Genomic DNA, 55,204 nt, shown 5'->3' with positions numbered 1-55,204 from the left:
CCGGGGCCGCGGGCTGCTCGGGCAGCGCGACAGCCGAGGTCGTGGCGTACACCGTGGTCCTGTTCACCGTGATCGTCCTCCCTGCGGGGTCAGGAAAGCTTCTCCCCACTGAATGTAAAGAGAAGGTAATGCACGATCTCTCGCGATTCCGTTCGGTTCACGCCACGGGACAGTTACAAAACGAGGGGACGGGAGGAGGGACCGATGCGGCCTGCCGCACGCGGACGAGGCGTGCAATGATGTGCGCGCCAACTGCATACCGGCCGCTTGAATCCGCGCGGGAGAGTCCCCGGCAGTACGTCTGTGTCGCTGGGGCGCCGAAGGAGCAAGTCCCTCCCTTGAATCTCTCAGGCCCCGTTACCGCGCGGGCGAGGCACATCTGAAAAGCGGGCCGCTGTGACAGTGGCCCCACCCAAGGTGCAAGCCAGAAGCCACACTTGTGGTCATGGCGAACCTCTCAGGTTCCGATGACAGATGGGGAGGAACGACCTCGCCCGTCATTCATGCGCCCTGGGAGACGACCGTCCGATGAGCAGCACCGCACCCCGTCACACCGCGCTCGATGCACTGCATCGCTCGCTCGGTGCGACGATGACCGACTTCGCCGGCTGGGACATGCCCCTGCGCTACGGCTCCGAGCGCGACGAGCACCTCGCCGTACGAACGAAGGCCGGGCTCTTCGATCTCTCCCACATGGGTGAGATCACTGTGACCGGCCCGCAGGCCGCGCAGCTCCTGAACTTCGCCCTGGTCGGCAACATCGCCTCCGTCGGCGTCGGCCGCGCCCGCTACACCATGATCTGCCGCACCGACGGCGGCATCCTGGACGACCTGATCGTCTACCGGCTCGCCGAGACCGAATACATGGTGGTCGCCAACGCCTCCAACGCCCAGGTGGTGCTGGACGCGCTGGTGGAGCGTTCGGCCGGCTTCGACGCCGAGGTGCGCGACGACCGGGACAACTACGCGCTGATCGCCGTGCAGGGCCCCGAGTCCCCCGGCATCCTGCGGTCCCTCACCGACGCCGACCTCGACGGCCTGAAGTACTACGCCGGCCTGCCCGGCACCGTCGCCGGCGTGCCCGCCCTCATCGCGCGCACCGGCTACACCGGTGAGGACGGCTTCGAGCTGTTCGTCGCCCCCGGTGACGCGGAGAAGCTGTGGCAGGCGCTGACCGATGCGGGAGCGCCCGTCGGGCTGGTGCCCTGCGGGCTGTCCTGCCGGGACACGCTGCGCCTGGAGGCGGGCATGCCGCTGTACGGGCATGAACTGTCCACCTCGCTCACGCCGTTCGACGCCGGGCTCGGCCGGGTGGTGAAGTTCGAGAAGGAGGGCGACTTCGTGGGGCGCGAGGCGCTCCAGGATGCGGCCGCCAGGGCTGCGGAGAACCCGCCGCGCGTCCTCGTCGGTCTGGTCGCCGAGGGCCGCCGGGTCCCGCGCGCCGGGTACCCGGTCGTCGCGGGCGGCGAGGTGATCGGCGAGGTCACCTCCGGCGCCCCCTCCCCCACGCTGGGCAAGCCGATCGCGATGGCGTACGTCGACGCGGCACATGCGGCACCCGGTACCGAGGGTGTCGGCGTGGACATCCGGGGCAGTCACGAGCCGTACGAGATCGTGGCGCTGCCGTTCTACAAGCGCCAGAAGTAGACACTGACTGACACTGGGCGGGGGCGGCTCCGTCCCCGGACGTGACCCCGCGCACATTTTCGCTGCTCACACGCGTTTTCAGCAGTCCCTTATTCATCAGCACTCCACCGCGTACAGGAGAATTCAGGCCATGAGCAACCCCCAGCAGCTGCGTTACAGCAAGGAGCACGAGTGGCTGTCGACCGCCGAGGACGGCGTCTCGACGGTCGGCATCACGGAGTTCGCGGCCAACGCGCTCGGCGATGTCGTCTACGCCCAGCTTCCCGAGGTGGGCTCCGCCGTGACCGCGGGCGAGACCTGCGGCGAGCTGGAGTCGACCAAGTCGGTCAGCGACCTGTACTCCCCCGTCACCGGTGAGGTCACGGAGATCAACGAGGACGTGGTGAACGACCCGTCCCTGGTCAACTCGGCCCCCTTCGAGGGTGGTTGGCTCTTCAAGGTCCGCGTCACGGAGGAGCCGGCCGACCTGCTCTCCGCCGACGAGTACACAGCCCAGAACGCCGGCTGAGAAGCTGTAGACGCATGTCCGTACTGAACACGCCCCTGCACGAGCTCGACCCGGACATCGCCGCCGCGGTCGACGCCGAGCTGCACCGTCAGCAGTCCACTCTCGAGATGATCGCCTCGGAGAACTTCGCCCCGGCCGCCGTCATGGAGGCGCAGGGCTCGGTGCTGACCAACAAGTACGCCGAGGGCTACCCGGGCCGGCGCTACTACGGCGGCTGCGAGCACGTCGACGTCGCCGAGCAGATCGCCATCGACCGGCTCAAGGAGCTGTTCGGCGCCGAGTACGCCAACGTGCAGCCGCACTCGGGTGCCTCCGCCAACCAGGCCGCGCTGTTCGCGCTGGCCCAGCCCGGCGACACCATCCTGGGCCTGGACCTGGCGCACGGCGGCCATCTCACCCACGGGATGCGGCTGAACTTCTCCGGCAAGCAGTTCAATGTGGTCGCCTACCACGTGGACGACTCCGGCCTGGTCGACATGGCCGAGCTGGAGCAGCTGGCCAAGGAGCACCGCCCCAAGGTGATCATCGCGGGCTGGTCGGCCTACCCCCGCCATCTCGACTTCGCCGCCTTCCGGCGGATCGCGGACGAGGTCGGCGCCTACCTGTGGGTCGACATGGCGCACTTCGCCGGGCTGGTCGCCGCCGGGCTGCACCCCAACCCGGTCGAGCACGCGGACGTGGTCACCTCCACCACCCACAAGACGCTCGGCGGTCCGCGCGGCGGCATCATCCTCGCCCGCAGCAAGGAGTTCGCCAAGAAGCTCAACTCCTCGGTCTTCCCCGGCTTCCAGGGCGGTCCGCTGGAGCATGTGATCGCGGCGAAGGCGGTCTCCTTCAAGGTCGCCGCCTCCGAGGAGTTCAAGGAGCGCCAGCGGCGTACGGTTCAGGGTGCGCGCATCCTCGCCGAGCGGCTGACCGCGGCCGACGCCCGCGAGGCCGGGGTGAACGTCCTGTCCGGCGGCACCGACGTGCACCTGATCCTGGTCGACCTGCGCCACTCCGAACTGGACGGGCAGCAGGCCGAGGACCGTCTCCACGAGGTCGGCATCACGGTCAACCGCAACGCCGTCCCCAACGACCCGCGTCCGCCCATGGTGACGTCGGGTCTGCGGATCGGCACCCCGGCCCTGGCCACCCGCGGCTTCACCGCCGAGGACTTCGCCGAGGTCGCGGACGTCATCGCCGAAGCACTCAAGCCGTCCTACGAGGCCGAGGCGCTGAAGACCCGGGTCAGGGCGCTTGCCGACAAGCACCCGCTGTACCCCGGTCTGAACAAGTAGTTCCCCGGTGGGGGCACCCGACGACGTGTGCCCCCACCCTTTTCGGAGGAGTTCCCGTGGCCATCTCGGTCTTCGACCTGTTCTCGATAGGCATAGGCCCGTCGAGCTCCCACACGGTGGGACCGATGCGTGCGGCCCGCATGTTCGCCCGCCGCCTGCGCAACGAGGAGCTGCTGGGCTCCGTCGCGTCCGTCCGCGCCGAGCTGTACGGCTCCCTCGGGGCGACCGGCCACGGCCACGGCACCCCCAAGGCGGTGCTGCTCGGCCTGGAGGGCGCCTCGCCGCGGACGGTGGACGTGGAGGGGGCGGACGAGCGGGTGGAGGCGATCAAGTCGTCCGGCCGGATCCGGCTCCTCGGCGAGCACGAGATCCCGTTCTCCTTCGACGAGGACCTGAAACTGCACCGCCGCAAGGCCCTCCCGTACCACGCGAACGGCATGACCCTCTGGGCGTTCGACGCCTCGGGTACGGAGCTGCTGTCGAAGACGTACTACTCGGTGGGCGGCGGCTTCGTCGTCGACGAGGACGCAGTCGGCCAGGACCGCATCAAGCTGGACGACACCGTGCTGAAGTACCCCTTCCGCACGGGCGACGAGCTGCTGCGCCTGACGAACGAGACGGGCCTGTCCATCTCCGCCCTGATGCTGGAGAACGAGCGGGCCTGGCGCACCGAGGACGAGATCCGCTCGGGGCTTCTCGACATCTGGCGGGTCATGCAGGCGTGTGTGTCGCGCGGCATGTCCCGCGAGGGCATCCTGCCCGGCGGGCTGAAGGTGCGGCGCCGGGCGGCGGTCTCCGCCCGTCAACTGCGCGCCGAGGGCGACCCGTTGGCGTACGCCATGGAGTGGATCACGCTCTACGCGATGGCGGTGAACGAGGAGAACGCGGCGGGCGGCCGGGTCGTCACCGCCCCCACGAACGGCGCGGCGGGCATCATCCCGGCCGTTCTGCACTACTACATCAACTTCGTGCCGGGCGCCGACGAGGACGGAGTCGTCCGCTTCCTGCTGGCCGCGGGCGCCATCGGCATGCTCTTCAAGGAGAACGCGTCCATCTCGGGTGCCGAGGTCGGCTGCCAGGGCGAGGTCGGTTCGGCCTGCTCGATGGCGGCGGGCGCCCTGGCCGAGGTGCTCGGCGGCTCTCCCGAACAGGTGGAGAACGCCGCGGAGATCGGCATGGAGCACAACCTCGGCCTCACCTGCGACCCCGTGGGCGGCCTGGTCCAGATCCCCTGCATCGAGCGCAACGGTATGGCCGCGGTGAAGGCGGTCACGGCCGCCCGGATGGCGATGCGCGGCGACGGGTCGCACAAGGTGTCCCTGGACAAGGTCATCAAGACCATGAAGGACACGGGCGCGGACATGAGCGTGAAGTACAAGGAGACGGCGCGGGGCGGGCTCGCGGTGAACATCATCGAGTGCTGACAAGTAGGCTCTGACCGGCGCGTTCTGATCCTTCAGCGCCGTCGTGGCCTTCCCTCGTTGCTCGGGGGGGAAATCCCCGGAAGTTCCTGGGACAGGCTTGGAAGTCCCCGAACGGGCAGGCTCTCACGGGAGGAGGGCAGGGCCAGACGTGCCTGCACCGTCGTGAACGTGGGCGATCTCCTACCCGCCGACCGTAGTGGCGCAGCACGCCCCGACGGCCTTCGCTCTCGGCGTCGAACGATTCGAAGCAGCCCCAGGAGAGACCGTCCCCGTGTACAACGCCGCCCGCTGCGTCGTCAACGCGATGCGCCCACCGCAGCCGCATCGGCGAGACCCTCGCCCTGTCCGACTCGGCCGCCACCTGCGCCGAGAAGGACGCAGAGGGGTGAGCGAATTCCAGCGCATCGCGCGTGAGTTGGGCGCACTCTCCGTCATCCGTCCCGCCGTAGAGGCGGTGCTCGCCCGATGGCCAACTGCACACGCGACACCACCGCCGGCCGCGTCTGCAACCGCTGCACAACCTGGCCCGCCGCAACGGCCGATCCACGGACGAGGTCATGGTCGAGTACGTCCCCGAGCGGTTCCTCCACCGCTTGGCCGCATCACCCCTTGGCCGGGAACACTTCGTCCTCAAGGGCGGCCTGCTGCTCGCCCAGTGAGTCCACGTAGAGATCGGCCAGTTCCTCTCCCCGGTCCGGCGCCAGCCAACGGTTCACCCGACGCAACCGCACCGCGACCATGGTGGACGACTCGCCGCCCTGGAGCTCGGCGCTCATCCGCCGGCTGCCCGGACCGGGCGGGGATCACCCACCGGCATGTGACGCGTCGGAGTCGGAATCCGCGTGGGTCGGCCAGTTGTCCCGCCGTTCCCGCGCCACTGCCGTGCGACTGCCGATCCGTTCTCCGTAGGAGCCGACCCGTTCTCCGCTCAGAGGGAAGGCGGGCGCAGTCGGTTGGACAGAGGTGACCAGTTCGGGGAGTTCATGGGTTTCCGGGCGCTCCGGACGCTCAGGGAGCGCGGGGCGCGGGATGCTCCGGTGGATGGATTCGCCGTCGGTCTCCCGGCTCTGGTGCTCGAAGAAGCGGAGCATCTCCACCGGGAACGGCATGACCAGGGTGCTGTTCTTCTCCGCCGAGACGTCCACCACGGTCTGCAGGAGGCGCAGTTGGAGCGCGCCCGGAGTGTCGGCCATGGTCGCCGCGGCGTCACTCAGCCGCTGCGACGCCTGGAACTCACCGTCGGCGGCGATGACCCGGGCACGGCGTTCACGCTCGGCCTCGGCCTGCTTGGACATGGAGCGCATCATCGACTGCGGAAGGGCGATGTCCTTGATCTCCACCCGCTCGATGCGCAGTCCCCAGGGTTCCTCGGTGGGGGCGTCCATCACCTTCTTGAGCTCCGCGTTGATGTGGTCGCGGTCGGAGAGGAGCGTGTCCAGATCCGCCCTGCCGATGACCGCGCGCAGCGAGGTCTGGGCGATCTGGGAGACGGCGCTGGGGTAATTGCGGACGTTGACCAGGGCCTTGACCGGGTCGATGACCCGGAAGTAGACGACCGCGTCGACGGTGAGCGTCACGTTGTCGGCGGTGATGGACCCCTGCGGCGGGATGCCCAGCACCTCGGTCTGGACGGACACCTTCCGCATCCGGTCCCCGATCGGCCGGATGACACGCAGGCCGGGCCCGCGGATGTCCGGCAGCAGCCGCCCGAAGCGGAACACCACGCCCTTCTCGTACTGCTGGACGTTGCGCAGGCTCAGGCCGAGCAGGACCAGCCCGGCCACGGCGAACACCACCAGCACAATGATCAGAACACCCATGGGTCTCACATTCCTTACGTCGATGTCGTCACCGGACCCGAGCGGTCCGGGAAGCACCCGGCACGGGAGGACCCCGGCCTGTGCCCGTGGGTGCGGCCGGGGTCCCGGGCTGCTGTTGAGGCTCTGCTACGTCGGCCCGGCTCGGCCGGGAGAACTCTGCGGTACGTCGCTCCGGCCGACTCCGGTGATTCCGGTGGCGGCCAGAATCCGCTCGGCAGAAACGTCGTTGCCGTCCTGTACGGCCAAGACCATCGCGTCGTGCGCGGAGCCGATACCGGCCCCCGGCGGGATCACCAGGAACAGGAAGTGGTCCTGGTCGCCACGGGTGACGATCAAGGTGTGGTCGCCCACGGCGGACCAGTCGATACGGACCATGTGCCCGTCGACGAACAGATGGCCCGGGGCCCCGTCCCAGTCGCTCGCGTCGAGGCCCACGCGGGCGATGGGGCCCAGGCGTGCCGTCAGCGCGGTGAGGAGAGCCGACAGTTGGCTCTTGAGGTCGCGTGTCCGCGGCCACCAGGCGCCGTCGAACGTCCCCGTGCGCCTGGCTGTGGTCTCCATCCGCAGGACCGCGGTGCCGGGAAGCACCGGCTCACCGCTGGTGTCTGCCAGAAGCTTCACGGAATGCATGGCGACGAGCATGGCGACTCACTTCCCCGCCGTCCGGGTCCGGCGCCGTGGCCGGAGCCGTCCGCGTCCCCCGTCGCGGTGGTCGCGGCGATCGCCGGGGCCATTCGTTCCGGCACGACCGCGAAGCTTCTGCGGGGCCGATGGTGCCGACCCCCGGACAGCGGACCGGGAGCGGCCGTAGTGGAAATCGGCGATGCGCTCGTCGTGCTGGTTGTTGAGCAGGTGGATCAGGAGCACGCCCACAGCGACCATCGCCAGGAGCGCCATCACGGCCACGAAGGTCTCCATGACCCTCACATGCCCTTCGCCGGATGCGGTGTCGGCAGGGCGGCTGCCGGAATGGTGAGTACCGGAGCAGTGACTGCCGGGATCCGTGGACGTGAGGCCGGACCGGGGGCCTCACGGCCTCCTTCGGCATCCCAGACGACCTCCACGGCCCGTTCGGCCGCCGTCACGGTGCGCAGACGCGCCGCCTCCTCCATCAGCGGTCCCGCGGTCGACGTGCGCAGCGGGTCGCTCACGGCGGCCATCAGCCACGAGGCCGAGACGCGAGTCGTCTGCGGGTCGAGCAGGGCTGTCGCCCGGGGAAGTTCCGCCCCCGGATAACAGGAGTGGTACCACCAGGCGCCCTCCTGCAGAGCCGGAACCGAACCGGTGAGAGCCGACGGCATGCGGAGAGACGGAGAAGAGGGCAGATGGTCGATTGCCGGCGTGTACGAAACGGTCGCTGTCATGATGCGAACCCTGCTCCGGGCCGGTCGGACCGGCCCGGTGAAATCAATCGCCGAAAACGACACAAGCATGGAGGCCGGTGCGCGAAATACCCTCGGTAACATCAGCTTACTCCTCCGGCGCGCCGTTCCACGGACGCGATCCGTACAAGTGTGGGAAGTGGACGGACCGACGCCGACCATGCGGGTACCGACGGCTGCCGAGGTCGGCCGTCTGCGGCAGTGAGGAGCGCGCCATGGGCGCGAACACGGCCGAGACCGCGTTACCCGACACACTTCAGAAGCTGACAAACCATCTGGCGGCCTCCTACGCCGACCTGCTCGTCCGACCGACCCGATCCCACAGCTCCCTCTCGGGAGGAGACCGGCGGGATACGAGGCCACTCGGTCACCGCGGCTCTGCGAAGGCTTCGCATCGCCCTGACCCGCTCGGCACCGGCACCTCGCCCGTGATCAGCACGACAACGGTGGTCGGGGCAACGCCGACCGCTTCCCCGGCGGGGGCAGCCGCTGAAGCAGCTCCCACAGCGGACGTGAACCTCCCGCCCGCTTCCCCAGCGTTCCGAAGTCGGCCGAGAAGCGCGCGTGACCGTGCATTCCGGCCGGGGTGGTCGCCGCCGCCTCGGCCCCACCATGTCCCAGCGGTGACGTGCGTGATCCGCTGCCACTCGTCGCCGTCAGCGGAGAGGAGGTCGCCGGGCGCGCCGGGACAGCCGCACGGCGGCCACGGTCACATCGGCCACGAGAACCACGATGCCGACGATCAGCAGATAGCCCAGACCTTCGGCCGTCACGCCGATGATCCCCAGGACGACGGCAACAAGGAGGAACAGGAGAAAGTACGCCACGGCTTGGACACCTCCCTTGGACCGTGCCGTCGCTCAGCGGCGTGCGAGCTTTCGTTCGCCGTTCGCGCCCGGCTGGTACGTCATCCCGTAGTGCCGGAAGATCGCTTCCTCCTGCTCGGCGGGCAGGACGTCGTCCGTGCCGATCGAAGGAGCCTTCCTGACCAGGCTCCTGGTGTGGGCGATCTTCACGTAGCCCGGCCCCAGGAGTGCGTCGTCAACGGGCACGAAGACCAGGCGCCGGCGAGTCGGCAGCCCGGTCCGTACGGTGGCCACGGCCGGTTCGTCGGTGGTGGTGTCCACGTAGACCGCTTCGAGCACGCCGATCCTGTGCCCCTTCGGGTCGACGACGTCATGGGTGCGCCACTCGCGGATGTCGACTGCCTGGATCATGCGCTGTCCCTCCTGAGCGGGACACCGGTCGAGGCGGGCCGCCTCCCCTGGAAGATCGCGGCCTGGCCGGAACCGGAAGAGCGGCTGTGACAACGACTCCGGCGCAACCACGCCGGAGTCGCCCTTCCGGGCGGCTGCACGTGAGAGTGAGCCAACCCACAATCCATGTTACTGCGGCCGCCGCGGCTCGCACTCTTGATGGATACAGCGGTGCGGTGGATCCATGACCCGCTCACACGCGCAGCAGCCGTTGCGTGATCTCCCGTCCCGGCTCCTGCCGGGCCTCGTGGCGGGCGGGGTGCGCAGCATCCCGCCCGCCAGGGTGATGCCACCGCCCGCCGTCACCATCGGCATCCGCGGCGGCAGGTCCTCTCCTGACGGACTACCGGCGCCTGCCACCGCCGCGCCCGCACATCGCGGAGCCGACGGATCCAGGCGACCAGCAGGACGGCGGCGACCCACGACAGAACCTGCAGGGCGGCGACGGCAGATGTGGCTTCGCCGGGATGCCATGGCGACGGCGACTGCGGGAGCGGCCTCGCTCGTGACGCGGCAGGTTCCCGCGCCGATGCGCGAGGTGCGTCCGCGGAGCGAAGAGGGTGATCGACGCGACCGGGGGCTCGGGCCGTACCGCACACGCCGGCTCTCGCCGCGCTCCCCTGAACAGCCGGCAAGGGACCATCAGCTCCGGGTGCGAGACCGTTACACGGGGCGTCACCAGCTGCCTCCGGGCAGGGCTACGCTGTTCGAACAGGCCCCGGCCCCCGGCAGTGAAGCTCCGCTCCGGAGAGGCCCGCCGTGTTCGCCCTGCTCCTCATCCTCGTCGTGGTTCTGTCCGGCTTCGGCTTCCTCAGCCCCGTCTGGTGGGTGGCCGCGGCCTCAGTCGTGCTGGTTTTCGGCGCCATCCAATACGGGCGCCGTGGTGAAGGCGGGGGCTGGGACCGCGGCGGCAGTTCCGATCTCCGGGAGCACCAGCACCACCGGAAGCGCCGGTACCGCCCTCGGCGTCGGGCGCGCTGGAGGCGCGAGGCCCGTCGGGACCCGGAGCACCGCGGGTGACCGACACCACGCCCCGTGAAGAGCAGCCGCTGCCGACGGCTCGGGATGCGGCAATGCTGGCCGAGGTCGGCGAACTGCGCGCCGCCAACGAGCAGTTGGAGCGGGCGCCGGCGAGCCGTGCGGTGATCGACCAGGCACGCGGCATGGTGATGGCCCTGGCGCCCTGCACCAGTGAGAGGGCCTGGGACCTGCTGGTGGACGTGTCGCAGCGCTGCAACATCAAGCTCCGGGACGTGGCCGCGGCCCTGGTCGCCACGACGAAGGACGAGGCGCTCCCGGCACCGGTGCGACAGGTGCTGCGCCGGGGCGGAGTGTCCAGGATGTCGTAACGACACACCGCGGCGATCCGCCGCGCCTCCTGCTCCGCAGACAGCTCAACCTGCTCCTCCGTGGCTTCTCGACGCCTCCACGTCTTCGCATGTCCGCGTCGCACGTCTACGGCATCGCACGCGTCGCGCCCGGCCGGCGCAGGCGGCTATCCGGGCCGTTGGGTCCGGTCGTTGTGCTCGAGGCCGTCCGGATGTTGCGTCGTTCGCTCTCCGAGGAACAGGAGCAGTACGCACAGGACGGTCCGGGCACGGTGGACCTGGCCCACCTCCTGCCAGCCCCACACCTCCAAGGCAGCACGGGCCGGGCGGTCGGACTGGTCCAGCAAGGTGACGCCGAGCGAAGCCTGGTGGTCGGCGAGCAGGCGCTCCTGGAGCCGGCGGGCGAGCCCGCGGGCGTACTGGTGCGGATGGACGACGGTTTCGAGAATCGCGAAGACGTGTCCGGACGCGGTCAGTTGCTCCAGGTTCTGGGGCAGCGGCCCGTCGAACCCCTGCCACCAGGAGCCGTCACGTGGCACGGGGATTCCGAAGACACAGCCGGTCAGGGACCGGGCCTCGGCGACCAGCATGTCGAATCCCGGCAGTTTCACGCCGTCCGCCAGACGGCGCAGGAACTCCTGCCGGCCGCGGAACTCCTCGCCCGGCGGGGTGGTGGTGGACTCCACGTACAGATCCGCCAGGTCCTCACGCAGGCCCTCGGCCTGCCAGCGGTTCAGTCGGCGCAGCCGCACCGTGTCCATGGCGGACAGCTCCGGGCCTTCGGGTTCGTGGGGTTGCCGCGGAGTGCGCATGGGGCGCCTCGGTTCAGGAGACCGGCGGATGGGCGGGAGTGCCATCGTGGCCGATGTGCGGCGCCGGGGTCCGGGACGTCCGTTCAACAGCATAGCCCCGGATCAGTGTCGCGCCGGGGCCAGTTGAGGGCGCGGGGCCACTGAGGTCCGGGCGGCGGGTCGGCCGATCGCCAGGTCGTTCAGGTCATGGGGCGATCCCTTCGGCCAGACGTGCGGCGGGTGCCGACCATCGGCTTCGGCTGTACGGGCTTGTGCCGAAGTGTTCCCGCAGCCACGGCCAAGGAACCGGGTCTCCCGCAGTGGCTGCCGCTCGCCTGTGGCGACTGGCATCGGCCCGGTCCTCGACGCGACACCGTGCACGACCGGCGTTGACACGAGACGAGCGCACTTACGTCAGGCCCTGTTCCGCTGCTCCTGAATCTGCTCTAGGCTGCGCGCAGGGAAGACCGGACTGCGGCCGTGTCAGGTAGCAGCAGGTCTCCTCGTTCAGGCTCCCAGCCCCCGAGTCGGAAAACAGGCCCGGCTGGAGCCACATCGCCGGACAGCGCGGCTCCAGCCCAAGTCCTCTCGGCAATTTCCAGACGGGGTGTTCCCATCAGTCCCGCCGCCGCAGAGGACAACGCGCGAGGACACGGCGGAGGGGGGCCTCCCGTTCCTCGCGCTCCGGACGGCCGCCGCCGTCGTGCGGCGGCGGCCGTCCGGCCCACGGTGCCCGGCGCAGGAACGGCGTGCCGATGCGCGTCGGTTGGGGCGCGGAGTGGATCAGGACCCCAGCCCGGCAAGGGGTTCCGAGCCGTCGATGAAGGCGCGGGCCACGTCGGACAGGCGGCGGTTGTGGGCGCGGGCGTAGCGGCGCAGCGCACTGAACGCCTGCTCCATGTCGACGCCCTGGCGTTCGGCGAGCTTCCCCTTGGCCTGTTCGATCAGTACCCGGCTGTTCAGCGCCGTCTGCAACTGTTCGTTCAGCACGGTGCTGCGCTGCGCGGTGCGTTGTTGCAGCAGGCTGATGGTGGCGACGTCGGCCAGCGCCTGGGCCACGAGGGTGGCGGCCGGGTCGAAGGGGCCGGGCGCGGCTCGGAAGAGGTTCAGGGCGCCCACGGTCTCCTCCCGAAGGCGCATGGGGAGGGCCTGGACGGCCCCGAATCCGCTGCGGTGGGCCGCCGTGACGAAGCGCGGCCAGCGCTCGACCTCCCGGGTCAGGTCGGGGATGATCACCGGCGCGCCGGTGCGGAAACACGTGAGGCAGGGGCCTTGGTCGTTCTGAAGCTGGAAGAGCTCCAGCACACGCACCTGTTCGTCGGAGGCGGCCATGACGCGGAGTTTGCCGTCCCGGTCGGCGAGCAGTACCCCGGCGGCGCTCGCGTCGAGCATTCCGACGCAGCGGTCGGTCAGCAGGCGCAGGAAGTCGATGAGGTCGAAGTCGGCGACCAGGTTGTCGGCCAGCTCGACGAAGGTCTTGGCCAGGAGCTGTTGATCCATCGTGGACACCTTCGATTGAGACCAGTCCCGCCGGGAAGGGGCGGGAAATACGGCACGTTCCTCGGCCGGCATCAATGCGTCAGTTGTCCTCCCCGGCCTGGTCCGGCTCCGCGTCCGGTGGGAAACGAAGCCGACGGGCCACCACGTCCGCGGCCACGTCGGCGAGCCGGCGTCCCTGCGCATAGGCGTAGGCGCGGAGCCGGACGAAGGCTTCCTCGATGCCGACGCCGAGCTGGACCGTGAGCATCCCGCTGGCCTGGTCGATCTCCGCCCGGTAGGCGCCCAGGTCCTCGACAGGGCCATCACGCGGCCCGCCCGTCTCGTCGATGCGCGCGTCGAGCAGCACCAGAGTCGCGAGATCGGCGAACGCCAGCGCGTCCGCCAGTTCCTCCGCGTCCAACCGGACCGGAACGTGGGCGTACAGGTCCAGAACTCCCGGGCTGATCGCGCCCATCTGCAGAGGAAGCGCGAAGACCGCGCGGGCCCCGGCTTCCAGGGCCGCATCGGCGAACACCATCCAGCGATCCTGCAGGCCACGGGTGAGCAGATCGGGCGTCAGGACGGCCGAACCATGCAGGAAGGCGTCCACACAGGGCCCCTCGCCCAGCGTGAGCTGGAGCTCTTCCAGTTGCTCGCTGACGGAGTCGGTGCTGCACAGCGGATGGCTCGGCGCGGCCCTGGACATCGCCGACAGCCCGGCCCCGCCGACCGGCAGCGCGGCCACAGCCGCGGTGCACACGTCCACCACACCGACCCGGGCACCGCGCCGGGCCGCCTGCTCGGCCACCAGTAGCTGGATGCGGGCCGACCTGCTCTCAGCGCCCACCCGGGCCACCGCCTCCCGGCATCGCGACAAGGCCCACCGGCGTCACCGTGGCGCGTTCCGCCAGGGGAAACACCAGCGCGCGGAACGTGGTGACGCCCAGTGGCCTGCGAAGCTCTCCGACATCCAGCCATCCCCAGGAGCGGAGCGCGGAGAGAGTCGGGTGATCGGCCCCGTCCACCAAGGTGGCGCCGAGCGACGCCTGGTGGTCGGTCAGCAGCCGCTCCTGCACACGACGGGCGAGTTCCCGGTCCTGCGGGTGCGGGCGGATCAGGATGTCACCGAACGCGAAGGCCCTGCCGGACACCGTGAGCTGCCCGACGCCGCGCGGCAGGACTCCGTCGAAGCCGAGCCACCACGAGCCGTCGCCGCGCACCGGGAATCCGAAGGCGCATCCCATCAGGCCGTCCGATTCGGCAATCACCATGGCGAATCCCGGCCGGCCCATGTCCGCGGTGAGACGGTTCAGGAAGTCCTGGCGGCCGGGACGGCGGTACGCGTCCCCCGGCGCCGGCACGCGGGAGTCCACATACAACCCCGCCAGATCCTCGCGCAGGTCCTCCACCAGCCGACGGTTCAGCCGGCGCAGTCGCACCGGAGCCACGGCGGATGCCTCGCCGTCCCCCGGCTTCCGCGACTGTCCCCACCCGGGTCCGGCCGTCATCGCACATCGCCCGGGAGAACAGGCGCAGGCGGGACAGACCCGTGGGGCAGGGCTGGAGCCGGCACAGCCACGGCGTCGCCGGAAGGAGGTGGCGGGTCGTAGGGAGGACCGAGGAGCAGGAACCCGCAACCGGTGAGGCCGACCACAAGGACGAGCATCGGCGGTGGGTGGTGCAGTCGCAGGGTCCCGCCCGCCACGGTGGTCTGCTGCGCAGCATGCAGGAAGGCGTTGAGTCCGCTGCAGTCACAGAAACTGACAGGGGTGAGGTCGACGTCGATGGCGCGGATGCCGTCCCGCAAGCACTGTTCCACGGATGCGCGCACCAACGGCGCGGATTCGAAGTCGATCTCACCGGCCAGGGTGATTAGCGCCCGTTTCCTCCGGTCACGGCGATACACGGTGAGCTGTGGAAGGGGCATGACGCCTCGGTTCGGAAGACCATCCGGCAGCGGGCCCGGCCGTGCCGGATATCCGGCACCACCTGACGCCCTCCCGGTGGGGGCGTATGTTCGGCGGAGTCGGAGCGAAGGCAGGTCCGACCGCCTGTGCGACAGGAAAGAGGCCCACCCGTTCCCTCCTGGGATGCGCCGGGTGACGGACCGAGAGTCCGCTCCCCGCGCACTATGTGTCGAGCAACGACAAGCCGCCGGGGTCTGGGACGTCCGTACAGCAGCATAGTCCCCGGCGCGGTCCGGTGGGGTCCGCTGACCTGCCTGGTCCCAGCACCTGGACCGTGGCCGCGATGTGACGCCGTACGCAGGCATGTCCGACGCGTAGCGCGGTACTGGTCAAGCGGCGCGAAACGCGGTGGCCGACGGCCGCCGGGCACGTCAGTCAGTGCACCACCCGAGGAGGTGGCTTCGCATGACGGAACCGAACGGTTCGACCCTGCCCGAACCCGGCCCGGGGGAGCCCCGCACCGACCTGGGCACGGCACTGCAATCCGCACGCCCGCGGCTCCGGGAACAGCCGGGGACCCGCGGCCGGACGACCATCGCCGACGGGGTGGTGGAGAAGATCGCCGGCATCGCCGCCCGCGAGGTGCCGGGAATCCACGCGCTGGGCGGCGGATTCACCCGCACCATGGGCGCGATGCGCGACCGGGTCCCGGGCGGACATCCGAGCGCGGGGCGCGGCGTCAAGGTCGAGGTCGGTGAGAAGCAGACCGCCATCGATCTCCAGGTCGTCGTCGCATACGGGGTGAGCATCACCGACCTCGCCGCAGAGGTCCGTGAGAACGTGATCGCGGCGGTGGAACGGATGACGGGCCTGGAGGTCGTCGAGGTGAACATCGCGGTCAACGACGTGCACCTGCCGGACGAGGACACGCAGGAGACCCCCGAGGACCGGGTGCATTGAGGCCTTGCCCGGGCAGACGCGGGCGCGGCTGCCCGGGGCAGTCTCCGGATGCTGTCGGACGGTCGGTTCCCGGCGACCCGAGTCGTCGGACCCGGGACACGTCGAACGGACGCGGTCGGCTCAGCACGACGGGGCTGGGGGCCGTGGGTGGCGGTTCAGCACCGTCCGCATGTCACGGACAGCCAACGCCGCGCACAGGTTCCGGTACGTGGGCATCGAAGGGGCGGACCAAGGGCGGCCCGTCCCGCACCGATGCCCTGCGCGGTTGCGCGTCGCCGGAAGGGGGCCGGCGCCGGGGTGTCTGCGGGAAACAGCGGAGCGTCGCGACCACGCCTCTGGCCCCGTCCGGGTCGAAACGGACGGCAGCCATCGAAGATGCCGGGCCCGGCGAACACGGCGGCCCTCCCGTCCGAGGGCGGTCAGCGGCGCGCAAGTTGCCGTTCTCCGGCCGCACCGGGCTGGTAGGGCAGTCCGTAGTGCTTGAAGACCGCTTCCTCCTGGTCGGCGGGAAGCACGTCGTCGGTACCGATCGAAGGAGCCTGCTTCACCAGCGTCTTGACATAGCCGACCTTCAGATAGCCCGGCCCGACGATCGCGTCCTCAAGGGGGACGAAGACCAGACGGTGCCGGGTGGGCAGTCCGGTCCGTACCGTGGCCATGGCCGGCTCGTCGGAGGTGGTGTCCACATAGACCGCCTCCAGGACACCGATCTTGTGCGACTCGGAGTCGATGACATCGCGGTTGCGCCACTCCCGGACGTCGGCTGCGTGGATCATTGTCTCTCCCTACCTGGACGACTCATCGGCCGATGACGAGTCGCACCCTCGGTCCGCCACGTAAAACCGCCGCAGTGCACGCCGCAGCGCACGCTGCATCCCCTCCGGGAGCGGCTTGCCCTCCCAGGCGGCGACCACGGCCGCGGCCACCTCCGGAAGTTTGGTGTTGCACTGCCGCGAGACGTCGACCAGCAGGTTCCTGGCCGCCCCGCGGCTGCAGGGGGTCAGGACCATCACCATTCCGCGGGCTGGTCGATGGCCGCACGGCCGGCCAGTGCCCGCCGCAGCTGATCGTTCTCGGCGCGCAGTGCGACGAGGTCCTGCCCGGCCGATGCGTTCCCCCACGTGGCCTCGGCCCGCAGTTTCCACCAGTCCTCTTGGAGCACGGTTGCGCGTTGCATGGCATGTACCTCTTCACGAGTTCGACGTCTCCGGTCTGGCCGGAGCCCTCCCGGACCGTGGCTGCCCGCCCACTCCCCGGGTCACCTGTGGTGGTCATGGTCCCGACGGTCCTCGCGCCGCCAGCGCGCTCGGTTCTGGCGGCTGTAGCGGCGGTCCCAGCGGTCCTGGCGATCCCGGCGCTCCTGATAGTCCCGGTAGTCCCGGGGTTGCCGATAGTCCCCGAGATCGGAACCGCCACGGGTTCGGCCTCCGCCACGATCGCGGCCGTGGCGGGTCGCGCCGTAGACCAGCACCGCCGCCGCCACCCACCAGATGGGGTGAAGGAAGCCGAAGCCGAAGAGAACGGCGATGAGGATGAGGAGCAGGACGAACACGGTGGGCCTCCCCCCGGGAGCAGAACACGGCATCGATACCGGGGACCGGGGCCTCACCCCACAGCGTAGTCCTGCCCAACGGTTGCGGATACCGTGCGACGTCAGCGCGTCCTGTCCAGCATGGATGGCTGCTTGACACCTGTCGGGGAACTGCGGCGAGGGCTAGCGTGCGACATGCCGCCCCGGCCCCCGGCAGCGTCGCACCGCCAACGCGCTCCCCAGAGGGCGCACCCTGCGCATCGGTGCCGGAACCCGCCGCGTCACGAGCCCGGCCGTTCCCGCACACGCCCGTCGTCACGAGAACCCGGCGAAGCCCCGATGCGCCTCAAGCGGGCAACGATCTGCCGCCCGCCGCGTCGCACGCATCCCCTACCAGGCGGTACACATGTACGCGCTGATCGTTCCCGCTTCGACCCCCTTCGTCCTACTCATCGCAGTGATGGCCCTTTCGTGGTGGGAGGACCACATCCTGCCGCCGCCGACCGAGCAGGCCGAATCCCCCGCCGAGGCTCCGCTCATCCCGGCGGCCCCGGCGCAGCTCCCAGAACTCGCCGGTGTCGACACCACGTTGACAGGGGAGGTTGCCGGGCGTTGACTGACAGCACGGTGTAGGGCCATGCCACTCCGGAACGTCGGGGCGCGGCATTCCACCTTCCCCCTTCGCCCGGACCCCGCGGAATCAAGGAAATCCCCGCGATCTGGAGGCCCGGCGATGATCTGGATTCTTCTCCTTCTGCTGATCCTGGTGGTCTTCGGGTTCGGCTTCGCGATGCAGATCCTGTGGTGGGTCGCCGCCGTCCTGCTGGTCGTCTGGATCGCCGGCTTCGCGATGCGCGGGCGCGGCGGTGGCCGCCGCCGGTAGTCCGTTCCGGAGTTCGACCCTGCCCGCAGGGACAACGGCCTGTACGGCGATCACACGCGGAACCCACTCACCAGACAAGCAGGAGGCCGGCCATGAGTGTCGGACAGACCATCAAACACAAAACACAGGCGTTCAAGGGCCGGGTCACCGAACGCATCGGCCGGACCACCCGCAACAGGCGACTGCAGCGCGAAGGCAGGACCGACCGGATCGCCGGAAACCTGAAGCAGTCCGGCGACAAGGCCAAGGACGCCTTCAGGCGCTGACCACCGACGCCCCGGGTGGTGCCCACCTCGGGCGGACACCACCCGGCAGCCCGAACGCCCGATCAGCCGACAGGAATCGATGGCAATGAAGCAGACCAGCGTGCGAACCGAGAGCCGGAGAAGGCAGCCATGATCATCGGCGTGATCATCGCCGTGGCCGTCATCGGCCTGGCCATCCTCCTCTACACGGGACGTGGACGAACCCGAGGCGGTGGCGGGCAGGGACTTAAGCGCCGCTTCGGACCCGAGTACGCCCGCGCAGTCGCCGACCACGACGGCGACACCAAGGCCGCCGAACAGGAACTCGGCAAGCGTGTGAAGGAGCACGGCTCCCTCACGCAGCAGGCGCTGACGCCCGCGGCCCGCGAGCGCTACAGGACGCGATGGGCCGCCATCCAGGAGCAGTTCGTCGACTCACCGCAGCAGGCCGTCACCGAGGCGGACACACTGCTGGCGCACCTGGCAAGGGACCGCGGCTTCCCCGACGGCGAGCGGTACGAGGACCAGATCGCTGCCCTCTCCGTCCACCACGCCCACCACGTCCAGGGCTACCGCAGCATGCACACGGCGGCCCACGGGCCGAGCGGTACCGAGGACATGCGGGAGGCGATGGTCGAATCCCGAAGCCTCTTCGAAGCACTGGTCACCGGACAGCCGGCCACCCCGCCCCGCCCCTTCGCCCCCGGCGGCCAAGGCAAAGCGCCGTGGCCACTGACCCGACACCACGCGAAGGGAAGCAGCACCTGATGTCCCACGACGCCGAACACGCACCGCAGCCCCAGCCTGGGAGCCCGGATCCGACCCAACTCGCCCCGAAGGCGCCCCGCACCGATTCCGCTCACGCACCGCGTGAGCCCGGCACCGGCGCCGACGGTCCCGATCGCCCGCCCGGCCCGGCCCTGATCCCGCAGGGCGACCGGGACAAGCTGGCCCTGCGCCTCCAGCAGTCCCTGGCCACCTTCGTCGACGGGCCGCGCCAAGCGGTGGAAGAGGCCGACGCGGTCCTCGACGAGGTCACCACCCGGTTCGCCGACACCCTCGCGGAACGACGGCGCGTCCTGCGCACAGGCTGGCAGGACCCGGACGCCGACGTGCAGACCGAGGAACTGCGGCTCGCCCTGAGGCAGTACCGGGAGATCACCGAACGGCTGCTGCACATGTCGGTGCCTGTCGGTCAGTGACAGCGTCCTCCCCGCAAGAAGGACAGCCGCCGCAGGAAAACGGTGCGTACCTCACACCGGTCGGACTGCGACGGCCGTCTCCTGCGATCAGGGGAATCCGACCGTTCGCCCGCGTCGCGGTCACGGTCGGCAACGGGGTTCGGCACGACGGGCGCGACGACATACCGGTTCCGTCCGGGCAGTTCATCCGGTCGGTACGGCGAAGCGCAGGATGCGTCCCCAGGTGGAACCGTACTGCCGCCACAACGGTCCGGTGATGTACGGGATGTTGTGCTTCTCGCAGAGTGCACGCATGTGCGGGGCGATCTCGGCGTAGCGGTTGCTGGGCAGATCCGGGAAGGCATGGTGCTCGATCTGGTGGCCGAGATTGCCGCTGAGGACGTGGAAGAGCGGGCCGCCTTCGATGTTGGCGGAGCCCTGGACCTGACGCAGGTACCACTCACCGCGGGTCTCGTCCTCGATGTGCTCCTCGGTGAACGTCTGGACGTCACCGGGGAAATGCCCGCAGAAGATGATGGTGTGGGTCCACAGGTTGCGCACCGTGTTGGCGGTGAGGTTCCCGAGCAGACACGGCAGCGCGGAGGGCCCGGCCAGCAGCGGGAAGAACACGTAGTCCTTGGCTAGCTGGCGGGTCGCCTTGGCGAGAAACCCGCGCACGTCGCTGAGGAAGGAGCGCCACGGCTTGCGGCCGGCGACGACGACATCCGGTTCCAGGTCGTACAGCGCGATGCCCCACTCGAAGAGGGGCGCGAGCAGGAAGTTGTAGAACGGCTGGGCGAGATGGCGCGGATGCCAGGCCTGGTCGGCGCTCATCCGGAAGGCGACGTACCCGAGGTCGCGGTCGCGGTCCACGACGTTGGTCCAGGTGTGGTGCAGGTGGTTGTGGGTGTGCTTCCAGGCCTCGGCGGGGGCGAGGAAGTCCCACTCCCAGGTGGTCGAGTGGATCGCCGGGTCGCACATCCAGTCCCACTGGCCGTGCAGGATGTTGTGGCCCAGCTCCATGTTCTCCAGGATCTTGGCGAGGGAGAGCAGGGCGGTCCCCGCCACCCAGGCGGGCGGGAACAGCGAGACGGCGAGGGCGACCCGGCCTCCCGCCTCCAGGCCGCGCTGCACGGCGATCACCGTACGGATGTAGCGCGCGTCGTCGGCGCCGCGCGTGGCGATGATCTCGGCACGTATGCGGTCGAGTTCCTTGCCGAACTCGTCGCCGAGGGTGACCTCGGGAGGCTCGGGAGCGGTCGCGGTCACAGGTGACTCCTTGCGTGGCTGGGCGTGAAGTTCGCCGGTACTGGGGGCGCGTACGCGACCTGCAGGAGGGAACAGGTCCACAAGCCGGTGGCCCGGGTGGTCGTCGGCGGACGCATGGTGGCGTTCATCGCAGGCCACCGACCGGCCGACAGAAGGATCTCGTTACGGTGCGCCCGACGCCCCGACGCCGAACCGAGGCGCGCGCATCGCTGGTGTCGAGACCTGCGTGCACGGCACGCCTCCCTGGAGCAGAGCGACTGAGCTGCTGCCGGGGGCTCGGGCCTTGTCGGTCAGCCTAGTGCCGCTTCCAGGTCGGCCGACAGTGCGCCTACGGCCAACCACGGTCAGGACTCGCCGGGTCGGGTACGGGTGAGGTCGGACAGAAGCGCGGACAGGAGGACCGGCGCCGCTCTCGTCTGCACCGAGGGCGTCCCGTCCGCCCACGGTCGGAAAACCAAAGAAACGGCACCGGCCTGCGGACCCGGCTGGTCACCGAGACCGGCCGGGCCTCCGCCGTCCTGGGCTTCAGCCCGCCATGCGGATGACCGACTGCTGGACACCTTGGTCGCCGACGACATCGCCGACCAGCTGCTCGCCGCACTGCGTGAAGCCCTCACCAACACCGCCCGGCACGCCCACGCCACCGCTGTCGACGTCGCCGCCGAGGCCACCGTCACCCGCCCGCCGCTGCGGGTCGCCGACGACGGCCGCGGCATCGACCCGGCCCGCACCCGAAGCGGCGGACTGGCCAATTTCCACGCCCGAGCCGTGGAGCCCGGCGGCACCCTCACTCTCACTCCCCGTCGTCCCACCGGCACCGTCCTGGAGTGGACCGTCCCACTCCCCGCCGACAACGGCTGAGTCTCTCCTCGCAAACCCCGGCGCTCCGGGGACCGTTCAGCCCAAGCGGCCTACGCGAGCAGCAAGGGATGCTGGACACCTGGTGGGCCCGCGGCCCGCGGCCCGCACCGCGCCCGCTCAGGTGACAAGGCGCGGTTCTCACAGAGGCCCGAGCACCCGGGAAACGTGCCGGTGCCCCCGAGACTCACGCGCCACCACCCGATCACCCGTCCCCGGGACCGCTCGCGACAACGAGGCGGCCCTCAACCTGAGGAGCAGCTCATGGGAGTCCTGATCTTCCTGGCCCATCCAGTCCCAGGGGATCATCACGCGGGACAACGTGAGCGTGGACGTGTCGGCGGTCGCCTACTTCCGGGTGACCGACGCGGTGAAGTCGGTCGTCGCCGTCGAGAACGTCCACGCCGCGATCAACCAGATCGCCCGGACCACCCTGCGAAAGGTCGTCGGCCAACACACCCTCGACGAGACCCTCTCCGAGACCGACCGCATCAACCTGGACATCCGCGAGATCCTCGACGTCACCACAGCGGAATGGGGCGTCCAGGTCACCCTGGTCGAGCTCAAGGACATCCAGTTGCCCGACACCATGAAGCGCGCCATGGCCCGCCAGGCCGAGGCCGAGCGGGAGAAGCGAGCGAAGATCATCAACGCGGAGGGCGAGTCCCTGGCCGCCGCCGCCCTCGCTGACGCCTCCGACACGATGATGGCCCACCCCCTGGCCCTGCAACTGCGCAACCTGCAGAGCCTGGTGGAGATCGCCGTGGACAAGAACAGCACGGTCGTCTTCCCCGCACCCCTCATGAGCACCATCGGCGAACTCGGCGCCTTCCTCGCCCGGGAGACGGCAGCGGCCACCTCCTCGGCACCGCCCAGCGACCTGAACAAGACGATCCCCGGACCCACGTCGAACGGCGTGCCCGAGAGCGTGTGACCGTCGTACACCGCGGTCGTGTGAACACGGCGAGAAAGCGAAAGGATCATCCGGTCCGGACTCTCCACCCGACGTGCCACAGAACACGACAGGCAGGAAAGCCTCGGCTCTCCTTGACGTCTGCGAGCCACGGAGAGCCGAGGCGAGCCATGTCAAGGAGATATGTTGAAAAACGCCCCATCGAGCGAACTCCTCGTACAGAGAATCGTTTTGTCGCGCAAGAGGCGGGAATGGGTCATACGCTGGCCGCCTGTTGCCGCCCCAGCCCCTGGTGGCGAAAGCGTCCTTGCTCCCGAGATCTCGGGCAGCTGGGCTCACCGGGGGAGACGCCGTGCAACAGGGCAACAGGGCATGGCCTTATGGGCACATCCGCAGCCAACAGGTCAGCGGATGCACCGTCATCGAGTTCCACGGCGAGGTCGACATCGCCGCCGCCCAACAAATCATGCCGGACCTGGACACCGCGACAGCCGCTCGAGGGCGAACCGTGGTGATCGATCTGACTCCGGTCGAGTTCTTCGACTGCTACGGACTACGACTGCTGTGCCACGCCGAGCGGCGGGTCAGGGAGCGGCACGGTTGGCTGTTACTCGTCTGCCCGCATCCGATGATCCTGAGGATCCTGCACGCGGGAAACCTCATGGACCGGTTCACCCCGCTCGCCACACGGGAAGAAGCCCTGGCGCTCGCCGACGCGGAGGCCACGGGCTGACCCGTGGAGCGGACGGGACTCGGTCAGTCCGGTGCGTCCGGGCGCTGTACGGCCAGGCCCCTGAGACGGGTCTCCCTGGCGTCCAGCCGCCTGCCCTCGGCGTGCCGGCGGTGCCGCGCCCGGGCTCGCCAGCGGGCCGCCCTGAGCCGACCGGTCGAGTCCGGGCGCCTCGTGTCGCGGGTACGGGCAACCCGAAGGACAAGGCGAATCTCCAGGCCAGGACCAAGCAGAAGGCCCAGCGGAAGAAGCCCAAGAAGTGGACTCCCGAGCCGCTCCGCTCACGCAAGCCGTTCGCACGGCGTTCCCATCCAGGGCCGCGCTCTGCCCGAGCAACAGAAAAGCCCAGGTCAAGGGCTATGCGACCTGGATACTTTTTCAGAGCCGCCTTCGGGATTCGAACCCGAGACCTACGTATTGCGAGTGCGGGACCAACGAAGCGATCGAGTGCTGAACTCCCCTTTGCCCGAAGAAGGTCGGCGTTCCCCTCAGGTCTACCGGCCGGTAACGGCTTTCCCCTACGCTGCCGCCAACTCGGCGACAGTGAAGGGGACTTGACCCATGCGGGTTGCGAGACGGCTGGCGGCGCTCATGGGCGCGGTCGCGATGCTGATGGCGGTACCCGGCAACGCCCACGCGGCGGCACCGAAGTTCTCCGAGACGACGACGATCGGGACGCACAACGCCTACGAGAAGGACAAGTACACGTACTGGGCACAGGCGTTGGACTCGGGGGCCTCGCTGCTCGAGCTCGACGTCTACGCGGACAGCCTGAACAGGCGGTGGCGGGTCAGCCACAGCAACCCGCTCGGCAACGACAACAACTGCGAGTACGCGGACGAGCCGAGTGAGCTGTACAGCAAGGACCGCAACCAGGACCTCGGCAGCTGCCTGGACAACATGGCGGCCTGGGAGCAACTGCATCCGGATCACGCGCCGGTCATCGTCAAGGTCGAGATGAAGGTCGGCTTCAACAACAACGTCGGCCTCGGACCCGACGAGTTCGACACGCTGGTGTCGCAGAAGCTCGGCAGCAGCGTCTACAAGCCGTCGGACCTGCTGGGGTCCTCGTACTCCACCCTCGACGCAGCCGCGAAGGCGAACGCCTGGCCGTCCCGCGACGCCCTCAAGGGCAAGTTCGTCTTCGAACTGACCCCCGGGACGGTGGAGGAGTCGAACCCCTTCGACCACTACTGGACCGACGAGGAGTACGGCGACCATCTGCGCGACCTGTACGCGGCGGGGAACATCTCGGCGGCACAGGCCTTCCCGGCGGTGCTGGGCGCGGCGAACGGCGACCCGCGCACCAGCCGCTACGACTCCTCGATCCGCCCCTGGTTCGTCTTCTTCGACGGGGACGCGGCGACGTACGTGAACAACGGCTACGACACGTCCTTCTACTCCGCCAACCACTACATCCTGATCATGACGGACGCCTACAACGTGTCTCCGGCGATCTCGTCGACCAACCCCACGGACGCGGAAGTCGCCACACGGCTGGCCCTGCTGGCGGCGGATCACGCGAGTGTGATCACTTCCGACTGGTCGGCGAAGTCCGCGTCGGTGCTGGCCTCCGCGGCGGCCCGGGGCTGACGTTTCCACGTCGTTTCCACATCCGGAACGGATCACCCGTGCAAAGGTGGGGATGAATCAACCGCTGTCCCCCCACCGGCACTTCAGGGAGTCCTTCCATGCTGCGCGGTATCGACGTAAGCGCCTACCAGTCCTCCTCGTACGGCACGGACGGCCTCTCCTTCGTCTTCATCAAGGCGACGGAGGGCCGCTCGTACGTCAATCCGAGACTCGGCGCCCAGACAAAACACGGTCGCGACGCGGGCCTCGTCGTCGGCTTCTACCACTTCCTGTGGCCGGGCCATCTCCAGGCCCAGGCCGACTACTTCGTCCGGCACGCCCCGGAGAAGGCGGGAGACATCCTCGCCGTGGACTGGGAGCGGACCAGCGCCGGGACGCACGCGAGCAACGCGGAGAAGGACCTGTTCATCCGCAAGGTGAAGGAACTGCGGCCGAACAACCAGGTCGTGCTCTACACCAATCGCGACTTCTGGCTCAACGTCGACACGACCTCGTACGCCGGTGACGGCCTCTGGATCGCCGACTACGTCACGGCGGGCAAGCCCCGTATCAAGGCCAAGTGGCGCTTCCACCAGTACACCAGCGAGCCGCACGACAAGGATGTCGCGGACTTCGCCGACAAGGCCGCGCTGAAGGAGTGGGCCACTGGCGCGTGACGGCCACGCGCCGCCGTTACGCCCGGAAGTCCGCCGGGCGTTCCCGGGGTGCCTCCGCCAGCGCCTTGGTCACCTCGTCCACGCCCGCCCGCAGTCCGTAGACGGGGGTGCCCGGCTGCTGACGCCAGGAGTCGGCGAGGGTGCCCGTGTCGACCGTGTCGAAGCCGAGTTCGTCGATCAGGTTCCTGACCACGCGCTTCGCGGCCTCGTCGTCGCCCGCGACCGGGACCGCCTGCCGGTCGGGGTCGCCCGCCGGGCGCGGCCGCTCCAGGATGTCCTGGGCGAAGGTGCCGTTGAACGCCTTGACGACGGTGTGACCGATCTGCCGCGCCGTCCAGGCGCTCTCCGTGAGGCCCTCGTCCTCGATCGCGGCGATCCTGCCGTCCCGCTGCTGGGGGTAGTAGTTGCCGGTGTCGATCACGGCGACGTTCTCGGCCGCTCCGTCCAGGACGCCTGCCGGCAGGTTCGGGATCGCCTTGACGGGGATCGTGATCACCACGACCTCCGCGCCGCGCGCCGCCTCCTCCACGGGTACCGCGGTCGCGCCGGTCTCCTCGGCCAGCTCGGTGAGCGTTTGGGGCCCGCGGGAGTTGGCGACGGAGACGTCGTGGCCGAGGGCGGTGAGCCGCCGGGTGAGGTTGCCGCCGATGTTGCCCGCGCCGATGATGCCGATCTTCATGACAGGCCCTTCCCTGGATGACGCACGTGCATGGGTCTGGGTCGCGTCAACCTCGGAGATCGGCGGCCTATTCCGCGGGCTGCGGCAAACGGGTGAGAGCCCTCAGACCCGTACGACGATCTTGCCCGTGTGCCGGTTGGACTCCATCAGGCGGTGGGCGTCCTGGATGCGGTCGAGGCCGTCGAGGACCTCGCCGACGACCGGGCGGAACCCGCCGTCGGCGAGGCCCGCGTTGAGGAAGGAGGTCGAGCGGCGGCGGCCGGCGGGCGTGTTGGTGAGGATCAGGTTGGCGTAGGTGTGGAGGGTGAAGGGCCAGTTCCGGGGGATCTCGGCCGGGCGGGTGTCCAGCCAGCCGTAGACGACCAGGGAGCCGCCCGGGGCCAGGGCCTCGCCCAGCGCGCCGAAGCCGGGGCCGCCGATCGCGTCGAAGATCACCTCGGTGCCGTTGCCCCCGGTGAGCCGTTTGACCTCCTTGGCCACGGCCTCGGGCGCCGATTCCCCGGTGACGATCACCTCGGCCGCGCCGAGCTCCAGCAGCCGGTCCCGTTTCGCCTCGGTGCGGGTGGTGGCGAGCGGGATCGCGCCGATGCGGCGGGCGACCTGGATCGCCGCGGTGCCGACGCCGCTGGACGCGCCGGTGATCAGCACATGGTCGCCGGGCCTGAGGCCGGCGGTCTCCAGCAGGGCGCCGTACGCGGTCGTGTACGTCAGCCAGGCAGCGGCGCCGGTGACGGCGTCGACGGAGTCGGGGCGGCGCAGGACCGCGGTCTCGGGCAGGACGACCTGCTCGGCGTACACGCCCTGCGCGCTCATCTCGATGCCGGGGCCGGTCATCACCGGGTCGCCGACGGCCAGTTCGGTCACGCCGTCGCCGACCGCCTCGACGATGCCGGCGGCCTCGTAGCCGAGGCGGGAGGCGGGGAGGGCGGGCTGGTAGTAGTAACCGCCGGACCTGAACAGGGCTTCGGCACGGTTGAGGCCCAACGCCTCGACCCGTACGACCACTTGGCCGGGGGCGGGGTCGGGGACGGGCACGTCCTCGATGGTGAGCACCTCGGGTCCGCCGATTTCATGAAAAAGCACAGTGCGTGCGGTTGTTGGCATGCGGAACACGCTAGGTGGCGGGATGCGAGACGATCCATGTCCACCGCTCTCCCTTTCCTGTCCGATCGTCTCTCCGGTACGGCCCCCGGCTACCGTTCGGACATGGACGTACTCAGTGACGCCGTGAGCGCGATGCGCACCGGGCGGCCGCACTCCTCGCGCCGGGACAAGTACGCGCCCTGGGGCATGCGCTTCGAGGCATCCCCGGGGGCCGGGTTCCATGTGGTGCTGCGCGGGTCGGCGTGGCTGATCCCGGCGGAGGGGGAGCCGGTGGCGGTCGGGCCCGGGGACGTGGTGTTCCTGGCGCACGGGCGGGGGCACGCGCTGGCCAGCGGGCTCGACGTGCCGCTGGAGCACATACGGCCGGGGTCGGACAACCGGTGGCCCGCGCCCCCGCCCACGCCGAGGGAGGGGACGCCGGACGCGGTCCTGCTCTGCGGCTCCTACCAGATGGACCGCAGCCGCACCCACCGCCTGGTCTCCGAGCTGCCGGACGTGGTGCACCTGCCCGCCCAGGTCGGCGCCCACCGCTCGCTGCGGGCGGCGGTGGAGTTGCTCGGCATGGAGCTGGAGGAGCCGCAGCCCGGTTCGGACGCCATCGTCACCTCGCTGCTCGACACCCTGCTGCTGTACATCCTGCGCGCCTGGTGGCAGCACGACCGCAAGGTCACCGGCTGGTCGGCCGCGCTCGACGACCCGGCCGTGGCGGCGGCCCTGCGCGCCATCCACGGCGACCCGGCCCGCCCCTGGACGGTCGAGGAGCTCGGCGCCGAGAGCGGACTGTCCCGCGCCGCCTTCGCCCGCCGCTTCACCACGCTGGTCGGCGAACCGCCGCTCACCTACCTCACCTGGTGGCGCATGACGACCGCGGGCCGCCTCCTGCGCGAGGAGGACCTTCCCCTGCGCCGGATCGCCCAACAGACCGGTTACACCTCGGAATTCGCCTTCGCGAAGGCCTTCAAGCGGGAGTACGGGGTGGCGCCGGGGCAGTACCGGAGACAGCGGGCATGAAGGAAGGGGGCGCCCCACCGGGCGCCCCCTTGCCGCTCAGGTCACTTGTTCAGGTACGCCCAGAACTCGTCGAACGACAGCACCTTGTCGCCGTTCAGGTCACGGGTCTTGATGATCACCTCGGCGACCGACTCGGTGACGTTCCAGTCGCCCTCCTGGGCGAGGGCGGTCTTGAACTCCGCGGCGGTGATGAACCCGTCGCCGTCGGTGTCGATCCGCTGGAACTCCTTGCGTGCTGCTTCGATGTCGGCCACCGATCCGCCCCTTTTCTCCGTGACTGCGTGTCTTGCTGTCGTACTGACGCAGGTCAGATTAGCTGGCCACGCGGGCCTTCAGTGCGGCGACCACCCAGGCGAACTCCGGCTCGTACGCCGCCTGCGGCCCGAGCCCCTTCACGGCCGCCATCAGCTGGCGGTAGCGCGCCACGCGGACGTTGGAGCCCGCCTCCAGCCGCTTCAGCACCTCGGCAGGGTCCGCGTCGCCGAGCAGCCCGCGCAGGAGCTCCTCGGCCTCGGGTGCCTCCGGGGCGATGCCCCGCTCCAGGGCCTCCCCCGCCAACTGCACCAGGCGGCTCATGAACCACAACGAGGTGCCCGCGGGCACGTCCGGGCCGCGGTCCGCCGCGTTGAACTCGATCATCCTGCGCATCAGGGCCCGGAACTCCGGGTCCTGCATCATCTCGGCGAGTTCCACCCAGGCGTCCACCTGCTCGGGGGTCGGCTCGTCCGGCAGGTCCGCCGGGGCGAACCGCAGCCGCTTGCGGATGTCGGGGTCGGCCGTGTCGAGCCCGTCGAAGATCTCCGTCGTGAAGTCCTCGACGATCCGGGCCCGCTCGGCCGCCGACAGCCGCGCCAGTCTGTTCATCAGGGTCATCTCCTCTGCGGTCGAGCCGCGTCGCGCCACGGTCGACAGCACCGCACGCGTCACCTTCAGGGAGCGGATCTGCGCGTCCAGCGCCACCACGTGTGCCGCCGCGACCTCCGCGACCGTCCGCTCCCCGTCCAGCACCTTGCGCACGTCGGCCAGACCGAGGCCCAGCTCACGCAGGGTGCGGATCAGCTCCAGACGGGCGGCGGACTCGGCGTCGTAGAGCCGGTAGCCGCCGGTGGAGCGGGTCACGGGGGTCAGGACGCCCTCGTCGGACCAGTAGCGGATGGTGCGCACGGTCAGCCCGGTGGACCGCGCCAGCTCGCCGATGGTGAGAAGTCCGGTGCCGTCGTACGGGGGGTCTGGGGGGTCTCCCCCCGGATAACGCAGCATGTGTGTGAGTCTGGGCCTTCCAGTGGGTGGAGACTCAAGGAGCGCGGTGATGGAGACTCTGCGGGACATTCTCGACGCGGCCGCCCGCGGTGTCTTCCCGCCCGCGGACGGCCGTACGACGGTGGTCCCGCAGGCCTGTGACCGGGACGCGGGCGTGCTCTCCTTCACCGCTCACTCGGTCGTCTTCACCGACGAGGATCCGCGCTGGGTGTACGACATCCTCGCCGCCGCGCCCTGCGACGCCCTCGCGGCGACGATGAACCCGCTGTTCCTGGCGGCCTTCATCGAGCGGACCGGCCGTACGTCGGAAACGATCGACGCGATGCTGGTCGGCTCCCCGCTGCCGGGCGGGCCTCCGCTCACGCTGACCGAGATCGAGGCCGGCGATCATCCGCGGATCGTGTACGCGCGCCGACGGCGCGACGACGTGCGTGCCTGGGAGACGGACGGCGGTGTGCTGGTGCTGGGCCGTGGGATCGCCGGGCGGCTGGAGGTCTCCGTCGAGGTCGACGAGGGGGTACGGCACCGGGGACTGGGCCGGGCTCTGGTGACGGCGGCCCGCCATCTCGCCACGGAGCCGGTGTGGGCGCAGGTCGCGCCGGGGAACGCCCGCAGCATGCGGACGTTCCAGGCGGCGGGCTACCGGCCCGTGGGGGCAGAGGTGCTGCTCAGTGCCACGGCTCGTAGTACGGGTTGCTCTGACAGTCGTTCATGATCTCGGTCTTGGTCTTCTTGTCGACCGGGCAGACACCGATGATGTACTGCCGCGCGATGCCGCCCGGGAAGGCCACCTCGACCTGGTCGGCCCATTTGTGGGTGTCGCCGATGGTCTTGTTGACGTCGACACCGCCGGGAGCGTCGATGTAGTAGTTGTAGCCCGACTTGTACCAGGTCTTGTAGAGGTCGTGGTCGTATGTCGTCGACACGTACGGGGAGGGCTGGTTGACCAGGACGTACTGCTCGATGTCGTACTGGCCGTTGATGACGTCCTTGGGGTGGAAGCCCTGCTCGAAGACGGTCGCGGGGCCGCGGCTGTCGCTGCGGTAGAGCGTGCCGCAGGTCTTGCGCCAGACCGGTTCCGGCGTGATGCGGTCGACGTCGACCCGGCGGTCGACTGCCGCCTTGACCGGGTCGTCGAACTGGGGACAGGCAGGGGCGGCGGCTTTCGCGGGGGTGACGGTGGGGACGGTCGCTGCCGTCGTCGCGAAGACGACCGCGAGGGACAGGACGACGGCAGCGGCCCGCCGCCGCAGGCGAGTTGTGATCATGCTGGGGACGATCCCCGTCCCGCGGCGGTGGAATGCGCGACGTCACCCGTTCGGCGGCGTGTCCCCGGATCCCCAACTCGCCGTGCTTCAGCGGAAGATGCCCGTGTGGCCGAGCGAGTAGCGACCCGGCTGCGGGTACACCGCGAGGCCGTGCGGGCCGCTGCCGACCTTGATGCGGGCCAGCTGGGTGCCGGTGCGGGTGTCGATGGCGTACACCTCGGAGTTGTAGCGCCCCGACAGCCACAGGACCTTGCCGTCCGCCGAGACGCCGCCCATGTCGGGGCTGCCGCCGTCCGGCAGGTGCCACTTCTTGGTGAGCCTGTTCTGCGCGAAGTCGAAGAGGGAGATGGTGCCTTCGCCCCGGTTGGAGATGTACATCTCGCGCGAGTCGCGGCTGACGTAGAGACCGTGGGCGCCCTTGCCGGTGGGCAGGAGAGTGGGCCTGGTGAACTTGTCGCCGTCCAGGATCCACACACCGTCGGCCATCATGTCGGCGATGTAGAACCTCCTGCCGTCGGGTGAGATCTTGACGTCCTGCGGCATCGCGCCCTGGAACGGCAGCTTCTCCTGCCCGGTCACCTTCATCTTCGCCGTGTCGACCTTGAGCAGCTCGCCGCTGAACTCGCAGGAGACGATGAAGTAGCGGCCGTCGAGGGAGAAGTCGGCGTGGTTGACGCCGTAGCAGCTGACCGGGACGGTCTTCTCGACCTTCATGGTGTGCGCGTCGCGGAAGACGAGTTCGCGGTCGAGGGAGGCCATCACGATCGCGTACTTGCCGTTCGGCGTGAAGTAGAGGTTGTAGGGGTCGTGCACGTCGACGGCCTTGCCGGCCTTCCCCGTCCTCGGGTCGATGGGGGTGAGGGTGTTGCCCCGGTCGTTGTTGACCCACAGCGTCTTCATGTCCCAGGAGGGGACGACGTGCTGGGGCTGGGCGCCGACCGGGATCGTCTCGATGACCTTGTACGTCTTCGGGTCGATGACGGAGACGGTGTTGGAATTGGTGTTGGGGACGTAGACCCGGGACGGGAAGTCCCGTACCGCCGGGGCGAGTTGGTTCGGGCGGTCGGCCGCGTACACGTCGTGCGGGTCGAGGACGGGCGGCATGCCGGCCAGGCCCGGGACGGCGGCCTTCTTCTTCGCCGGGGCCACGGCGGCCTTCTTGCCGAGGGCCTCGTCCTCGTGCCGGGGGGCGCTGGTGCAGGCGGCGAGGGTGGTGAGCGAGGCGAGGGCGGCGGTCGCGACGAGGGCGCGGGTGAGCCGGGTGGGGTTCATCAGCTGAACAGCTCCGTGGTGGTCACCGCGGCCAGGCCGCGGCGGGCGAGTTCTTCCAGTACGACGGGGAGCGCGGCGACCGTGTCCGGGTACCCGAAGTGCATGCTCACCACGGATCCGTTGCGGACCTCGTCGAGGACCTTGCGCCGGACGGCGTCGGCGCCGGGCCGGGTGTAGTCGAGGGAGTCGACGTCGTACGAGAGGACGTGCGGATAGCCGGCGCTGCGGGCCAGGCGCAGAACCAGCGGGGACGCGAGGGGTGCGCGGGAGGGCCGGAACCAGGTGCCGATGGAGCCGGTGAGGTGCCCGAGGCGGTCGGCGCAGGCGGTGATCTCGCTGCGGGCGTCGGCTTCGGACATGGCGTTGACGGCCAGATGGCGCTGGGTGTGGTTGCCGAGGTCGTGGCCGCCGTCGAGGACACGGCGGGCCATGTCCGGGTACTGGTCGAGCCAGCTGCCGACGGCCAGGACGGTGAGGCGGGCGCCGTGCTTCTCGGCCTCGGTGAGGAGGGTGTGGGCGAGGGCGGGGTCGCCCTGGCCGTGGAAGGTGAGGGCGACCCGGGGGTGGGTGCGAGGGCCGTGGGTGAGCTGGGCGGGTCGGCCGGGGAGGCGGCGGGGGGCGGGGGCGGCGGAGGGCGTGGAGGGTGGGGCGGACGACGGGTGCGCCGGTGAAGCGGGGTGCACGACGGCGCCGTTCGGTGCGCAGCCTGCGGTGAGGGCGCCTGCGGCGAGGAGGCCGGCGCCCGTGCGTAGCGCCGTCCGGCGGTCGGTCGAGGTCACCGCACCATTTAAGAGGCGAAGGGCAAGAAAACGGCCGATTGACCTGATCGGGGGACATTTCTCGGGTCGCGACCGACAACAATCAGGCCATTCGGCCGACCCGCACGCCCCGGCTAGCGGTCCGCCACCCTCATTTCGAACCAGGTCGTCTTGCCGCGCGGCAGGAGGTCGACTCCCCAGCGGTCGGAGAGCTTGTCGACCAGGAACAGGCCCCGGCCGCTGATGTCCGTCTCCTGGACCGGCATCAGGCAGGGCAGGCCCCGGGAGGGGTCGCGGACCTCGATGCGGATCCAGCCCCGGCGGCGGCGCATCCGAAGGCCGAAGACACGGGCGCCGGTGTGGCGGACCGCGTTGCCGACCAGTTCGGAGACGAGCAGGACGGCGTCCTCCGTCATCTTGGGAGTCAGGCCCCACTGGCGCAGGACCACGACCTGGGCGAGACGGCGGGCGGTGGCGGCGGACTCCGGGCGGGACGGCAGCGGGACCTCCGCCTCGGTCGGGTTGCCGAACAACTCCAGCGCCTTGAGCGCCCGTTCGTCCTCTACCGCGGGCGACCAGCGCGCCGCCGTCGCACGGCCGTGTCCCCGCGGCTGTTCGATGCCCTCCAGCCCCGCCATGCCCCCATCATGGCCGCCCAGAGCGCCCTCCGGGGCCGTTCCTGAGGAATACGCCCCCCGGAATACGTCGTTCCGAATGGGCCGGTTGACATATGCCACGGGCAGTTCAGAGGCTTCCGCAGCCCGCCCGACCTGCGCTGAAGGCTCTCGTGGAGGCAATCGACGGTCTCCCTCGACAAGGCAGACTTAAGGTTGCCTTAAGGCTCCCATAAACCGCCCCATCGAGGGACCCGGATCAGACAGCGTGTCAATTGCAAGTGGTTCAGAGGAACTTCGCCTTGCCCGGCCCTTCCTCCACGAAGCTGCGCATCCCGCGCTCACGGTCCTCCGTCGCGAACAGACCCGCGAACCAGTTCCGTTCGACGGCCAGGCCCGTCTCGATGTCCGTCTCCAGGCCGGTGTCGATCGACTCCTTCGCGGCCCGCAGCGCGATCGCCGGGCCCTGCGCCAGCTTCGCCGCCCACTCGTGCGCGGCAGTGTAGACCTCCTCGGCCGGCACCACCCGGTCCACCAGGCCCAGCGTCAGCGCCTCGTCCGCCTTGACCATGCGGCCGGTGAAGATCAGGTCCTTCGCCTTCGACGGGCCGACCAGCCGGGACAGCCGCTGGGTGCCGCCGGCGCCCGGGATCAGGCCCAGCAGGATCTCCGGCTGGCCCAGCTTGGCGTTCTCAGCCGCGATCCGGTAGTCCGCGCACAGCGCCAACTCGCAGCCGCCGCCGAGCGCATAGCCCGTGATCGCCGCCACCACCGGCTTGGGGATGCGGGCCACCGCGGTGAACGAGTCCTGCAGGGCGCGGGCGCGCAGGACCATCGCCGTGTGGTCCATGTTCTGCATCTCCTTGATGTCCGCGCCCGCCGCGAACACCTTCTCCCCGCCGTACACGATCACGGCCCGTACGTCGTCACGACGGGTCGCCTCCTCGGCCAGCTCCTTGAGCCGGTCCTGGGTGGCGACGTCCAGCGCGTTCATGGGCGGACGGTCGAGGCGGATGGTGCCGACGCCTTCGGCGACTTCGAGATTCACGGTCATGCAGGCAGGTTAACGGGGACTAACGGCAGCTGGTCCGGTGCGGTCAATCACATTCGGCCGGGGGTCTGGCCCGCCGCGCAGCGGCAATGGGACACAGCGCCCCCAGACAGACACAGCACGGGGACTAACAGCAGCTGGTCCGGTGCGGTCAATCACACTCGGCCGGGGGCCTGGCCCGCCGCGCAGTGGCAAGGGGACACAGCGTCCCCCAGGCAGACCCAGTACGTCCGCCAACGACAACGGCCCCGGTGCGCAGGGGGTCTGGGGGATTTCCCCCAGACCCCCACAGCCTCACACCGGGGCCGCCATCGCCGTGGAACCACATCACCGCCGTACGGCTACGCCTTCCACTTCTCCCACGACATGTTCCAGCCGTTGAGCCCGTTGTCCGGGGAGACGGTCTCGTCATGGGCGTGCTTGACGATCACCACGTCGCCGAGGATGGAGTGGTCGTACATCCAGCCGGCCGGCAACCCGCGGTCGTAGCCGCCCCGCACGTCCCTCAGGCCGATGCAGCCGTGGCTGGCGTTGTAGTTGCCGAAGGCGCCGCCGGCCCAGTAGTTGCCGTGCATGAAGGTGCCGGAGTCGGTCAGCCGCATCGCGTCCGGGACATCCTTGATGTCGTACTCCTTGCCGAGGTTGACCGTCTCGCTGTTCATGCGGGTCACCCGGAGCTTCTCGCTGATGACCATCTGGCCGTTCCAGGTGTCGTAGCCCGGCTTGCCGGTGGTGACCGGGATGGTCTTGACGACCTTGCCGTCCTGGGTGACCTTCATCTGGTGGGTCTTGGCGTCGACGATGGAGACCTGGTTGCGGCCGATGGTGAACTTCACCGTCTTGTCCTGCTTGCCGTAGACGCCCGGCCGGCCCTCGACGCCGTCGAGGTTCAGGCTCACCGTGACCTTCGTACCGGACTTCCAGTAGTGCTCCGGGCGGAAGTCGAGGCGGTCGTTGCCGAACCAGTGGCCCTCGACGTCGACGGCCGGTTCGGTCTTGATACTGATCGCCTTCTCCACGTCCTCGGGGTGTGTGATGCCCCGGGTGAAACGGACGGAGAACGGCATCCCGACGCCGACGGTGGAACCGTCCTCGGGGGTGAAGGTGCCGACGAAGGTGTTCTTCGGGGTGAGGGTGGTGAAGCTGGAGTCCTCCGCGGCCTCACGTCCCTCGGAGTCCTTCGCGACCGCGTGCACCGAGTACTTGGTGGACGCGGCCAGGTGGGTGGACGGCGTCCAGCCGGCACCGTCGGCGGTGATCTTCCCGGATATCTCCTCGCCCTTGGGTCCCTTGACCTCGACCGCGGTCAGCTTGCCCTTGCTGGCGCTGACCTTGAGGACGCCGCTGGTCTCGACGGACTTCGCGCCGTCCTTGGGCGCGATGGTGACGACGGCCGCCGACTGCTTGGTCTGCGCCGCGTCCGCATCCTTGCCCTTGGCGTCGCCGGAACCCGATCCGGAACCCGAGCCGCCCCCTCCGCACGCGGTGACGGCCAGCAGCAGCACCCCGGATATGAGTGCCAGCCGCCCCTTGCCCCAACGCCCGCGCGCGTCAACCGACGCCCCCGATATCGGCCGCACGTTCAAGTTGTTCTCCCCTCGCCGGGCCTGGTCAGGCCCGCGCCCCGGCGCGTTCCGCGCGCGCATTGGCGCATATTAACTGCCAGGTTTTGGGGATCGTGTCAGGTGAAGGTCACTGTTCCGTCGCAACATCGACCGTGCACCCGACCCGAACCCCGCATCCCCTTCGGGTTACTTGACCGCGCTGCCCGCCTTCCACGCCTTCCAGCCCATATTCCATCCTCCGAGGCCGTTGTCGGGAGCGACCTTTTTGTCATTGCTGTGGACGACCTGGACGACGTCCCCGACGAGGCTGCGGTCGAAGAACCAGCCGGCCGGGGTGTCGGAGCTGCCGCCCTTGACGTCCATGAGCCCCACGCAGCCGTGGCTGACATTGACGTGGCCGGGGGCGTTCGGGGCCCAGTAGTTGCCGTGCAGGAAGGTGCCGGAGTCGGTGAGGCGCAGGGCGTGCGGGACGTCCGGGATGTCGTACTCGCCCTTGCCGTTCTGCTTCTTGAAGCCGACCGTGGCGCCGTTCATCCGGGTCAGCTCGAGCATCTCCATCACCACCATCTTCCCGTTGTAGGTGGTGTGCCTGGGCGCCCCGGCCGTGATCGGCACGGTGGCCAGGAGCGCCCCGTCCCGCCGTACCTGCATGGTGTGCGCGGCCGCGTCGACCAAGGAGACCTGGCTGCGGCCGACAGTGAAGGAGAACGTCTTGTACTGCAGCCCGTAGACGCCGGGCGCGCCCTCGACGTCCCGGAGCCGGAGGGAGACGGTGACCTGGGTGCCGGGTTTCCAGTACCGCTGGGGGCGGAAGTCGAGACGGTCCTTGCCGAACCAGTGCGGGCGGATCTCGACCGCCGGTCTGGCGGTGACGTGGACGGCCCGCTCGACGGCCGCGCGGTGCTCGATCTCCCGGTTGAACTCCAGGGAGACGATCATTCCGGTGCCGACCGTGGAGCGGTTCTCCGGGGTGACGTAGCCGATGAAGCGCTCGTCGGGGACGAACGTGGTGAACGTCGTGTGCCGTGCGGACCTGCGGCCGTGGCCGTCCAGGGCCACGGCGTCGACGGTGTACTTGGCGGCCAGCGCGAGCCGGGTCTCGTCGGGTTCCCAGCGCAGGCCGTCCTCGGAGATACGGCCATGCACCTCGGAGTCCTGCGCGTCCTGGGACTTGACGACCTTCACGGACTCCAGACGGCCGCTTGGTACCCCCACCTGCAGCCTGCGGCCCGGGCGGACACCCTTGCTGCCGTCGTCCGGGGAGATCCGGATGACGTCCTCGGGTGCCGGTGCCTTGCCGAACGCCTCACCGATGTCGCTGCGGTCCGCCGGGTCCGAAGTGCAGCCGGCTGCTCCGGCCAGCAGTCCTGCCCATGTCAGTACGGCGGCCAGCGCGGCCCCCGCGCGCCGTGCGCGCCCTTGTCCATGCCTCTGCCTCACGGCGTACCCAACGACGCGGGCCGCCCTGGGGAAACGTGCTGCTCCGCGGGTTGGGCCGCGATGGGTCGTCTGTCATGTGCGGCGCCGTCTTGGCTGGTCGCTCCCCCTCTCGGCTTCGCTCGAGCGGGGGACCCCCATCGCGGCGGGGCCGCTGATGTCACAGCCCCGCGCCGCTTCGGGGCGCTGCCGAACCGCAAGCCCGGATCGTTCGGCCATGCTCTGGGCAGAACAGTGGGGAGGACGACGCAACGGGAGCCGCGGCCGGGACGCTGTGTGCTGCTCAAAGGTCGTTCCGTGAGCCGTGGGAGGCGGACTGGTGTCCAGCGCAGCCGAGCAGGAGGCGGTGGCCGAGGGGCGCGCCGAGGAGGGCGAACGCCCGGCGGGCGTGGTCAACGGCGCGCCCCGCAAGGTGCCGGGCGTGCCCGTGCGGCCGGGTGCGCCGATGCCGCTGGGGGCCAGGTTCCGGGTCGGACCGGACGGGGTGGCGGGCACCAACTTCGCGCTGTGGGCGGGCGGGGCGGAGGCGGTGGAGCTGTGCCTGTTCGACGAGGCCGGCAAGGAGACCCGCGCCCGGCTGACCGAGCTGACGCACGAGATCTGGCACGGCTTCGTGCCGGGTGTGATGCCCGGGCAGCGGTACGGCTACCGGGTGCACGGCCGCTGGGACCCGTGGACCGGCGGCCGCTGGAACCCGGCGAAGCTGCTCCTGGACCCGTACGCGCGCGCGGTGGACGGCGACTTCAGCCTGCCGCCCGAGGTGTACGGGCACGTGCGCGACTGGCCGCAGCAGCAGGTCGCGGACACCGTGCGCGACGACCGGGACTCGGCGCCGTACGTCCCCAAGGGTGTCGTGGTCCACGATGACGACGACTGGGCCGACGACCGCCGCCCGAAGACCCCGTGGGCGGACTCGGTCATCTACGAACTGCACGTCAAGGGCTTCACCAGGCTGCATCCGGGGATCCCGGAGGAACTACGGGGCACCTACGCGGGGTTGGCGCATCCTGCCGCCGTCGAACACCTCGTCAGGCTGGGAGTCACGGCCGTCGAGCTGCTCCCCGTCCACCAGTTCGCGCACGAGGACCATCTGCTGCGCCGCGGCCTGAAGAACTACTGGGGCTACAACTCCATCGGCTACTTCGCCCCGCACGCCGCGTACGCCGCATCAGGTACGACGGGTCAGCAGGTGGGCGAGTTCAAACGCATGGTGCGCGCGCTGCACGCGGCCGGCATCGAGGTCATCCTCGACGTGGTCTACAACCACACGGCGGAGGCGGGCGAGCTCGGCCCGACACTGTCGTTGAAGGGGATCGACAACCGGGGGTACTACCGGCTCCAGTCCGACGCCCGCAGGTATGCCGACTACACGGGCTGCGGCAACACCCTGCACGTCGTCCAGCCCCACGTCCTGCGCCTCATCACCGACTCCCTGCGCTACTGGGTGACGGAGATGGGCGTCGACGGCTTCCGCTTCGACCTGGCCGCCGCCCTCGCCCGGTCCATGCACGACGTGGACATGCTGTCGCCGTTCCTCGCGGTCATCGCGCAGGACCCGGTGCTGCGGCGGGTGAAACTGATCGCCGAGCCGTGGGACGTCGGGTCCGGCGGCTATCAGGTGGGGTCCTTCCCACCGCTGTGGACGGAGTGGAACGACCGGTACCGCAATGCCGTACGGGACTTCTGGCGGGGCGCGCTGCCGGACGTACGGGATCTCGGGTACCGGCTTTCGGGGTCGAGCGACCTGTACGCGTGGGGCGGCCGCCGGCCGTACGCGTCGGTCAACTTCATCACCGCGCACGACGGTTTCACCCTGCGTGATCTGGTGTCGTACGAACGCAAGCACAACGAGGCCAACGGTGAGGGCAACCGGGACGGCTCCAACGACAACCGGTCGTGGAACGGCGGGGCGGAGGGGGAGACGGCCGACGAGCGCGTACGGGGTCTGCGGCGCCGGCAGCTGAGGAACCTGCTGACCACGCTGCTGCTGTCGACGGGCGTGCCGATGCTAGTGGCCGGCGACGAAATGGGGCGCACCCAGCGCGGCAACAACAACGCGTACTGCCAGGACAACGAGATCAGCTGGCTGGACTGGTCGCTGCTGGAAGAACCGGGCTGGAAGGCCCTGTTCGACCTCACGGCCCGGCTCATCGAGCTGCGGCACCGGCACCCCGTACTGCGCCGCCGGGCCTTCTTCTCGGGGCGGGCGCACTCCGCGGACGGTCTGCGCGACCTGGCCTGGTTCACCGCGCGCGGCACGGAGATGACGGAACGGGACTGGTACGCGCCCGCCGCCACGCTCGGCATGTATCTGTCCGGTCGGGACATACCGGGCCGCGACGAGCGCGGCGACCCGATCCTCGACGACAGCTTCCTCGCCGTCCTGCACGCCGGGGACCGCCCGGTGAGTTTCGTACTGCCGGGTCCGCCGTGGGCCGGGCAGTACGAGGTGGTCGTCGACACGTCGAGGGAGGCGCAGGAGGAGGCACCCGGGGTGGTGCACCGGGCGGGGGCGGCGATCACGGTGCCGGCGCGGGCCGTTCTGTTGTTGCGGGTGGTGGGGTGACGTGTCGCGCCGCACATCACGTGAGCTGACGGCCTGATCAGCCGAGGATCCCCCGCTGATACGCCGTCGCGACCGCCGCCGCGCGGTCGTTGACACCCAACTTGGCGTACAGGTGGGTGAGATGGGTCTTCACGGTGGCCTCGCTGATGAACAGTTCGCGGGCGATCTCACGGTTGGACGTGCCCCTGGCGACCAGGGCGAGGACCTCGCGTTCGCGGGTGGACAGGGGCTCGTTGCCGCCCGACCCCGGGGTGCGGACCGCCGAGACCAGGCGGGAGGCGACCGCCGGGGACAGCACCGTGCGGCCCTCCGCGGCCGCGCGGACGGCGGTGAAGAGCTCGTCGCGCGGCGCGTCCTTGAGCAGGTAGCCCGTCGCGCCCGCCTCGATCGCGGGCAGAGTGTCGGAGTCGGTGTCGTACGTCGTCAGGACGAGGACCTTGGCGCGGACGCCGCGCCGGGCGAGTTCGCGGATGGCGTCCACTCCCCCGCCGCCGGGCATACGCAGGTCCATCAGGATCACGTCCGGGTCGAGAGCCTCCGCGCGGCTGACGGCCTCCACGCCGTTCGCCGCCTCGCCGAGGACCCGGAAGCCCGGCGCGGACTCGAACATGCCGCGCAGACCGTCCCGTACGACGGGGTGGTCATCGACGACCAGCAGGGAGATCAACGGCTCGTCACTCATGGCGGACCAACGGTACGCGAGCCGACAGTGCCGTGCCGTGGCCCGGTTCCGTCTCGACGGTCAGCGAGCCCGCGATGCGTTCGGCGCGGGCACGCATGCCGTCGAGGCCGAAGCCGCCGGAGCCGGTGCGGGCCGGGAGCGCAAGGGGGTCGAAGCCGGTGCCGTCGTCGCGGATGTCGAGGATCACCTCGTCGCCCAGGAAGGAGAGGGTGACGCCGAGGCGGGAGGCGCGGGCGTGGCGGGCCGCGTTGGACAGGGCCTCCTGGGCGATGCGCAGAAGGGTGGCCGAGACCTCCTCGTGCAGCTGTTCCGCCGTGCCGGTGACCGTGAACTCGGCCCGTACGCCCGTCCGTTCGCCCCATGCGGCGACGGTCTTCTTCAGCGCCTCGGGCAGTCCGGCGTCCGCCAGCTCCACCGGGGCCAGGTTGTGCACGGAGCGGCGGGCCTCACCGAGGCTGTGCCGGGCCAGGTCCATGGCGCGGCCCAGGTGTTCGCGGGCCGGCTCCGGACCGGGCGTGTTGGAGACGACCTGGAGCTGGGCGATGATGCCGGTCAGGCCCTGGGCGATGGTGTCGTGGATCTCGGCGGCGAGCCGCCGCCGCTCGTCGGCGACCCCTGCTTCCCGAGCCTGGACGAGGAGTTGGGCGTGAAGGGCGGCGTTCTCGTCGAGGGCCTGCTGAAGGGCCGCGTTGGTGCGTTCGAGTTCGGCGATGGTCGCGGTGCGTTCGCGGGCCCGCCGCATCTCCTGCTCGGTGAGATGGGCGACCACCATCTGCAGGCCCGAGTTGGCGACCAGGAGCGCGGCGAAGACGGCCCACTGCACTCCGCTCCCGAACGGCATCCCGCCGGCCTGTGCACCGGCCACGGTGACCGCGCTCGCGAGCAGCCCGACCCGCTGCCAACGCCTGCCCGGGATCGTCTCGTCGGCGTCCATGTAGCCCGCGGCGGCGTAGAACGCGAAGAAGGGGTTGAGCCAGGTGAGGGCGAAGGCCACGGCCCAACGGACGACGTAGTACACCGCCCCGGCCCGGGACGGCGTCCGGCGGCAGTCGGGCCCGCCGGGACGGGTGCTGTGCCACCACAGCTGGAGCACGACCGCGGCGCCGAACAGAGCCCAGGCGGTGTACCACCTGGCCAGGGAGGCGTGGGGGTCGGCCGTCGCGAGCGCAGGGACCAGGCCGATGCCGAGCAGCGCGTACGGCCCCCAGGTGTGGAACTGGTCCCAGCGCTGCTCGATCTGCGTGTCCACCGCGGTCATGTCCCCAGTCTGCACGGCACCGCTCCTACTCCCAGCGGAACCAGCGGCTCGCCGCACCCGTGAGCAGCAGGATCCACATCGCCAGCACACCCAGGTGCCCCCAGCCCGGCCAGTGTCCGGCCGCCGCCCGGTTCAGCGCCTGTGCGGCCGCTCCGAAGGGCGTGTACCCGACGATCCGGGCCATCAGATCCGGCATGGACTGCGTCGGCAGCCACACCCCCGCGCAGAACATCGACGGGAAGAAGACGGCCGAACCGATCGCACCCGCGATCTTCGTCGTACGGGACAGGGCCGACACCACCGATCCGAGAGCGAGGGCGGCCAGGACGGCCAGCAGCAGGGCGAGGACGTATCCGAGGGGCTGTTTCGGCAGTCGTACGTCGAAGCCGAGGCGCCCGACCGCGAGGGCGAGCAGCGCGGACGCCAGCGCGGCACCGCCGTACACCACCATCTGCGCGGACAGCAGGGCGCTCGGCCGGACCGGGGTGGTGGCCATCCGGCGCAGGATGCCGCGCTCCCGGTAGCCGGTGAGGGTCTGCGGCATCGACTGCAGACCGCCGACGATCATGCCGAGCAGCACGGCGACCGGGACGTAGACGTCGATGGTGCGCAGGCCGCCGAGGTCGGCCTGGTGGTCCCGGAAGGACGGGATGGAGCCGAGGATCACCAGCAGGAGGGTCGGGAAGAGGAGGATCCAGAAGATGGCGCCGGGTTCGCGGCGGAAGAGGCGCACCTCGGTCTTCAGTACGGCGGTGCTCATGCCGCTGCCTCCTTGGTGTCGGCGTCGTCGGCCTTCGTCAGGTCGAGGAACGCGTCGTCGAGCGTGGCGTCCACGACGCGGAGCTGGTGGGCGGTGATGTGGTGGCGGGCGAGGAGGGTGATGACGGCGTTGACCGTCGCGTCCGTGCCGGAGAGGGTGATGCGGCCGTCCTTGTGCTCGACGGACGCGAGCGCGGGCAGGGCGGCGAGGTCACGGTCGTCCAGCGGGGCGGACGGCGTGAAGCTGATGACGGTGGCCCCCGCCGAGCGCCGGATGAGGCCGGCCGGGGTGTCCAGCGCGGCCACCCTGCCCTTGTCGATCACGGCGATCCGGTCGCACAGGCGCTGCGCCTCCTCCATGAAGTGGGTGACGAGCAGGACCGTCACGCCACTGGCCCGGACGTCCTCGATCAGCGCCCAGGTGTCCCGGCGGGCCCGCGGGTCCAGGCCCGTCGTCAGCTCGTCCAGGACGACCACCCGCGGGTTGCCGATCAGGGCGAGCGCGATGAACAGGCGCTGCTTCTGGCCGCCGGAGAGCTTGCCGAACCGGGTGGTCAGCTTCGCGGTCAGGCCGAGGCGTTCGGCGAGCGGCGCCCAGTCGAGCGGGCCCGGGTAGAAGGAGGCGTACAGCTCCAGCGCCTCGCGGACGGAGAGTTTGGGCTGCAGCTCGCTCTGCTGCAGCTGGGCGCCCAGGACGCGGGCCACGCGCGCGTGGTCGGCGACGGGGTCGAGGCCGGTGACGCGGACCCGGCCCGCGTCGGGGACGCGCAGTCCCTCGACGCACTCGACGGTGGTGGTCTTGCCGGCGCCGTTCGGGCCGAGGATCCCGAAGATCTCGCCCTCCTCGACGGCGAAGGAGACACCGTCGACGACGGCCCGGCCGCCGTAGGACTTGCGCAGTTCGGTGACTTCGATGACGGGCATGGCATCAGGTTCGCGGGAACCGCCCCGCCGCCACATCGGCCGTCGCGCTCGAAGGCGCATCAACCGATCGGTTGATGCGGGGGTACGACCGCTCCGGATCCCTTGTACGCCCCCTCGAACGCGCAGGTCGTAGGACCAGCGGCCGATTCGGGTCCGGCCAAAACTCGGTGGGCGTTGTCAGTGCCGATCCGTAGGCTCACAGACGATGCCCTCTACACGTGCAACCACCAAGGACCCCACGGAACCCGGCGACCGATCCGCCGTACGCACACTGCTGCGCCTGTGGCCGTACGTACGGCCCGTACGGGCGCGGCTGTTCACCGCCGCGTTCGTCGCCGTGCTCGCCTCGTGCACGGGCCTCGTGATCCCGCTCGTGCTGAAGTGGATGGTGGACGGGCCGGTTGCCGACCGGGACCCGGCCGGGGTGTGGCTCGGCGCGCTGTACCTGCTGCTCCTCGGGCTCGGGGAGGCGCTGTTGTTCGGGCTGCGGCGGTGGCTGGTGGCACGGCCGCTCGCGGGCGTCGAGGCGGGGATGCGGGCGGATCTGTACCGGCATCTGCAGCGGCTGCCGGTCGCCTTCCACGACCGCTGGTCCTCGGGCCAGTTGCTGTCGCGCGGCACGACGGACCTGATGCTGCTGCGCATGTTCCTCGCCTTTCCGATGACGTTCCTGCTGGTCAACGGGGTGACGATTCTCGTCGGCGTGGTGATCATGCTGCTGCAGGACTGGACGCTCGGGCTGGTGATCCTGGGGCCCGCCGTCCCCGTGGTGGTCACCTGCGTGATCTTCGAGAAGCGGTACGCCCATGTGGCGCGGCTCGCGCAGGACCAGGTCGGCGATCTGACGACCGTCGTCGAGGAGAGCGTGCTCGGGATCCGGATCATCAAGGGGTTCGGGCGGCACCGCAGCCAGGCGCGCGCGTTCCGCGAGCTGACCCGGACGCTGCGGGGGACGGAGTTGCGGAAGGCGGGGCTGCTCGCCACGATCTGGGGCGTCATCGTGACGCTGCCGGAGGTGGCGATCGGGGCGGCGCTGGTGCTCGGCACCGTGCAGGTGGCCTCCGGCGGTCTGTCGGCGGGGACATTGGTCGCGTTTCTCTCGACAGCACTGGCGTTGCGGTGGCCGGTGGATTCCATCGGGTTCTTGCTTGCGATGAGTCAGGAGGCGGCGACTGCCACGGAGCGGTACTTCGAAGTGATGGATGAGGCGCCGGAGTCTGAGCCGGCGCAGGACGGGGTGCGCGGCTCGGCGCGTCGAGGTGCCGCTCTCAGTGGGTCGGGAGCCGCCCTGGCGGCACGACTGCCCGCAGCTACGCAGGGACTTCGCTTTCACGGCGTCCGGTTCCGCTACCCGGACGCCCCCTCCGACTCTCCTCCCGTCCTCGACCGCATCGACCTCCACATCCGCCCCGGCGAGTCCATGGCCCTGGTGGGCGCGACCGGAAGCGGCAAGACGACCCTGACCGCACTCGTCCCCCGCCTCCACGAGGTGGCATCGGGCCGGATCACCCTCGACGGCGACGACATCACCGCCATGTCCCGCGAGGAACTGCGCGCCCTCGTCGCCGTCGCCTTCGAAGAACCCACCCTCTTCTCGGCAACCGTCGGCAACAACGTGCTCATGGGCGCCCAGGACGGCGCAGGCGCCGCCGAGCTGAACCGCGCGCTCGCGGTCGCGCAGGCCGAGTTCGCGCACGCGCTGCCCCAGGGGACGGACACCCAGGTCGGCGAGCAGGGGCTCAGTCTCTCCGGCGGGCAGCGGCAGCGACTGGCGCTCGCGCGGGCCGTCGTGGGCAGACCCAGGTTCCTCGTCCTGGACGACCCCCTGTCCGCCCTCGACGTGCACACCGAGGCCGCGGTCGAGGCCGCCCTGCGGGACGTCCTCGCGGACACCACGGCGCTCATCGTGGCGCACCGCCCGTCCACGGTCCTGCTCGCCGACCGGGTCGCGCTGCTCTCCGGCGGCCGGATCACCGCCGTGGGCACTCATCACGAACTGCTGCGCACGAACGCCGAGTACGCCCATCTGATGTCCGGGACCTCAGAAGCGGAGGACGAGCGATGACGGCCCCCACCACATCCGTCCCCACGGCGAACGACGAGCCGGACCTCCCCCGCCCCAAGGACGCCGGCGACCCCTTCGACCGGGACGTCCTGCCCACACCCCCGGGCGCCACCGCCGGCCTGCTGCGCTCCCTGCTGGCCCCCATGAAGGCCCGTGTCGCCGTCACCACGCTCCTGCTGCTGCTCCAGCAGGCGGCAGTGCAGGCCGGCCCGCTGCTGGTGGCGTACGCGATCGACAAGGCCGTACCGGCGTTCCGGGACCACGACCACGGCCCGCTGATCGCGGTGGCCGCGGGCTATCTCCTGTGCGCGCTGGTCTCCGGCGGGCTGCAGTACGCGTTCATCATCGCCTCCGCCCGGGTCAACCAGGACGTGCTGCTCGATCTGCGCGGCCGTATCTTCCGGCACGCGCAGGCGCTGAGCATCGACTTCCACGAGCGATACACGAGCGGCCGCCTGATCTCCCGGTCCACGGCGGACGTGGAGTCGCTGCGGGAACTGCTCAACGAGGGGCTTCAGGAACTCATCACGGTCATCCTTTCCTTCGTCTACATCTCGGCGATGCTGCTCTGGCTGGACCTGGGGCTCGGCGCCGTCGCGGTGGCCTCCTTCGTGCCGCTGTACCTGCTGGTACGGGTCTACCAGCGGCGCGCGGTACGGGTGTACCGGGTGCGGTCCACCGCCATCGCGGCCGTCATCGTGAAGTTCGTCGAGACCATGAACGGGATCCGGCCGGTGCGCGCGTTCCGCCGCGAGGCCGCCAACGACGCCGACTTCCTGGCACTGAACCGGCGGCACGAACGGGTCAACGGCGACGCCATGCTGGAGATGGCCCGCTATGTCGTCGGCTCCCGGCTGGTCGCCAACACGGCCGTCGCGGTGATCGTGCTGTGGGGTGGCTACCGGGTGGCGGGCGGCTCGCTGGAGCTGGGCGTGCTGGCGGCCGCGGTCCTGTACCTCCGCCGCCTGTACGACCCCATCGACCGCCTCGGCATGTTCCTGAACTCGTACCAGTCGGCGGCGGCCTCCCTGGAGAAGATCGCCGGGCTGCTCGCCCAGACACCGTCCGTGCCGGAGCCGTCGACTCCCGTGGAACTTCCGGCACTTGAGAGCGAGTACCCGGGCCGCGAGGTCGTCTTCGACGGCGTCCGCTTCGGCTACCGCACCGGCGGCGAGGTGCTGCCGGCCTTCGATCTGACGATCCCCGCCGGGCAGACGGTCGCGGTCGTCGGCTCGACGGGCGCCGGCAAGTCGACGCTCGCCAAGCTGCTCGCCCGCTTCTACGACCCTTCCACGGGCCGGGTCCTGCTGGACGGCGTCGACCTGCGCGAACTGGCCGTGCCCGAGCTGCGGCGCGGGGTGGTGATGGTGACGCAGGAGGCGTTTCTGTTCTCCGGCACGGTCGCCGAGAACATCGCCATCGGCCGCCCGGACGCGACCCGTGAGCAGATCGAGCAGGCGGCGAAGGCGATCGGTGCGCACGAGTTCATCAGCGCACTGCCCGACGGGTACGACACGGACGTACGGAAGCGAGGCGGCCGTATCTCCGCGGGCCAGCGCCAGCTCGTGGCCTTCGCCCGGGCGCTGCTCGCCGACCCGGCCGTGCTGATCCTCGACGAGGCGACCAGCTCGCTCGACATCCCGGGCGAACAGGCGGTGCAGCGCGCGATGCTGACGGTGCTGCGCGGCCGTACGGCGGTCGTCATCGCGCACCGGCTGTCGACGGTCGAGATCGCGGACCGGGTACTGGTCATGGAGCACGGGAAGATCGTGGAGGACGGCAGCCCGGCCGAACTCGTCGCGGGCACCGGGCGGTTCGCGGATCTGCACCGGGCGTGGCGGGACAGTCTGGCGTAGGGAACGGCAGGACCGGCAGGGATCGGGGGAGCATGATCGACGCGTACGAGGATCCGGGCGAGCCCGACTGCCGCGGGGGCGCCCGCTATCTGCTGTGGCTGGTGCGCTGCCAGCCCGGCCGGTCGCTCGCCGGGGCGGTGCTGGGCAGCGTGTGGATGGTGCTGCTGGCGGCGACGCCGTATCTCCTCTCCCGGGCGATCGACGACGGGCTGGAGCCCGGTGACTACCCGGCGCTGGCCGGCTGGACCGCGGCGCTCTTCGCGGTCGGGGCGTTCAACGCCTGGCTGAGCATCATGCGGCACCGCACGATGACGCGGGTGCGGATGGACGCCAACTTCCGCACGGTCAAGGTGATCGTCGGCCAGGCGGTCCGGCTGGGCGCCGTGCTGCCGCGCCGGGTGGGGGCCGGGGAGGTCGTCACCATCGGGGTCGGCGACGTGCAGACGATCAGCCAGTCGCTGACGGTGGTCGGGCCCGGGGTCGGGGCGGTGGTCGCCTACCTGGTGGTCGCGGCTGTGCTGCTCTCGGTCTCGCCCTTGATCGCCGCGGTCGTACTCCTCGGCATCCCCGTGATCGTCGTCCTCGTCGGGCCGCTGCTGACCCGTCTGCAGGGCGCGGAGACCGAGTACCGCAACCGGCAGGGTGTGCTCACGGCCCGGATCGCCGACCTCGCGGGCGGCCTGCGCGTCCTCAACGGCCTCGGGGGCAAAGGCCTGTTCGCGGAGGCCTTCCACCACGACTCGCAACGGTTGCGCCGCCAGGGCTACCGGGTCGGTGCGGTCACCAGCTGGGTCCAGGCGCTGGGCATCGGACTGCCCACCCTCTTCCTGGCAGTGGTCACCTGGCTGGCGGCCCGGCTAGCGGCCCAAGGGTCCATCACCATCGGCGAGTTGGTGTCGGTGTACGGCTATGTGGCGGTGCTGGTCGGCCCGGTGGCCTTCTGGGTGGAATGCGGCTACCAGATCAGCCGCGGCCTGGTGTCGGCCCGCCGGGTCGTCCGCTTCCTGCAACTGGAACCCCTGGCCGACACGGGCACGAGGGACGCACCCGCGGAACCGGCGGTACTGCACGACCCCGAGTCGGGGGTACGGGTACGCCCCGGGCGGCTGACCGCTCTGGCCGGCTCCCGCCCGGCCGACGCGGCGGAGGTCGTGGACCGGCTAGGGCGGTACAGGCCGTCGAGGGCAACCTGGGGCGACACCCCGCTGGACGAGATCGCCCTCAAGCAGATCAGGCGGCGCATCCTGGTAGCCGACCACGAGGCCGACCTGTTCGCAGGCACACTGCGCGAAGTACTGGGCGGCACGGAATGGCCTTTGAGGGGCGCGGGGCTGCATCGATGTGCGGCTCCGCCGCGGGGCGCGAGCAACCACACACAACTCGCAGACGCCGAACGACAATCCGAGGCACCCTCTGATGCGCACACGGCAAAAGCCATCCACACAGCCGTCGCAGACGACATCGTCCAGGGCCTGCCCGAGGGCCTGGACTCAGCAATCGACCCCCAGGCCCGCAACCTCTCCGGCGGCCAACGCCAACGCATCCGCCTGGCAAGGGCACTCGCGGCCGACCCCGAGGTACTGCTCGCCGTAGAACCGACGTCGGCGCTCGACGCGCACACCGAGGCCCGGGTGGCCCAACGGCTGCACACCGCACGCCAGGGCCGTACGACCCTGGTCACCACCACCTCACCGCTCGTACTGGACCGCGCAGACACCGTGTACTACCTGGTCGACGGCAAAGTCGCAGCCTCCGGCGGCCACCGCGAACTACTGGACACCGAGCCGGGCTACCGCGCCCTGGTCGCACGGGACGCCGAGGAGCCGGTCCGATGACGGCACGATCGGGCCACCTCCCCGTGGCCGAACGGCCCGACGTACGCCGGGCCATGGTGCGTCTCGTACGGGCCGACGCCCGCGCCTTCGTCGCCGTACTCGCACTCAACGCGCTGGCGGCCGGGACCGGACTCGCGGGACCCTGGCTGGTCGGCCGGATCATCGACGAGGTGCGGGCCGGGCACGGCGTCGGCGCCGTCGACCGGCTGGCGCTGTGGATCCTGCTCTGTTCGCTGGCGCAACTGGTGCTCGCCCGCTGGGCCCGATATGTGGGACACCGGTTCGGGGAGCGGACGCTGGCCCGCGTGCGCGAGGAGTTCGTCGACCGGGCGCTGGCGCTGCCCGCGGCGGTCGTGGAGCGGGCCGGCACCGGCGATCTGACGGCGCGCGGGACGGCCGACGTGGCCACGGTCGGCACGACTCTGCGTGACGTCGGGCCCGAGCTGCTCATCAACACCGTGCAGGCGCTGTTCCTGCTCGGCGCGGTGTTCTGGCTGAACCCGCTGCTCGGCGGGTGCGGCCTGCTCGGTCTGGTCGGCATCTGGTGTGCGCTGCGCTGGTATCTGCGGCGGGCCCGCGACGGCTACCTCGCCGAGGGCGCCGCCACCTCCGACGTCGCCGAGATCCTTGCGGCGACCGCGTCCGGCGCCCGCACGGTCGAGGCGCTGCGGCTGGGGCGGCGGCGGATCGCCGCGAGCCGGGACGCGCTGGAGACGTCCCGGCGCACCCGGCTGTACACGCTGTTCCTGCGCAGCGTGTTCTTTCCCGCGGTGGAGGTCTCCTACCTGGTTCCGGTGTCCGCGGTCCTGCTGGTCGGCGGGGTCCTGCACGCGCGCGGCACGCTGAGCCTCGGCGCGGTCGTGACGGCGGCCCTGTATCTGCAGCGGCTGAGCGGCCCTCTCGACGAGATCCTGATGCGGGTCGAGCAGCTGCAGAACAGCAGCGCCTCCTTCGCCCGTGTGGAGGGCCTGGCCCGGGCACCGCGCGTACAGCAGGCCGATGCGCCCGCCCCGGCGGACGACCGGTTCGACGTGGCCGGGGTGCGGTACGCCTACGACCGCGGCGGCGAGGTCCTGCACGGCGTCGACCTGACCGTACGCCCCGGCGAGCGGCTGGCGGTCGTGGGCCCCTCGGGCGCCGGAAAGACCACACTGAGCAGGCTGCTGGCAGGCGTCGACGCACCCACCGAGGGCACCGTGACCGTCGGCGGGGTGCCCGTCGTCGACCTCGGCCCCGAGCAGCTGCGCCGCCAGGTCGTCCTGGTGACGCAGGAGCACCACGTCTTTCTCGGCTCGGTCCGCGACAACCTGCTCATCGCCGAACCGGCCGCCACGGACGAGGAGTTGTGGGCGGCGCTCACGGCGGTGGGTGCCGACGACTGGGTGCGCGAACTGCCGGACGGACTGGACACCCCGCTCGGGGACGGCGGCACCCGCACCGACGGCTCCCAGGCCCAGCAGCTCGCCCTGGCCCGCGTGGTCCTCGCCGACCCGCACACTCTCATCCTCGACGAGGCCACCGCGCTCCTCGACCCGACCACCGCCCGCCACACCGAGCGCGCCCTGGCCGCCGTACTCGAGGGCCGCACGGTCATCGCCATCGCCCACCGCCTGCACACCGCCCACGACGCGGACCGCGTGGCCGTGATGGAGGACGGCCGGCTCACCGAACTCGGCACGCACGAAGAGCTCGTGGCGGCGGAGGGCGCATACGCGGCGCTCTGGCACACGTGGCACGGCGAGCCGTCGTAGGACGCACTTTCCGCTCACGATCCAACATCCAGTTCGCATACCGAACATGAACAACCGGACAACGAACCAATTCCGGCCAACTTTGTGACGCGCTCCTGACAGGGCCGGAATCTCCTGCCACCCTTCCCACAGCTTCAACACAGCAACCCCACAAGCTCCACCCCAGTTCTGCCCGGACGGGCGACCCACCGTCCGGATCTCCCTGGCCGCGCAACCCGCGGCCACGCAGAAGGAGTCAGTGTTGAGAAGCAGTTCCTCTCGCAGACGCACCTCCCACATCGTCGCCGTCGCCGGCGTCACCGCACTGCTCGCCGCGGCCGTCCAGTCGGGCGCCGCGTCCGCCGCGCCGGCCCATGCCTCGTCCCTGAACAAGGCGCACACGGCCGTCAAGCTCTCCCCCTCCCAGCGCGCCGAGCTGATACGCGACGCCGACAGCGCCCGCGCGCAGACGGCCAAGGACATAGGCCTGGGCGCGAAGGAGAAGCTCGTCGCCCGTGACGTCGTCAAGGACGCCGACGGCACCCTGCACACCCGTTACGAGCGCACCTACGAAGGCCTTCCGGTCCTCGGCGGCGACCTGGTCGTCGACACCGCCAAGTCGGGTGCCACCAAGGGCGTCATCAAGGCGACGAACGCCGCCATCAAGGTCTCCGACGTCACCCCGGACATCACCAGGGCGGCCGCCGAACAGCAGGCCGTGAAGCGCGCGAAGGCCCTCGGCTCCACCAGGTCGACCGCCGACAGCGCCCGCAAGGTGATCTGGGCGGCGAGCGGCAAGCCGGTCCTGGCGTACGAGACGGTCATCGGCGGATTCCAGGACGACGGCACACCGAACCAGCTGCACGTCATCACGGACGCCACCACCGGCAAGAAGCTCTACGAGTACCAGGGCATCGACAACGCGACCGGCACCGGCAACACCCAGTACAGCGGCACGGTCTCGCTGACGACGACCCAGTCGGGCTCGAACTACAACCTGACCGACGGCGACCGCGGCAACCACAAGACGTACAACCTGAACCACGGCACGTCCGGCACCGGCACGCTGTTCTCGCAGACCAGCAACACGTGGGGCAACGGCACGACGTCGAACGCCGGGACCGCGGGCGCGGACGCGCACTACGGCGCCGCGGAGACCTGGGACTTCTACAAGAACACCTTCGGTCGCAGCGGCATCAAGAACAACGGCGTCGGCGCCTACTCGCGCGTGCACTACGGCAACTCGTACGTGAACGCGTTCTGGGACGACGGCTGCTTCTGCATGACGTACGGCGACGGCTCCGGCAACGCGGACCCGCTGACCTCGCTGGACGTGGCCGGCCACGAGATGACCCACGGCGTCACCTCCAACACCGCGGGCCTCAACTACAGCGGCGAGTCCGGCGGCCTCAACGAGGCGACCTCCGACATCCTCGGCGGCGTCGGCGTCGAGTTCTACGCCAACAACTCGTCCGACCCGGGTGACTACCTCATCGGCGAGAAGATCGACATCAACGGCGACGGCACCCCGCTGCGCTACATGGACAAGCCCAGCAAGGACGGCGGCTCCGCCGACTCCTGGTACTCGGGCGTCGGCAACCTCGACGTGCACTACTCCTCGGGCGTCGCCAACCACTTCTTCTACCTGCTGAGCGAGGGCAGCGGCGCCAAGGTCATCAACGGCGTCAGCTACAACTCGCCCACGTCGGACGGCCTTCCGGTCACCGGCATCGGCCGGGACAAGGCCCTGGCCATCTGGTACCGGGCGCTGACCACCAAGTGGACGTCCACGACCAACTACGCGAGCGCACGTACCGGCACGCTCGCGGCCGCCGGGGAGCTGTACGGCACCACCTCCACCGAGTACAAGGCCGTGCAGGACGCGTGGGCGGCCGTCGCGGTCGGCTCGCGCTCCGGCGGGGGCGGCGGGTCCGGGACGTCGTACGAGAACACGACCCCGCTGTCGATCCCGGACAACGGGCCGGCCGTCACCTCGTCGATCACCGTCTCCGGCAGGAGCGGAAACGCGCCAAGCAATCTCCAGGTGAGCGTCGACATCACGCACACCTGGCGAGGCGACCTGGTGATCGATCTGCTCGGCCCGTCGGGCACCGCGTACCGGCTGAAGAGCTTCAGTTCCTCGGACTCGGCCGACAACGTCAAGGCGACCTACACGGTCAACGCCTCCTCCGAAACGGCCAACGGGACCTGGAAGTTGAGGATTCAGGACCAGGCCGCGCAGGACGTCGGCACCCTCAACAACTGGAAGGTGACGTTCCCGTAGACCGCGCGCAGCGGCATCGGTGACAGGGCGCCGTCCCGGGGTGCGACTCCCGGGGCGGCGCCCGTTTACATTCCCGAGACGCCCATTTACATTCCCGAAATGTTCACCCGGGAGTCGGTTTTCAGCCAACATCACTTCGGGGTCATGACATGTACGCGCCTTGATGCCACTCTTCCTCACAACCGCCGCACAACTTCACTGCAACTCCGGCCGGGCGCCCCACGCCGTGCCGGACTCCCCCACCACAAGGAGCTTGTGTGACCCCCCTCTACGCGCGTCACAAGCGCTCGACTCTGGCCATCGCAACCGCCGTTGCCGCCGGAGCCCTGCTCACCACCGGTCTGACCACCGGTTCGGCCGCCGCCCAGACCCCGGCGGACACCACGGCCGCCGCTCGTCCCGCCGCCGCCTCGGAGGCGCTGTCCGCCGCGACCCGCGTCTCCCTCATCAAGGAGGCGCAGGCGGACGTCGCCCGCACGGCGCAGAACATAGGCCTCGGCGCCAAGGAGAAGCTGGTCGTCAAGGACGTCATCAAGGACGCCGACGGCACGACCCACACCCGCTACGAGCGCACCTACGCGGGCCTGCCGGTCCTCGGCGGCGACCTGGTCGTCCACACGGCCAAGTCCGGCAAGACCGAGGGCGTCACCAAGGCGACGAAGGCTGCCATCAAGGTCGCCTCGCTCAAGGCGGCGGTCACCCCGGCCAAGGCCGAGAAGCAGGCGGTCAGCGCGGCCAAGACGCTGGGCTCCACCAAGTCCGCGGCCGACGGCGCCCGCAAGGTCATCTGGGCCGGCTCCGGCAAGCCCGTCCTCGCCTACGAGACGATCGTCGGCGGTCTGCAGGACGACGGCACCCCGAACCAGCTGCACGTCATCACCGACGCCGCGACCGGCAAGAAGCTCTTCGAGTACCAGGGCATCGAGAACGCGACCGGCACCGGCAAGACGCTGTACTCGGGCACGGTCAGCCTCACCACGTCCGGGTCGGGCACGTCGTACACGCTGACCGACGCCTCGCGCGGTGGTCACAAGACGTACAACCTGAAGCACAGCAGCAGCTCCGGCACCGGCACCCTGTTCACGGACACGGACAACGTCTGGGGCACCGGCGCGGCCTCCAGCTCGACCACCGACCAGACCGCGGCCGCCGACGCCGCCTACGGCGCGCAGGAGACCTGGGACTTCTACAAGTCCACCTTCGGACGCTCCGGCATCAAGAACAACGGTGTCGCCGCCTACTCCCGCGTCCACTACGGCAGCTCGTACGTCAACGCGTTCTGGGACGACAGCTGCTTCTGCATGACGTACGGCGACGGCGAGAGCAACACGCACCCGCTGACCTCGCTCGACGTGGCCGGCCACGAGATGAGTCACGGCGTCACCGCCAACACGGCGGGCCTGGACTACAGCGGTGAGTCCGGCGGTCTCAACGAGGCGACCTCGGACATCTTCGGCACCGGTGTCGAGTTCTACGCCAACAACTCGTCCGACAAGGGCGACTACCTCATCGGCGAGAAGATCGACATCAACGGCGACGGCAGCCCGCTGCGCTACATGGACAAGCCCAGCAAGGACGGCGGCTC

Annotated in this window: 58 protein-coding genes, 1 tRNA gene and 1 riboswitch (2 of these 60 cut by a window edge); of the genes, 25 read left to right on the top strand and 34 right to left on the bottom strand. The window is 70.2% G+C overall.

The window, feature by feature from the left end; genetic code table 11:
• On the bottom strand, positions 1-67 hold the 5' portion of the coding sequence (locus EDD92_RS32540) for an AAA family ATPase (RefSeq protein ID WP_123967619.1). Its footprint begins 602 nt before the window's first position; the window shows 67 of its 669 coding nt (coding positions 1-67); its start codon is at positions 65-67; its stop codon lies beyond the left edge, outside the window.
• Between the two features lie 201 nt (positions 68-268).
• A riboswitch (glycine riboswitch) is annotated at positions 269-373 on the top strand.
• Between the two features lie 155 nt (positions 374-528).
• Between EDD92_RS32540 and gcvT the strand changes: the two genes are divergently transcribed.
• The 4 genes from gcvT to EDD92_RS32520 all read left to right on the top strand — a co-directional run bounded on the left by gcvT (position 529) and on the right by EDD92_RS32520 (position 4,859).
• Positions 529-1,647 (top strand): glycine cleavage system aminomethyltransferase GcvT, encoded by a 1,119-nt coding sequence (gene gcvT, locus EDD92_RS32535; RefSeq protein ID WP_123967618.1) that lies wholly within the window; start codon positions 529-531, stop codon positions 1,645-1,647.
• A gap of 130 nt (positions 1,648-1,777) precedes the next feature.
• Positions 1,778-2,155: a glycine cleavage system protein GcvH gene (gene gcvH, locus EDD92_RS32530; RefSeq protein ID WP_123967617.1), complete on the top strand. Its 378-nt coding sequence runs from the start codon at positions 1,778-1,780 to the stop codon at positions 2,153-2,155.
• A gap of 14 nt (positions 2,156-2,169) precedes the next feature.
• A complete protein-coding gene (glyA, locus tag EDD92_RS32525; RefSeq protein ID WP_123967616.1) occupies positions 2,170-3,435 on the top strand; it encodes a serine hydroxymethyltransferase in 1,266 nt (421 codons plus the stop codon).
• A gap of 56 nt (positions 3,436-3,491) precedes the next feature.
• The gene (locus EDD92_RS32520; protein WP_123967615.1) at positions 3,492-4,859 is read left to right on the top strand and encodes an L-serine ammonia-lyase; all 1,368 of its coding nucleotides are present in this window, start codon (positions 3,492-3,494) and stop codon (positions 4,857-4,859) included.
• A 602-nt stretch (positions 4,860-5,461) separates the two neighbouring features.
• Here EDD92_RS32520 and EDD92_RS50060 read toward each other — a convergent pair.
• The 7 genes from EDD92_RS50060 to EDD92_RS32485 form a co-directional block, all read right to left on the bottom strand.
• Positions 5,462-5,635, bottom strand: a complete 174-nt coding sequence (locus EDD92_RS50060) for a hypothetical protein (protein WP_185124198.1) — start codon at positions 5,633-5,635, stop codon at positions 5,462-5,464.
• Between the two features lie 27 nt (positions 5,636-5,662).
• The gene (locus tag EDD92_RS32505) at positions 5,663-6,679 is read right to left on the bottom strand and encodes a slipin family protein (RefSeq protein WP_221268152.1); all 1,017 of its coding nucleotides are present in this window, start codon (positions 6,677-6,679) and stop codon (positions 5,663-5,665) included.
• A 126-nt stretch (positions 6,680-6,805) separates the two neighbouring features.
• Positions 6,806-7,309, bottom strand: coding sequence for a DUF5994 family protein (locus EDD92_RS32500; RefSeq protein ID WP_123967614.1), 504 nt, complete (start codon positions 7,307-7,309; stop codon positions 6,806-6,808).
• Positions 7,310-7,327: 18 nt separating this feature from the next.
• A complete protein-coding gene (locus tag EDD92_RS32495) occupies positions 7,328-7,597 on the bottom strand; it encodes a hypothetical protein (RefSeq protein ID WP_123967613.1) in 270 nt (89 codons plus the stop codon).
• A 5-nt stretch (positions 7,598-7,602) separates the two neighbouring features.
• Positions 7,603-8,043, bottom strand: a complete 441-nt coding sequence (locus tag EDD92_RS32490; RefSeq protein WP_123967612.1) for a hypothetical protein — start codon at positions 8,041-8,043, stop codon at positions 7,603-7,605.
• A gap of 674 nt (positions 8,044-8,717) precedes the next feature.
• Positions 8,718-8,888 carry a hypothetical protein gene (locus tag EDD92_RS50055; RefSeq protein ID WP_185124197.1) on the bottom strand — a complete coding sequence of 57 codons (171 nt, stop codon included), beginning with the start codon at positions 8,886-8,888 and terminating at the stop codon, positions 8,718-8,720.
• 33 nt (positions 8,889-8,921) lie between these two features.
• A complete protein-coding gene (locus EDD92_RS32485) occupies positions 8,922-9,278 on the bottom strand; it encodes a PRC-barrel domain-containing protein (protein WP_123967611.1) in 357 nt (118 codons plus the stop codon).
• A gap of 1,055 nt (positions 9,279-10,333) precedes the next feature.
• Here EDD92_RS32485 and EDD92_RS32475 point away from each other — a divergent pair.
• Positions 10,334-10,666: an ANTAR domain-containing protein gene (locus EDD92_RS32475; RefSeq protein WP_260326888.1), complete on the top strand. Its 333-nt coding sequence runs from the start codon at positions 10,334-10,336 to the stop codon at positions 10,664-10,666.
• Between the two features lie 146 nt (positions 10,667-10,812).
• Here EDD92_RS32475 and EDD92_RS32470 read toward each other — a convergent pair whose 3' ends face one another.
• The 5 genes from EDD92_RS32470 to EDD92_RS32450 form a co-directional block, all read right to left on the bottom strand.
• On the bottom strand, positions 10,813-11,457 hold the full coding sequence (locus tag EDD92_RS32470; RefSeq protein ID WP_260326887.1) for a hypothetical protein: 645 nt from the start codon (positions 11,455-11,457) through the stop codon (positions 10,813-10,815).
• Positions 11,458-12,219: 762 nt separating this feature from the next.
• Positions 12,220-12,936, bottom strand: a complete 717-nt coding sequence (locus EDD92_RS32465) for a GAF and ANTAR domain-containing protein (protein WP_123967609.1) — start codon at positions 12,934-12,936, stop codon at positions 12,220-12,222.
• A gap of 79 nt (positions 12,937-13,015) precedes the next feature.
• The gene (locus tag EDD92_RS32460; protein ID WP_123967608.1) at positions 13,016-13,762 is read right to left on the bottom strand and encodes an ANTAR domain-containing protein; all 747 of its coding nucleotides are present in this window, start codon (positions 13,760-13,762) and stop codon (positions 13,016-13,018) included.
• Positions 13,752-14,363 (bottom strand): hypothetical protein, encoded by a 612-nt coding sequence (locus EDD92_RS32455; RefSeq protein ID WP_123967607.1) that lies wholly within the window; start codon positions 14,361-14,363, stop codon positions 13,752-13,754. Before EDD92_RS32455 ends, EDD92_RS32460 begins: the two co-directional genes overlap by 11 nt.
• Positions 14,364-14,419: 56 nt before the next feature.
• Complete coding sequence (locus EDD92_RS32450; protein ID WP_123967606.1) at positions 14,420-14,842, bottom strand: STAS domain-containing protein; 423 nt, start codon at positions 14,840-14,842, stop codon at positions 14,420-14,422.
• 445 nt (positions 14,843-15,287) lie between these two features.
• Here EDD92_RS32450 and EDD92_RS32445 point away from each other — a divergent pair, with 445 nt between their 5' ends.
• The gene (locus EDD92_RS32445) at positions 15,288-15,782 is read left to right on the top strand and encodes an Asp23/Gls24 family envelope stress response protein (protein ID WP_123967605.1); all 495 of its coding nucleotides are present in this window, start codon (positions 15,288-15,290) and stop codon (positions 15,780-15,782) included.
• 419 nt (positions 15,783-16,201) lie between these two features.
• Here EDD92_RS32445 and EDD92_RS32440 read toward each other — a convergent pair whose 3' ends face one another.
• The 4 genes from EDD92_RS32440 to EDD92_RS32430 all read right to left on the bottom strand — a co-directional run bounded on the left by EDD92_RS32440 (position 16,202) and on the right by EDD92_RS32430 (position 17,334).
• Positions 16,202-16,558, bottom strand: a complete 357-nt coding sequence (locus EDD92_RS32440) for a PRC-barrel domain-containing protein (protein WP_123967604.1) — start codon at positions 16,556-16,558, stop codon at positions 16,202-16,204.
• 9 nt (positions 16,559-16,567) lie between these two features.
• Complete coding sequence (locus EDD92_RS51450) at positions 16,568-16,792, bottom strand: hypothetical protein (RefSeq protein WP_260326885.1); 225 nt, start codon at positions 16,790-16,792, stop codon at positions 16,568-16,570.
• Complete coding sequence (locus EDD92_RS51445) at positions 16,792-16,959, bottom strand: hypothetical protein (RefSeq protein WP_260326883.1); 168 nt, start codon at positions 16,957-16,959, stop codon at positions 16,792-16,794. Before EDD92_RS51445 ends, EDD92_RS51450 begins: the two co-directional genes overlap by 1 nt.
• Positions 16,960-17,040: 81 nt before the next feature.
• On the bottom strand, positions 17,041-17,334 hold the full coding sequence (locus tag EDD92_RS32430) for a hypothetical protein (RefSeq protein ID WP_123967603.1): 294 nt from the start codon (positions 17,332-17,334) through the stop codon (positions 17,041-17,043).
• 385 nt (positions 17,335-17,719) lie between these two features.
• On the opposite strand from EDD92_RS32430, the gene EDD92_RS32425 reads away from it, so the two are divergent.
• The 5 genes from EDD92_RS32425 (at position 17,720) to EDD92_RS32405 (ending at position 19,643) form a co-directional block, all read left to right on the top strand.
• Entirely contained in the window at positions 17,720-17,929 is a 210-nt protein-coding gene (locus tag EDD92_RS32425) for a hypothetical protein (RefSeq protein ID WP_123967602.1), read from the top strand.
• Positions 17,930-18,046: 117 nt separating this feature from the next.
• The gene (locus EDD92_RS32420) at positions 18,047-18,196 is read left to right on the top strand and encodes a hydrophobic protein (protein ID WP_115905775.1); all 150 of its coding nucleotides are present in this window, start codon (positions 18,047-18,049) and stop codon (positions 18,194-18,196) included.
• Between the two features lie 92 nt (positions 18,197-18,288).
• Entirely contained in the window at positions 18,289-18,462 is a 174-nt protein-coding gene (locus EDD92_RS32415; RefSeq protein ID WP_123967601.1) for a CsbD family protein, read from the top strand.
• A gap of 129 nt (positions 18,463-18,591) precedes the next feature.
• Positions 18,592-19,209, top strand: a complete 618-nt coding sequence (locus EDD92_RS32410) for a hypothetical protein (protein WP_123967600.1) — start codon at positions 18,592-18,594, stop codon at positions 19,207-19,209.
• Complete coding sequence (locus tag EDD92_RS32405) at positions 19,209-19,643, top strand: hypothetical protein (RefSeq protein ID WP_185124196.1); 435 nt, start codon at positions 19,209-19,211, stop codon at positions 19,641-19,643. The genes EDD92_RS32410 and EDD92_RS32405 overlap by 1 nt, the downstream gene beginning before the upstream one ends.
• A gap of 183 nt (positions 19,644-19,826) precedes the next feature.
• Here the strand turns inward: EDD92_RS32405 and EDD92_RS32400 are convergent, their stop codons facing one another.
• Complete coding sequence (locus EDD92_RS32400) at positions 19,827-20,891, bottom strand: acyl-CoA desaturase (protein ID WP_123967599.1); 1,065 nt, start codon at positions 20,889-20,891, stop codon at positions 19,827-19,829.
• A 561-nt stretch (positions 20,892-21,452) separates the two neighbouring features.
• Between EDD92_RS32400 and EDD92_RS32395 the strand changes: the two genes are divergently transcribed.
• The 3 genes from EDD92_RS32395 (at position 21,453) to EDD92_RS32385 (ending at position 23,395) form a co-directional block, all read left to right on the top strand.
• Entirely contained in the window at positions 21,453-21,752 is a 300-nt protein-coding gene (locus EDD92_RS32395; RefSeq protein ID WP_123967598.1) for a sensor histidine kinase, read from the top strand.
• A 286-nt stretch (positions 21,753-22,038) separates the two neighbouring features.
• On the top strand, positions 22,039-22,683 hold the full coding sequence (locus EDD92_RS32390; RefSeq protein ID WP_311736819.1) for an SPFH domain-containing protein: 645 nt from the start codon (positions 22,039-22,041) through the stop codon (positions 22,681-22,683).
• Positions 22,684-23,014: 331 nt separating this feature from the next.
• Complete coding sequence (locus EDD92_RS32385; protein ID WP_123967597.1) at positions 23,015-23,395, top strand: STAS domain-containing protein; 381 nt, start codon at positions 23,015-23,017, stop codon at positions 23,393-23,395.
• A gap of 379 nt (positions 23,396-23,774) precedes the next feature.
• Here the strand turns inward: EDD92_RS32385 and EDD92_RS50050 are convergent.
• Positions 23,775-23,873 (bottom strand) — tRNA-Ala (locus tag EDD92_RS50050).
• An 80-nt stretch (positions 23,874-23,953) separates the two neighbouring features.
• Between EDD92_RS50050 and EDD92_RS32380 the strand changes: the two genes are divergently transcribed.
• Together EDD92_RS32380 and EDD92_RS32375 are read left to right on the top strand one after the other, a co-directional pair.
• Positions 23,954-24,985, top strand: a complete 1,032-nt coding sequence (locus tag EDD92_RS32380; RefSeq protein ID WP_185124195.1) for a phosphatidylinositol-specific phospholipase C domain-containing protein — start codon at positions 23,954-23,956, stop codon at positions 24,983-24,985.
• 98 nt (positions 24,986-25,083) lie between these two features.
• The gene (locus tag EDD92_RS32375; protein ID WP_123967596.1) at positions 25,084-25,641 is read left to right on the top strand and encodes a glycoside hydrolase family 25 protein; all 558 of its coding nucleotides are present in this window, start codon (positions 25,084-25,086) and stop codon (positions 25,639-25,641) included.
• A gap of 16 nt (positions 25,642-25,657) precedes the next feature.
• Here EDD92_RS32375 and EDD92_RS32370 read toward each other — a convergent pair whose 3' ends face one another.
• Positions 25,658-26,380, bottom strand: a complete 723-nt coding sequence (locus EDD92_RS32370; RefSeq protein ID WP_260327352.1) for an NADPH-dependent F420 reductase — start codon at positions 26,378-26,380, stop codon at positions 25,658-25,660.
• A gap of 42 nt (positions 26,381-26,422) precedes the next feature.
• Positions 26,423-27,424, bottom strand: a complete 1,002-nt coding sequence (locus EDD92_RS32365) for a zinc-dependent alcohol dehydrogenase family protein (RefSeq protein ID WP_123967594.1) — start codon at positions 27,422-27,424, stop codon at positions 26,423-26,425.
• A 102-nt stretch (positions 27,425-27,526) separates the two neighbouring features.
• Between EDD92_RS32365 and EDD92_RS32360 the strand changes: the two genes are divergently transcribed.
• Positions 27,527-28,435 (top strand): AraC family transcriptional regulator, encoded by a 909-nt coding sequence (locus tag EDD92_RS32360; protein WP_123967593.1) that lies wholly within the window; start codon positions 27,527-27,529, stop codon positions 28,433-28,435.
• Between the two features lie 41 nt (positions 28,436-28,476).
• Here EDD92_RS32360 and EDD92_RS32355 read toward each other — a convergent pair whose 3' ends face one another.
• Together EDD92_RS32355 and EDD92_RS32350 are read right to left on the bottom strand one after the other, a co-directional pair.
• Positions 28,477-28,689 carry an EF-hand domain-containing protein gene (locus EDD92_RS32355; RefSeq protein WP_099931408.1) on the bottom strand — a complete coding sequence of 71 codons (213 nt, stop codon included), beginning with the start codon at positions 28,687-28,689 and terminating at the stop codon, positions 28,477-28,479.
• Between the two features lie 58 nt (positions 28,690-28,747).
• Positions 28,748-29,695: a MerR family transcriptional regulator gene (locus EDD92_RS32350; protein ID WP_123967592.1), complete on the bottom strand. Its 948-nt coding sequence runs from the start codon at positions 29,693-29,695 to the stop codon at positions 28,748-28,750.
• 49 nt (positions 29,696-29,744) lie between these two features.
• Here EDD92_RS32350 and EDD92_RS32345 point away from each other — a divergent pair, with 49 nt between their 5' ends.
• Positions 29,745-30,410, top strand: coding sequence for a GNAT family N-acetyltransferase (locus tag EDD92_RS32345; RefSeq protein WP_123967591.1), 666 nt, complete (start codon positions 29,745-29,747; stop codon positions 30,408-30,410).
• Here EDD92_RS32345 and EDD92_RS32340 read toward each other — a convergent pair.
• The 7 genes from EDD92_RS32340 to EDD92_RS32310 all read right to left on the bottom strand — a co-directional run bounded on the left by EDD92_RS32340 (position 30,364) and on the right by EDD92_RS32310 (position 37,663).
• The gene (locus tag EDD92_RS32340; RefSeq protein ID WP_123967590.1) at positions 30,364-30,963 is read right to left on the bottom strand and encodes an ADP-ribosyltransferase; all 600 of its coding nucleotides are present in this window, start codon (positions 30,961-30,963) and stop codon (positions 30,364-30,366) included. The genes EDD92_RS32345 and EDD92_RS32340 overlap by 47 nt on opposite strands.
• 87 nt (positions 30,964-31,050) lie before the next feature.
• Positions 31,051-32,235 carry a YncE family protein gene (locus tag EDD92_RS32335; protein ID WP_123967589.1) on the bottom strand — a complete coding sequence of 395 codons (1,185 nt, stop codon included), beginning with the start codon at positions 32,233-32,235 and terminating at the stop codon, positions 31,051-31,053.
• Positions 32,235-33,014: a polysaccharide deacetylase family protein gene (locus EDD92_RS32330; protein WP_123967588.1), complete on the bottom strand. Its 780-nt coding sequence runs from the start codon at positions 33,012-33,014 to the stop codon at positions 32,235-32,237. The genes EDD92_RS32335 and EDD92_RS32330 overlap by 1 nt, the downstream gene beginning before the upstream one ends.
• A 113-nt stretch (positions 33,015-33,127) precedes the next feature.
• Positions 33,128-33,631 carry an ATP-binding protein gene (locus EDD92_RS32325; protein ID WP_030948532.1) on the bottom strand — a complete coding sequence of 168 codons (504 nt, stop codon included), beginning with the start codon at positions 33,629-33,631 and terminating at the stop codon, positions 33,128-33,130.
• 262 nt (positions 33,632-33,893) lie between these two features.
• Positions 33,894-34,661 carry an enoyl-CoA hydratase/isomerase family protein gene (locus EDD92_RS32320; RefSeq protein WP_123967587.1) on the bottom strand — a complete coding sequence of 256 codons (768 nt, stop codon included), beginning with the start codon at positions 34,659-34,661 and terminating at the stop codon, positions 33,894-33,896.
• A 338-nt stretch (positions 34,662-34,999) separates the two neighbouring features.
• Complete coding sequence (locus tag EDD92_RS32315) at positions 35,000-36,244, bottom strand: Ig-like domain-containing protein (protein WP_185124194.1); 1,245 nt, start codon at positions 36,242-36,244, stop codon at positions 35,000-35,002.
• A 165-nt stretch (positions 36,245-36,409) separates the two neighbouring features.
• Positions 36,410-37,663 carry an Ig-like domain-containing protein gene (locus EDD92_RS32310; RefSeq protein ID WP_260326879.1) on the bottom strand — a complete coding sequence of 418 codons (1,254 nt, stop codon included), beginning with the start codon at positions 37,661-37,663 and terminating at the stop codon, positions 36,410-36,412.
• A gap of 316 nt (positions 37,664-37,979) precedes the next feature.
• On the opposite strand from EDD92_RS32310, the gene glgX reads away from it, so the two are divergent.
• Positions 37,980-40,226 carry a glycogen debranching protein GlgX gene (glgX, locus tag EDD92_RS32305; RefSeq protein ID WP_123967585.1) on the top strand — a complete coding sequence of 749 codons (2,247 nt, stop codon included), beginning with the start codon at positions 37,980-37,982 and terminating at the stop codon, positions 40,224-40,226.
• 37 nt (positions 40,227-40,263) lie between these two features.
• Here the strand turns inward: glgX and EDD92_RS32300 are convergent, their stop codons facing one another.
• Genes EDD92_RS32300 through EDD92_RS32285 form a run of 4 tightly spaced genes read right to left on the bottom strand, consistent with a single transcriptional unit; the run spans position 40,264 to position 43,849 of the window.
• A complete protein-coding gene (locus tag EDD92_RS32300) occupies positions 40,264-40,908 on the bottom strand; it encodes a response regulator transcription factor (RefSeq protein WP_123967584.1) in 645 nt (214 codons plus the stop codon).
• On the bottom strand, positions 40,901-42,166 hold the full coding sequence (locus EDD92_RS32295) for a sensor histidine kinase (protein ID WP_123967583.1): 1,266 nt from the start codon (positions 42,164-42,166) through the stop codon (positions 40,901-40,903). The genes EDD92_RS32300 and EDD92_RS32295 overlap by 8 nt, the downstream gene beginning before the upstream one ends.
• Before the next feature lie 25 nt (positions 42,167-42,191).
• Positions 42,192-42,926 (bottom strand): ABC transporter permease, encoded by a 735-nt coding sequence (locus tag EDD92_RS32290; protein WP_123967582.1) that lies wholly within the window; start codon positions 42,924-42,926, stop codon positions 42,192-42,194.
• Complete coding sequence (locus tag EDD92_RS32285) at positions 42,923-43,849, bottom strand: ABC transporter ATP-binding protein (RefSeq protein WP_123967581.1); 927 nt, start codon at positions 43,847-43,849, stop codon at positions 42,923-42,925. The genes EDD92_RS32290 and EDD92_RS32285 overlap by 4 nt, the downstream gene beginning before the upstream one ends.
• A gap of 205 nt (positions 43,850-44,054) precedes the next feature.
• Between EDD92_RS32285 and EDD92_RS32280 the strand changes: the two genes are divergently transcribed.
• From EDD92_RS32280 to EDD92_RS32255, 6 genes are all read left to right on the top strand, one after another.
• Entirely contained in the window at positions 44,055-45,914 is a 1,860-nt protein-coding gene (locus EDD92_RS32280; RefSeq protein ID WP_123967580.1) for an ABC transporter ATP-binding protein, read from the top strand.
• Entirely contained in the window at positions 45,911-47,770 is a 1,860-nt protein-coding gene (locus EDD92_RS32275) for an ABC transporter ATP-binding protein (protein ID WP_123967579.1), read from the top strand. Before EDD92_RS32280 ends, EDD92_RS32275 begins: the two co-directional genes overlap by 4 nt.
• Before the next feature lie 32 nt (positions 47,771-47,802).
• Positions 47,803-49,605 carry an ABC transporter ATP-binding protein gene (locus tag EDD92_RS32270; protein WP_123967578.1) on the top strand — a complete coding sequence of 601 codons (1,803 nt, stop codon included), beginning with the start codon at positions 47,803-47,805 and terminating at the stop codon, positions 49,603-49,605.
• Positions 49,602-51,356, top strand: a complete 1,755-nt coding sequence (locus EDD92_RS32265; RefSeq protein WP_123967577.1) for an ABC transporter ATP-binding protein — start codon at positions 49,602-49,604, stop codon at positions 51,354-51,356. The genes EDD92_RS32270 and EDD92_RS32265 overlap by 4 nt, the downstream gene beginning before the upstream one ends.
• 241 nt (positions 51,357-51,597) lie before the next feature.
• Positions 51,598-53,619, top strand: a complete 2,022-nt coding sequence (locus tag EDD92_RS32260) for a M4 family metallopeptidase (protein ID WP_123967576.1) — start codon at positions 51,598-51,600, stop codon at positions 53,617-53,619.
• A gap of 257 nt (positions 53,620-53,876) precedes the next feature.
• Positions 53,877-55,204: the 5' portion of a M4 family metallopeptidase gene (locus EDD92_RS32255; protein ID WP_123967575.1), read on the top strand. Its footprint extends 340 nt past the window's final position; the window shows 1,328 of its 1,668 coding nt (coding positions 1-1,328); its start codon is at positions 53,877-53,879; its stop codon lies off the right edge, out of view.

It is taken from the genome of Streptomyces sp. TLI_185 (assembly GCF_003814765.1).
Classification (GTDB): Bacteria; Actinomycetota; Actinomycetes; order Streptomycetales; family Streptomycetaceae; genus Streptomyces.
This window is presented reverse-complemented; position numbering and strand designations above follow the sequence as displayed.

What these genes read in the sequence shown, in the direction of transcription:
- gcvT (WP_123967618.1), top strand. Translation starts at nt 529, where the DNA reads ATGAGCAGCACCGCACCCCGTCACACCGCGCTCGATGCACTGCATCGC.
- gcvH (WP_123967617.1), top strand. Translation starts at nt 1,778, where the DNA reads ATGAGCAACCCCCAGCAGCTGCGTTACAGCAAGGAGCACGAGTGGCTG.
- glyA (WP_123967616.1), top strand. Translation starts at nt 2,170, where the DNA reads ATGTCCGTACTGAACACGCCCCTGCACGAGCTCGACCCGGACATCGCC.
- EDD92_RS50060 (WP_185124198.1), bottom strand. Translation starts at nt 5,635, where the DNA reads ATGAGCGCCGAGCTCCAGGGCGGCGAGTCGTCCACCATGGTCGCGGTG.
- EDD92_RS32505 (WP_221268152.1), bottom strand. Translation starts at nt 6,679, where the DNA reads ATGGGTGTTCTGATCATTGTGCTGGTGGTGTTCGCCGTGGCCGGGCTG.
- EDD92_RS32500 (WP_123967614.1), bottom strand. Translation starts at nt 7,309, where the DNA reads ATGCATTCCGTGAAGCTTCTGGCAGACACCAGCGGTGAGCCGGTGCTT.
- EDD92_RS32495 (WP_123967613.1), bottom strand. Translation starts at nt 7,597, where the DNA reads ATGGAGACCTTCGTGGCCGTGATGGCGCTCCTGGCGATGGTCGCTGTG.
- EDD92_RS32490 (WP_123967612.1), bottom strand. Translation starts at nt 8,043, where the DNA reads ATGACAGCGACCGTTTCGTACACGCCGGCAATCGACCATCTGCCCTCT.
- EDD92_RS32485 (WP_123967611.1), bottom strand. Translation starts at nt 9,278, where the DNA reads ATGATCCAGGCAGTCGACATCCGCGAGTGGCGCACCCATGACGTCGTC.
- EDD92_RS32470 (WP_260326887.1), bottom strand. Translation starts at nt 11,457, where the DNA reads ATGCGCACTCCGCGGCAACCCCACGAACCCGAAGGCCCGGAGCTGTCC.
- EDD92_RS32465 (WP_123967609.1), bottom strand. Translation starts at nt 12,936, where the DNA reads ATGGATCAACAGCTCCTGGCCAAGACCTTCGTCGAGCTGGCCGACAAC.
- EDD92_RS32450 (WP_123967606.1), bottom strand. Translation starts at nt 14,842, where the DNA reads ATGCCCCTTCCACAGCTCACCGTGTATCGCCGTGACCGGAGGAAACGG.
- EDD92_RS32445 (WP_123967605.1), top strand. Translation starts at nt 15,288, where the DNA reads ATGACGGAACCGAACGGTTCGACCCTGCCCGAACCCGGCCCGGGGGAG.
- EDD92_RS32440 (WP_123967604.1), bottom strand. Translation starts at nt 16,558, where the DNA reads ATGATCCACGCAGCCGACGTCCGGGAGTGGCGCAACCGCGATGTCATC.
- EDD92_RS51450 (WP_260326885.1), bottom strand. Translation starts at nt 16,792, where the DNA reads ATGGTCCTGACCCCCTGCAGCCGCGGGGCGGCCAGGAACCTGCTGGTC.
- EDD92_RS51445 (WP_260326883.1), bottom strand. Translation starts at nt 16,959, where the DNA reads ATGCAACGCGCAACCGTGCTCCAAGAGGACTGGTGGAAACTGCGGGCC.
- EDD92_RS32425 (WP_123967602.1), top strand. Translation starts at nt 17,720, where the DNA reads ATGTACGCGCTGATCGTTCCCGCTTCGACCCCCTTCGTCCTACTCATC.
- EDD92_RS32420 (WP_115905775.1), top strand. Translation starts at nt 18,047, where the DNA reads ATGATCTGGATTCTTCTCCTTCTGCTGATCCTGGTGGTCTTCGGGTTC.
- EDD92_RS32415 (WP_123967601.1), top strand. Translation starts at nt 18,289, where the DNA reads ATGAGTGTCGGACAGACCATCAAACACAAAACACAGGCGTTCAAGGGC.
- EDD92_RS32410 (WP_123967600.1), top strand. Translation starts at nt 18,592, where the DNA reads ATGATCATCGGCGTGATCATCGCCGTGGCCGTCATCGGCCTGGCCATC.
- EDD92_RS32405 (WP_185124196.1), top strand. Translation starts at nt 19,209, where the DNA reads ATGTCCCACGACGCCGAACACGCACCGCAGCCCCAGCCTGGGAGCCCG.
- EDD92_RS32380 (WP_185124195.1), top strand. Translation starts at nt 23,954, where the DNA reads ATGCGGGTTGCGAGACGGCTGGCGGCGCTCATGGGCGCGGTCGCGATG.
- EDD92_RS32375 (WP_123967596.1), top strand. Translation starts at nt 25,084, where the DNA reads ATGCTGCGCGGTATCGACGTAAGCGCCTACCAGTCCTCCTCGTACGGC.
- EDD92_RS32365 (WP_123967594.1), bottom strand. Translation starts at nt 27,424, where the DNA reads ATGCCAACAACCGCACGCACTGTGCTTTTTCATGAAATCGGCGGACCC.
- EDD92_RS32360 (WP_123967593.1), top strand. Translation starts at nt 27,527, where the DNA reads ATGGACGTACTCAGTGACGCCGTGAGCGCGATGCGCACCGGGCGGCCG.
- EDD92_RS32350 (WP_123967592.1), bottom strand. Translation starts at nt 29,695, where the DNA reads ATGCTGCGTTATCCGGGGGGAGACCCCCCAGACCCCCCGTACGACGGC.
- EDD92_RS32345 (WP_123967591.1), top strand. Translation starts at nt 29,745, where the DNA reads ATGGAGACTCTGCGGGACATTCTCGACGCGGCCGCCCGCGGTGTCTTC.
- EDD92_RS32340 (WP_123967590.1), bottom strand. Translation starts at nt 30,963, where the DNA reads ATGATCACAACTCGCCTGCGGCGGCGGGCCGCTGCCGTCGTCCTGTCC.
- EDD92_RS32335 (WP_123967589.1), bottom strand. Translation starts at nt 32,235, where the DNA reads ATGAACCCCACCCGGCTCACCCGCGCCCTCGTCGCGACCGCCGCCCTC.
- EDD92_RS32325 (WP_030948532.1), bottom strand. Translation starts at nt 33,631, where the DNA reads ATGGCGGGGCTGGAGGGCATCGAACAGCCGCGGGGACACGGCCGTGCG.
- EDD92_RS32320 (WP_123967587.1), bottom strand. Translation starts at nt 34,661, where the DNA reads ATGACCGTGAATCTCGAAGTCGCCGAAGGCGTCGGCACCATCCGCCTC.
- EDD92_RS32300 (WP_123967584.1), bottom strand. Translation starts at nt 40,908, where the DNA reads ATGAGTGACGAGCCGTTGATCTCCCTGCTGGTCGTCGATGACCACCCC.
- EDD92_RS32295 (WP_123967583.1), bottom strand. Translation starts at nt 42,166, where the DNA reads ATGACCGCGGTGGACACGCAGATCGAGCAGCGCTGGGACCAGTTCCAC.
- EDD92_RS32290 (WP_123967582.1), bottom strand. Translation starts at nt 42,926, where the DNA reads ATGAGCACCGCCGTACTGAAGACCGAGGTGCGCCTCTTCCGCCGCGAA.
- EDD92_RS32285 (WP_123967581.1), bottom strand. Translation starts at nt 43,849, where the DNA reads ATGCCCGTCATCGAAGTCACCGAACTGCGCAAGTCCTACGGCGGCCGG.
- EDD92_RS32280 (WP_123967580.1), top strand. Translation starts at nt 44,055, where the DNA reads ATGCCCTCTACACGTGCAACCACCAAGGACCCCACGGAACCCGGCGAC.
- EDD92_RS32275 (WP_123967579.1), top strand. Translation starts at nt 45,911, where the DNA reads ATGACGGCCCCCACCACATCCGTCCCCACGGCGAACGACGAGCCGGAC.
- EDD92_RS32270 (WP_123967578.1), top strand. Translation starts at nt 47,803, where the DNA reads ATGATCGACGCGTACGAGGATCCGGGCGAGCCCGACTGCCGCGGGGGC.
- EDD92_RS32265 (WP_123967577.1), top strand. Translation starts at nt 49,602, where the DNA reads ATGACGGCACGATCGGGCCACCTCCCCGTGGCCGAACGGCCCGACGTA.